Below are 57,671 nucleotides of genomic sequence, written 5' to 3'. Positions count from 1 at the left end.
ATCACGGCGAAGCTCTGAACGCGCTGCGGAGGGGAGATTGCGGCCTGATAATCGGCTACAACTCAGTTCCCGCCTGGATAAGTGAGTTCCATCCCTCCGAAAGCCACATCCAGGCAGTGATTCCCCAAGAGGGGTCTTTCCGCCACACTGAATGCGCTGCCCTCTGCGCGGGCGCCCCCAACCACACAACAGCCCTGCTTTTCCTGCGCCATCTGATTTCCGCGGAAGCCCAGCAGTTCGTGATGTTCAAGCTGGCCATGCTGCCCGTGAACGGACGCACCCCGCTGCCGAGGGGTTTTTCCCGCCTGCCCTGGAGCGTTTACAGCGTCAACAGCCGCCTGGATAGATACGAAGCAAATCAAAACCTGCCCCTTTGGCTGGAAAGCTGGAATCGCCTGATAAAAACCCTGCCCGGCCTTTGATGACGCTGCCCCTTCCTTCAGCAAACCTGCACGTGGTCCTCTATGAACCGGAGATTCCAGCCAACACAGGCAATATCGGCCGGCTTTGCGTGGGTTCGGGAGCAATTCTCCACATCATCCAGCCCTGCAGATTCCTGCTTACGGACAAAGCGCTCAAACGGGCCGGACTGGATTATTGGGAGCATCTGGACCTGAGGCTGCACAAGGATTGGGAGGAAATTCCCCGCCTCTGCCTTCCGGACCGCATCTGGCTTTGCACCACAAAATCCAGCCGCAGCTATCTGGAGCCCCGTTATCAGCCTGGCGATTTCCTCGTTTTCGGCCCCGAATCCAGAGGCCTGCCCCAAACCCTCCTTGATGCCCATCCCTCTCAGACGCTCACCATCCCCATGAGCCCCAACCTCCGTTCCCTCAACCTCTCCAATGCCGTTGCCATCGTCCTCTTCGAAGCCCTGCGCCAAACCATCGGTTCCCGTGGTTGAGTGTTTCCATCCACACCCTTAGCGGTCTTTTCCATCCCTCTCCCACGCCCCTCGCCAAATCCCCGCATCGAATGCGGGTATTGTGCGGGAGGCGATTATGGGACAGAAGAAAGGGCCTTAACGGCCAGACCACACCGCTTCAATTCTCCGAGGGAAAGCTGTCGCAGGGATGGATCAGGCGCACCCACCCTGTTGGAACATGAAGCCAAAAAAAGCCCGGGATTAGATTCCCGGGCTGTTAACCTGTCTTTTTGGGGGTTAGTTTAGAACTGAATGTCTCTCATTTCCAGCGGGGTGAGCATCAGCACTTCGCCGTCGCCGAAATCGCGCCAGAGTTCATAGACGCGCATGTAGCTTCCCAGAAACTTGTCCAGGGCGTCGTTGCGCAGCGATGCTCCGAAGGGATTGCCCCCCATCTTGATCTCCATTCCGTCATCGGAAGAGGTTGCGTCCACGAGTGTGATGTGGCCTTTGATGCCGGTTAGTTTGCGCATTTCCTCAAGGGCGGTGTCGAGTCCGCCGAGGGCGTCAACCAGTCCGTTCTTCAAAGCCTGTTCGCCTGTCCAGACGCGCCCCTGGGCGATGGCGTGCACCTGGTCGTAATCCAGGCCGTCGCGTCCCTTGTCCACTTTTCTTACAAAGTCTTCGTAATAGGCTTCAATGAAATCGCTCATCCTGCTCTTCTCTTCTTCTGTCCAGTAGCGGTGGGTGGCGCCGAAATCGGCATTGACGCCTTTTTGCACCGTTGACCAGTTCACGCCGATCTTGTCGTAGAGCCTGGGCAGGGCGAAAGTGAGCCCCATAACGCCGATGGAACCGGTGAGAGTGGAGGGTTGAGCCACGATGCGGTCGGCTCCGCAGGCGATGTAATAGCCTCCGGAACCCGCCATGCCGGACATGGATACCACTACCGGCTTCTTGTTTTCAGTTTGGGCAAGCTGGAGTTCGCGCAGGATGATGTCGGAGGCCTGGCCAGATCCGCCGCCGCTATCCACGCGCAGGATAATTCCTTTATACATGGGGTTTTTGCGCGCTTCGCGTATCAGCTTCACGGTGTTTTCGTGGGCAATCACGGAGCCGGGTTCCCCTTCGCCCATCACGATGTTGCCCTGGGCATAGATAACCGCGATGAGGCTCTCGCGGGGCTGGCTCCATTTGTAATTGATGTGTTCGGGAACGCAGCTTTGGGTGCCAGAAAAGCTGAATTCATCCTTCAGAATATCCTTTAGCTCGTCTTCATAGATAATCTTGTCCACCAGGCCCGCCGCCAGGGCGTCCGAGGCCAGAAAATAGGGGCCGGCGTCGATGGTTTCCTGAACGGAGCTTTTCAACTTGTCGCCCCGTCCGGCGTCCATGGCGGCCACTATCTGGTCGTAGATGCTCTGGAGAAGGGAATCGTAAACCTCGCGCTCGGCCTCGGTCATTTCGGTTTCGGAAAACACGTTTCCGGCGTTTTTGTATTTGTGGCTGCGAAAGTTCATCACCTCCACCCCCAGAGTGTCCAGCAACTCCTTGAAATAGGGGCTGGAGGCGGAAAGGCCACGCAAATCCACCACTCCCTGTGGATTAAGATAGATGGCGTCAGCTATGGAGGAGGCGAACATGTAGCCTGAATTGCCGATATTGTCATAGTAGAAGGTGATTTTTTTGCCTCCGGACTTGAAATCCCGGAAAGCGTCCGTGAGTTCCTGCAAAAGGGCGAAGGAAGTGGAGAAGGAGGGGTTTTTCAGCAGGATGCCGTGCACGGAGGGGTCTTCCTTGGCCCGGTTGATGTCGGCTATCAGGCTTTCGATGCCCTTGTTCTGGTTATCCATTATCCTTATCTTGCCGATTTTAAATTTCGGCTCGGTGTAGGTCTTGATTTTCCCTTCCAACTTCATTTCGTACCAGTTTTTCCCGCGCAGGCCCAGGAAGGGGCGGAAGAGGTTGTCCGAGAAATGGATGTAAGGTACTCTATTTTTGCTGGTGGCGACAGCGCCAACATCAACCTTGCCGAAGCTGAGGCTGAAGTTCATCCAGGCAGTTTTCTTGTCCAGATTGTAGGAAGCTCCGATGTTCAAGCCATCCAAAAGTCTGGTGTGGGCGCCGATAACGAAGTCGTTGAATCCGTAGCCGCCGTCGTCTTTGTCATAGTCGATGTCCGCGCTCAGTTCCAGCCTTTCTTCCCTGATCCCATTCACAAAAGCCAGGGGCCGCAAAGCCGCGCCGGCGTGATAGGCAGGGGATTCCTTGTAGGGGTTGTCCAGCCTGAAAGCCAGCGAGGTGGAGCCGTGGGGCCTGTAGGTTAGGGCGCTGCGCCAGTCGCCCCGGCCGATGTTTCCGTTTTTCCAACGGTAATGAGTTCCTATGTAGAGGTTGGGCAGAATACTGTTTGGCAGCACTTTGCTACCCAGGGCCAGGGTGTGGTAATTCATCGGGCTGTCTGCCGCATCCCTGGTGTATTCAAGGGTGTAGCTAAGGTTGTCCATATTGGCGAAAAGCCAGTAGTGGCGGCGTAATTTCCAGTCGTCGAGAGTTTGTGCCCAGCCAAGTCCGCTGGCGTGGCCTGTGCACAGCAGGGAGGGGTTGGCCAGCGGGACGAAGAGGTTGTCGATGCTGGCGCTGGGATAATCCATCCCGGTGAGGTCGAGCTCGTTCCAGGCAGGGGTTTGGGCGTTGATCAACGCCGGTAGTGAGATAAGGAGCAAAAGGCTCCACAGAATATGCTTCATTCTTCCTCCTAGGTGAACAGAATGATTTGAGTGTTTCCGGCCGCTTCCAGATTGTCTTCCCCGCTTTGGGCGGGTCTGTCCGGAATCCGGTTTTACAACCTGGGTTCCATCCCCAAGCCATATCCTTTCATTTTCAATCGTGGTAATTTTGTCAATGCAAAACATCTTAACTTAACTCCCTGGATTTGTAAAACCAGGCCCCTGCCACCACGAAAACCGCGCTGAGGGCCAGCTTAAGGACGGAATTCCAGGAAAGAAGCGAGTTCCAGACCTTGTTAATCGCAGCTTGCATATCCAGTGCCTGCAACTCGTTCATGGGAGGACAGCTAGGATAGCTCTTCACTTCCAGCGCGATCATCCTGCCCAGAAACTCAAACAGCGAGGGGATATGCCAGCCCGTGGTGTAGTTCAGAACGCCGATCACCACTTCGATGGCCAGCAGCGTCAGAAAGCCCAGCGGGAGGGATTTTCGCTTGTACACTCCAGCGAACAGCCAGGCTAGAGAACCCAGGAACAGGATGCTGAGGCTGGTGCCAAGAAATGTCTGCAGCCAGCCTGTCAGGCCATACCGAAAGCCCGCCGAAACGGAATTGCTGTAAATCAGGGTGAACACCACGGCGTTAAGCAGCGATAGCAGTCCATACAGCAGTATCGTCACCAGGCTCACCAGCAGGAATTTGCTGCCGGCTATCTTCAGGAAAGACACCGGCTGGGAAAAATTGAAAATCTCACAGCGGTTTTTATAGCCGCCGTTGATCACGTTGTACGCCAAAACAACAGCGCTGATCGCGGAAACAAAGCCCAGCATGATCGTTATAGCCGAAGTCAAACCATAAAGAACTAAGTCGCTATATCCGGTGAGTATTTCTCCCGAGTTCACCATGGCACCCAGGCTGTATCCCCGGATCAGACTGATTATCCAGCCGATCAGGGCGGTGATATACACGATGCAGGTTGCCCACAGCGGAATCAGTGTCATGAACCAGTTCGTGTCCCATTCTTTTTTGAGCAGCGCTTTACACTGTTTCATCTGTACCTCCCACAATTGAAAGGAAAAGGTCCGTGAGATTGGCCCGGCCGTAACTGGCTCCGGAAATCTCCACTTCCGCGTCTAGAACGGCGCTCACAGTGCCCAGGGTGCGTGCGATGAGGCGGGGCTTGTGTGCCATGATTTCAGCTTCCCGGTCACTAGGCAGGGTAACCACCCGCAGCCGGCTTTTCAGGCTTTCCATCTCTTCGTGAAGCAGGATTTGCCCGTGGTCGATGAAGATTACTTCCTGCAGCAAATGCTCCACCTCCTCCGCCTGATGAGTAGAGATGAGGATGGTCTTGCTCTCGTCGAAGAACTCGCCCAGGATGGTGTCGAAAAATTCCTTGCGAAAGGCAATGTCCAGTCCCAGCGTAGGTTCGTCGAGCATCAGAAAGCTCACGTCCAGCGAGAGGGTGATAAGCAGGTAGAGTTTGGTCTTCATGCCTTTGGAGAGTTTGCCCACCTTGAATTTCGGGGGCAGATTGCTGACTGACAGAAGCTTTTGGGCGCGGCTGTCGTTCCAGCGGGGATTCACGCCCCGAACGTATTCGACGGTCTGGCGAACCGTGAGGCGGTCGTCCAATCCGCTCACATCTGGGATGAAGGCCACTTCTTCAAAAACGCGGGGGTCCCGGTGTTTGATTTCCATATCCCCCAGTTTCACGCTGCCCTTATGGTTCAGAAAACCCAAAAGGCAGCGCATCAGGGTCGATTTACCCGCTCCGTTCTTGCCCAGCAAGCCGATGATCCGGCCGCGCCCCAGGCTCAGGTTCACGTCTTTCAGAGCCTGGAATTTGCCGTAGAACTTCGTCAGGTTGCTTGTTTGGTAGATGAATTCACTCATCCTTTCCTCCATATATCTTGTTCAAGCTTTGCGTTATTAACGCTTTGGGCAGCTCCAATTGCCGGGCTTTGCGCAGAACCGGCTCCAGGCTGTCCGTGATGAAATCCTTGCTGCGGGCGTTGATGATCTTCTCCCGCGCGCCCAGGGCCACAAACATCCCCACTCCCCGCTTCTTTTCCAGCACGCCTTCGTCCACCAGAAGGCTGAGGGCGTTGCCCACCGTGATGGGATTCAGCCCATACTCGCTAGCCATCACCCTTTGGGAGTGGATCTGTGCCTCTTCGGCCAGAGTCCCCTCCAGGATCAGCTCCTCGATGTGGGCTCGAAGTTGCAGGTAGATTGGCGTGTCGCCGTTGAATATCTTCATAACCACCTCTTTAACCTTATGTACTGCAGTATCACCATAGTGATGTAGCCAACCATAACACTACTACATTCTTGTCAAGAACTTTTTCTGGCATTGTTATAAGACGTTCTGAAGCAGGTAGTTATAAAATACGATATCTTCGGAATTAGGTAGGTGCGCAACGCCACTCTTTCACTTTATCCCATTTTTCCGATGGGATAAGCTGATATGCTATGGAGAAGTAAGATACCTCAAAAAGGAAGGCTCAAATACACTCTTAACCCTGTCCTGATAGATGTTGACATAAGCTGATGTCGGGACCGGGATGACCACCCTGTACCCCGGGTGGCCTTTTTTAATGATTCTCTAAATTCACCGATTCACCCTTCTTGCCCCCGGGATTTCTCCACTTTCGCCATCGCGGACTTGTTCCGGGAAGCAGTAAAAGAACCGGATGCCGTCTGTGCTGGCAGAGCGGAAACCTGCGTTGGGGCGAGGCCATACAATCTAAAAAATAGACCTCTTGGAGCGGCGCAACTTTTTCTTGACAAGGCGGCCAAGGCGTGGCTTTTGGCAAAGATAACCTATTTTCATAAACGATCTGGAGGAATATTGACGCTGCTCAAACGAATACTGACAGCCAGCCTGCTCGCGCTAATGCTGCTTACCCTGGCCTGCAGTAAGAACAGGAGCCTTTACAGAAAGGCCGCCCGGGAATACCGGCACGGCGAGCTGGAAGCCTCCCTGAACAGCAGCGTTGAGCTTTTGCGGCAAAAACCGGACTATTACAAAGCCCAAAAGCTGATCAAAAAGACCTATCCCCGCTTGGTGAAAGAAGTCGAACAGCGGCTGCTGGAACTGGGCGAAGCTCCTCCTGAGGTAAAATGGGACAGCAACGTGGAGGAATACACGCGGCTGGCCGAATATGAAAATATGGTAAACAGCCTTAATCCGTTGGTGAACCCCAAAACAGGCGAGAAATACAATTTTGAGAACCGCGGTTACCAGGAAAAGCTCGACCAATGCAAGTTCACCGCAGCGGAATTCCACTATCAAAAAGCCCTGGATTTTCTTGAGCAAGGCGACAACCCCGACATTCACAGAAATGCTGTTAAAGAGCTTCAGGCCACGTTGAACTACGTTCCCGATTACCGCGACGCGCCCCAGCTTTACACACACTCCCGGCAGTTTTCCACCAAACGGGTGGCCATCTCCCCTTTTGAAGACAAATCAGGCACCCGGGATAAATACGGCGGTCTGATCGACCTGCTCACCGACACCCTGATTTCCAAGCTGGTGCAGGACAAGACAGTGAGCGAATACTGGGACATCGTGAGCCGCGACCAGATAAATATCGTACTCACCGAACAGCAGTACGGCAACAGCCAAATCCCGAATTCCGGAAACGATTTTAGCCGGTTGCAGGGCGCGCATGAAATCATGATAGGCAAAATCATCCAAGTTAATTACGTGCCCGAAAGAACCAGCGAACTGGAGCTGAGGGAAACCAAGAACATTGTAACCGGAAAGGAAACATACATCACGGACAAAGGCAAGAAGCGCCAGCGAAAGGTGAAAGAAGATGTGACCTGCGTTTACAGGAGATATACCAAGACCGCCTCCGTGCGCATTACTGCCTCTTTCACCCTGGTTGACGTGAAAACCGGTGTGGCCAAAACCGGCGACACTGTGACCGCTGAATATCCCTGGACGGACGTTTGGGGCAGGGTTGTGAATGGTGGCGACGAGCGGGTGCTTTCAGCCGAAGCGCTGGCCCTCATCCGCAGGGAAGAGCCTTTTCCCCCCGCAGAAATGGACATGGTCAATGTCGCCCTGAACAAGCTCAGCGACGAAATCGTGGCCAGGGTGCGAACTTACGTGGGCCGACAGGGCATTCAGAATGCCAGGCGTTCAAGCGGACCCTTCGAGCCGGCGGCAAGCCCGAAAAGCATTGACAAATCCGGCCGGAACAAAAAAGAGAGTTTCAAATAGAATAAAACTGATGGAGACGTAAATGAAAAACATCCTTGTCCTCGGAGCAGCCGGTCAGATAGGATCGGAACTGGTTCCCTACCTGAGAAAGATCTACGGAGGCCCGAACGTCGTGGCCACCTACCGCAGAACCCCCCTCATCCCTGAAATCATGGAAGGCGGCCCATGCGAAAACATGGACGCCCTGGAAGCGGAAAAGATGTTCGAAGTGGTGAAAAGATACAACATCGACACCATCATCAACCTGGTGGCAGTACTGTCCGCCGTGGGTGAAAACAAACCGACCCTTGCCTGGAAAATAAACATGGATAGCATGATAAACTCGCTGGAAGTTGCCAAGGAAATGGGCGCTGCAGTGTTTTTACCCTCCTCGATAGGCGCTTTCGGGCTCAGCACCCCGATGGACAACACGCCCCAGGACACGCTGATGCGTCCCACCACCATTTACGGTATCTCCAAGGTGGCAGCAGAGCTTCTGGGCGACTATTACCATGTTAAATACGGTGTGGATACCCGCGGCCTGCGCTACCCGGGCATAATCTCGAACGTGACTCTGCCCGGCGGCGGAACCACCGACTACGCCGTGGAAATCTATTACGAAGCGATCAAAAACAAAAGCTACAAGTGCAATCTGAGCGCCGGGACTTTTTTGGACATGATGTACATGCCGGACGCCCTGCGCGCCCTGGTGGAGCTGATGGAAGCCGATCCCGCCAAACTGAAGCACCGCAACTGCTTCAACGTCTCCGCCATGAGCTTCGATCCAGAAATGATTGCCGCCGAAATCAAGAAACACATTCCCGAATTCCACATGGAATATGAAGTCGACCCCGTGAAACAAGCCATCGCCAATAGCTGGCCGAACTCCATGGATCACAGCGCCGCGCAGGAGGAATGGGGCTGGAAACCTGAATACGACTTGCCCAAAATGACCAAGGACATGCTGGAAATCCTGTCCAAACGACTCGGATAAACATGCTTCAAATAGGTATTGCCGGCGTTGGCCGTCTGGGACGTTTCCACGCCGGCAAGATCCTCTCTGATCCACGCTGCGCGCTGGCCGGGGTTTATGACATCGATCCCGTACGCAACCAGGAAGCCGCCAGGGATTTCGGCGTAAAAGCCTTTGGCAGTTACGCAGAGCTTCTGGCTGCCTGTGACGCCGTGGATATCGTCGCCACCACCAGCGCACACTATGAACTGGCCAAAACCGCGTTGCATACGGGAAAGCCTGTGTTCGTGGAAAAACCGCTCTGCGCCGAACTGAAGCAGGCAGAGGAAGTGGCGGAACTGGCGGATAAGCTGGGCCTGAGCATCCAGGTGGGCCACATCGAACGCTTCAACCCTATTATCCTTGCCGCCGAACGGCACATCAGCTCGCCGCTCTTCATAGAATCCACGCGGATATCAAGTTTCCGGCCCCGCGGCACCGACGTTTCGGTGGTACTGGACCTGATGATCCACGATATAGACCTCATCCTGGATTTCGTAAACAGCCCGCTCTCAGCGGTTCGAGCCAACGGGGCCGGCATCCTCACCCCCACCCTGGACATCGCCAACGCCAGACTGGAATTCGCCTGCGGCACTGTTGCCAACGTCACCTCGTCCCGCGTATCGCTCAAACAGGAACGCCGGTTGCGCTTCTTCCAGAAAGACGCCTATATCTCGCTGGACCTCATCGCAAAACGGGGCGGCGTGGTGCGGCGCAGCGAAGCAGCCGAAAACCTTTTGCGGCAAATGCTGCGTAGCGATGAAGCGGTGAAGCCTGAAGAACTGGTGGAAACCCAAAGCCTCGAGCCGGCTCCGGAGGACAAAGACGCTTTGGCTTTGGAGCTGGAAGCTTGGGTGGATGCCGTTTTGTCAAACACAAAACCAGTGGTTGACGGCCAGGCCGGCTTGCGTGCCATGCGCGCTGCAGCGCTGATAACCAACGTTATCAACCAACAACCAAACATCAAATACGGATGACCATGAAAAACATTTTGATAGCCAACATCGCCGCCCATTTGGGCGAAGAAATCACCCTCCGGGGCTGGGTGCGCACCATCCGCCACAGCGGCAAGCTGCTCTTCATCGTGCTGCGCGACGGCACCGGCGAAGTGCAGTGCGTGGCCTTCCAGCCAGAGCTAGGAGAGGAAATGTTCGAAACCGCCAAACGCCTCACCCTGGAATCCTCCGTGATCATCAGCGGAACCGCCAAGCCGCATCAGAAAAAGGAAGGGCAGTTCGAGCTGGCGATCAGTTCCGTCACCCCCATCCAGGTGGCGGAGGATTATCCCATCGGCAAAAAAGAGCACGGACCCGATTTTCTGCTTTCGAACCGCCATCTTTGGATCCGTTCTTCTAAACAGTGGGCCGTGCTGCGCATCCGCCACGCGGTATATTACGCCATCTGCGACTGGCTGAACCGGAACTATTTTGTACGCTTCGATTCGCCCATCCTCACCCCCAACGCCTGCGAAGGCACCACCACCCTCTTTGAGCTGGATTATTTCGACGAGGGCAAGGCCTATCTTTCCCAATCCGGACAGCTTTACCTGGAAACGGGAATCATGAGCCTGGGCCGGGTTTACGATTTCGGCCCGGTCTTCCGCGCCGAACGCTCCAAAACCCGCAAACACCTCACGGAATTCTGGATGATGGATGCCGAGGCCGCCTTTGTGGAACACGAAGAAAGCATGCAAATCCAGGAAGACCTGATCCGCCACGTGATCCGCACCATCCTGAAGGACTGCGACACGGAACTCACCATCCTGGAGCGGGATAAGGAAGGGCTGAAGGCCGCGGACGCCCCCTTCAAAATAATGACCTACACCGAGGCCGTCGATTATCTGCGCTCCCAAGGCAGCGAGATAGAACACGGCAGCGATTTGGGCGCCGCGGACGAAGTTTTGCTAACCGCCGGTTCGCCTGTGCCTGTCTTCATAGAGAAATGGCCCAGGCAAATCAAAGCTTTTTACATGAAACGCGATCCCCATAACCCCGATCTGGTGCTGGGCAGCGACCTCATCGCCCCCGAAGGTTTCGGAGAAATCATCGGCGGCTCGCAGCGCGAGGACGACCACAACCTCCTGCTCTGGAGGATGCAGGCCGAAAACATGCCCATTGAAGACTATCAGTGGTTTCTGGACCTGCGTAAATACGGCAGCGTGCCCCACAGCGGTTTTGGAGTGGGTTTAGAACGCGTGGTCGCCTGGATGAGCGGCGTTCACCACATCCGCGAGACAATACCTTTCCCCAGGATGATATACCGGATATATCCCTGATTTATAACGTTTTGGAGTGGCCGGCCCCGCCGCTGGCCAAAGCCCGTGGTTTTTTTGCTGAAGCAAAACTCCTGCGTGGCTCCCATCCCGAAAGCTGGTGCGACGGATATTCTCCAGCCTGATGAATGATATTAAATAAACAGATAAATGGAGTAATTAGGATGAACTACACCAATACCTTCTCCAAGGTGACAAAAGCGATGAAATCCTCGCTCATCCGTGAACTGGTGGCCTCCACCAAGAACATTCCCAACCTGATCTCTTTCGCCGGAGGCTTTCCCTCCCCCAAAACCTTTCCCTACGCCCAACTGTCGGAAATATTCAGCGATGTGGTCCAAAATGAAGGCCGCGACGTGCTGCAATACGGCGCTAGCGAAGGCGACACCCTGCTCAAGCAGCAGCTCATGAAATGGGAGGGCTATGACCTCAGCCCGGACGAGATGATCATCACCGTGGGCGCCACCAACGCCCTTTACTATTACGGCAAAACCCTGGTCGATCCCGGCGATGTGGTCCTCTGCGAAGCCCCCACCTTTTTGGGCTCGCTGGTGGCCTTTGACGCCCTGGGAGCAGATTGCCAGACCGTCCCCTTTGACAATGACGGCATCATCATGAAACAGATGGACGCAAAGGTCCGCGCCCTTCGCCAGCAAGGCAAAAAAATCAAGTTCCTCTACATCATCCCGGATTTCCACAATCCCGGCGGCATCAGCTACAGCATCGAGCGGCGGCGGGAACTCATCCGTTTCTGCCTGGCCAACGAAATCCCCATCGTTGAAGACAACCCCTATTCCCGCCTCAGATACAGCGGTGAGCCTCTGCCCACCTTTTACCGCCTGGCCCATGAGGAATTCAGCGGAACTTCCATCGTTACGGAAATTGTGTCTTTCTCGAAGATTCTCGGCCCAGGAATGCGCATCGCCTTTGCCAAAGGAGACAAAGACCTGATCACGAAAATGGTATCCTGGCAGCAAAAGGTGAACATCACCCCGGATTGCGTTGCCCAGAGGGTTGTCGCCCGCTTTTTGGAGCAGGGCCTGATGGACCCCCACATCGAAAGCATCCGCGCTTTCTATGCGCCCTATCTGGCTAAAATGCTTTCCGACCTCGAAGCCTTCATGCCTCCCAGCGTGAGCTGGACCAAGCCCAAGGGCGGCATTTTCCTCTGGATGACCCTCCCCGAACAAGTCAACGCCGATGAGCTGTTCGTCAAGGCCGCCCAGAACAAGGTTTCCTTCATCCCCGGCTCCAAGTTCTATCCCGAGGGGCAGGAACGCTTCAACACCCTGCGGCTTAATTACAGCTTCGCCACTCCGGAGCAGATAGAAACAGGCATCCGGCGCCTGGCTGAACTGCTGGCTTAATATATCTATGTTTGTCCATGAGAATGGATAAGTTCCCGGCCACGCGGCGGATGCTCATCAACCTACTGGCGCTGCTTGCCTTGCTGCCTGCGTCATTGGTTGCGGAGATGCTCACCCACCGCGTGGTTTCCGGCGACACCCTTTACAACATTAGCAAGCGCTACGGCGTTAGCATAGAGGACATCAAGGCCCTGAACAACCTGCGCGATAACACCATCAGCCTCAACCAGGTGCTCAAGATCAAGGAAGTGGACCGCTACGCGGCGATAGTGGCCCAGCCGGAACCCCAAAGCGGATTTGCCGCCGGGGCAAAGCTTGAAGCCGACGCGAACATTCCCATGTTCACCGCCAGCATAGATGCCGAGGGCAACTGGCTGAACATCCGCCGGCTACCGGCCAACGCCCTGCACGCTGAAGACGCGGCCGGAAACCGTTACTACGCCGGGGTTTTCTCCCAAAAGACGGAATTCGGGCAAATCACCCTGCAGGCACGAACCGCCCCCAGCGGCCTTACGGATACCTGGCTGGCCTGCCAGGACAGCGCCGGAAAATGGCTCTGGGCCAAGAACCTGGCCTTTGTGAAGGATGAAGGCGAACCGCAGCTTGCTTTGGCTGTGGGGTCTTCAGGCTCTGTTTGTGTAGCGGGTGCCTTCAGCGGCAAAACCGAGCTCAATAGACAGGAATACCTTGCTTCGGGTGGCGGCGATATCTGGCTAGCCGGATTCGACAAAGGTGGAGAACCGCTCTGGCAGAAGCGGGCAAGCTGTTCCGGAACCGCTTCCCGGCCCGCCCTGGCCCTGGGCTCTGACGGCCTCCTCTGCCTGGCAGGGGATTTCAGTGGCAGCCTAACCCTGGGTTCCCTGGGCATTGCCTCCGGCGGCGAAACCGACATTTTCGCTGCCGGCCTCGATTCCGCTGGCAACTGGCTTTGGGCGGAAAAGACCAACGGGGCTAAATCCGAAAACCTGCTTAAACTGAGCTTAGCCAAGGATGGCGCTTTCATCATCGCCGGCTCCAGCACCGGCAACCTTGTGCTGGGTGGCGCTAACATCGGCTCCAAGCCCGATGGCTCCGGCAACGTCATTTTCATCTCCCGTCTCAGCGCCGACGCAACTTGGAACTGGGGCAGCCGCCTGCAGCAGCTTTCCACCGATTGCTTCAGAAAGTGTTTCGATACCGATGCCGCTGGCAATACCTGGTTCGCGGACAATTATTACGGAAACCCCATCCCCAACCCCATCTACGATGGCGCTTTGAGTGTGAATTCAAGCCTTTCTTTGGTGGACAGCCAGGGTAGAAAGCTCTGGACCCGTTCTCTGGAGGGAACGGACGTTTCCATCGATTGGATAAGCTCAGGCCGCCAGAAGGACCTGTTTGTGGCGGGCACTTTTTCCGGCAGCCTCAGCCTGGACAGCCAGAAGTTAAGCGCCGGAGGGCATAAAGCCCAGTTTTACGCGCGTTTCGACGCCGACGGCAAATGCCTCTGGGCCCGCAAATGGCTGGGAACGGACCTCCTCTTTCTGGATAACGACCTGGCCGGGAATCTCTATCTGGTGGCCAAATACAGGCCTTACATCGATTCCGGTGGCGAACCTTTCTTCCTTGACCGGTATGAAGGGAAGCTTTTCGTAGCCCGCCTGGATGAAGCCGGAAACTGGTGTTGGGCGGCCCGGACGGAAGCCAGCCAGCCCCAGCACCTGATTGGCGCGGACATCGATTTCAAAGGAAACCTGCGGGTTACGGGTTCCTGCCCTGGAGAAATGAGCTTCGGCGCCCAACAGCCCTGATACCGCAACTCCTTATAGCTCCTTTCCTGAATAGACGAGCAGCTCTTTACTCTCATTTGCCCAGCATTGGCGCACTTCACCCACAAAGATGGTGTGGTCACCGCTTCTCACCTGGGATGTGACCTCACATTCAAACACCGCCACCGCCTCTCTGGGGACAGGCAGCCTGCGGTATTTTCCGGGGATGGATTCCACCCCGCCCTTCTTGAACTTGTCGGTGTCCCGGCCCGAAGTGGAGCCGGCCAGGGCGCATAGCGGCTTCATCTCCGCCGAGGGGAAGACCAGGTTGAAAAACCTGTTTTCCTGCAGACATTCATACGAAAACCGGGTGTGACCAACCGAAATGGCGAACATCGGAGGTTGGATGGAGGTGCGCATGAACCACTCCAGCGTGATCAGGTTGTAGCCTCCGCCGGGGTTTTCGGTGACCGCGAGGGCCACCTTGGCGGGAAGGTGGACCAGGCCATAGGCCTGGGTCAGGTCGGTCTGTTTCATTCTTGTCGGTCCTCTCTATTTATTATAAAGATATAATAGGCGGTTTTCCCCCAAGGAAAAACCCAATGCGCCGCGGAAAGTTTCCACAACCCCAATCTCCGCTCCAAATCTGCCGTTGCCGCCTTCCATCTCTCCCAATTCAGCATATCTTACCGACGCGATGTTGGCTGGTCCTTAAGGCCTTTTGCCGTTCCCCATTCTCGCCTCCCGCATAATGGCCGCATTTGATACGGGAATCTTACGAGAGGAGTGAGAGGGGAAATGACGCGAGCGCTCAGGGCCTGGCTGGCAGGGCTATATGATGATTACAAGCCCGGTGAGTAATTGAACAATAGTGATAATTCCACCTTGTCATTTTTATCTCGGGGATTCAGCCAGTGATGCCTCGCAGAGGCGACAGAACGATAGCGAGGGTGCGTAAGCCCGTCGGGATCGGAGCCCGAAAAAACAAAAGCCCCTTGCGGGCGACAGAATATGAGGGTGTTCTGTCGCCCTCCGGGCTAATAACCGCTTGAAAGAAAACCGCTCTTCAAGAAACTTGACAGATATTGGGGTGTGAGTTATTTTGTTGCGAAGAAGAATAAACAAGGAGTATCCGAATGAAAAAGACCCTGATCGGAATCCTGATCCTGCTGCTCAGTTTGCCCTTGCTGGCACAGATAGATATACCCAAACCGAACCTTAATCCCTACAAGGGAAGCGGCACCCCGCTCTTTGGGCTGAACAAACTTTCCATGAGCCATTCCCTGGGCTTTGAAGCCGGCACCAGCAGCAGCGGGCGCGGATATTACCTCTCCCGCTACACCAACCACATCAACTACGCCTTCAATCCCAAACTGGACCTGGAGCTTGACCTCAGCCTGGTGAACTACGGTTCCGCCTCCAAACTGCAATTCAATTCCGACAACAACACCAAGGTTATCCCCGAGTTCCGCCTCAACTACCGCCCCTCGGACAGCGTGAACCTCTCCGTGGAATTCAGGCAGGGAACACCCTGGTACACGGGACCGTCAAACTGGTACAGTGACCAGCGGCCCTGGTATGAAAGGTGGTAAGGCCTTTTGACGCTGATTGTCTCAATCATCATAGCTGTCCTGGGCGCTGTCCTGGGCAGCTTTTTTAACGTCCTCATCGACCGCATCCCCCGCGGGGAATCGGTTGTGAATCCCCCCTCGCACTGCACATCCTGCGGCAAACAGCTTCCCGCCCGGCAAAACATCCCCATCTACACCTATCTGGCCCAGAAAGGCAAATGCAAGTTCTGCGGCGCGAGAATCCCCTGGCACCACCTTGCTGTGGAAATCGCCACACCGCTGCTTTTTTTGGCGCTGTCCTTCGTTTACGGGATAGAAAGCTTCAGTTTTTGGAAATTCGCCGTGATGTTCGGATTCCTGATCCCCATCTTTTTCATCGACGCCATGCACAAGATCATACCGCTGGTGCTGTCGTTGCCAATGGTGGCTGTGGGAATGCTGCTGAGTTTCATCCAGAGCGGGTTTAACTTCGTGGACTTCTTTTGGGTTTACCTGCTGCCAGCCTTGGGGCTGTTCGCGCTACTCTATCTGCTGGCGCTGGGCTGGGAGAAGTTGTTCCACAAAGAGGGACTGGGTGGCGGCGATGTGATCCTGATTCCGGCAGTGGCGGCCTTTTTCGGCGTAATTCACATCCCCTTTGTGATCCTGCTCGCCTGCCTGATGGGGATTCTTTATTTCCTGCTCTTCATCCGCAAGCCGGAACAAGCTTTCGCTTTCGGCAACTTCATCGCCCTGGCGGCTGTGATCTGGGCCCTGGCGGGCGAAACCCTGATGCGTTCAACGGGGCTGATCTGACCGCTATTCCAGCCTGATCAAAGAGGTGCTTGCTCGCGGCTTCGTGACTGAAATGACTCCCAAGCCCTCATGAAATCCTGAAAAGCCTGCTCCTGCCCCGCGGTTATCCAGACTTCAAGCTGTTCAGAATCCTGCGCCCGGCTGTGTGTGGCCAGGCCTTCCACTGAATCCAACAGAAACCCGAACAATCGCTGCTTATCCAGGGGAATATCCAGCCGCAGGGTCCCCGGAGCGTTCAAATCAGCGGTCACGGGCGTTACCAGTTTTCGAAAGGAGTTTCATATTGCAGCGTGGTGTCGGCAAATGCTCCTCCCTGGATAACGGGTTCCGGACCCCGGCTCATGTACATTCGGACCACCGCGCCCAGCTCGATTTTTGATCCCACCCCCGGAATGCAGCGGATAACCGTGTTTGGCGCGTAGCTGTCTGAATAGAGGGAATCCGCCACAACGCCCTTCAGGCCTGCGTTAACGAGGGTGTAGTAAGCTTCCTGGTAGCTGAGGCCAACCACCGACGGCACCCCGACCTTTCGGGTTCCCCGGCTCACGCGCAGGTAAACTGTGCCTTCCGGTTTTATCAGCGCTCCGCCCGCGGGGTTCTGTTCCAAAACGGTGTCGATGCGCTCTGTTTCAGACCAGATGGAGTCCTTCACAACGGCATGCAGCCCAAGCGCACTCAGTGTCTGCCTGGCAGCCGCGGAACTTATGCCCACGAGATCCGGCACCTCGATCTGCTTGGGCTCGCGGAAGATGATGGGGAAAATGATCTGGCTGGTGATGAAGGCGGAGAGAAAGATTATCCCGGCGCCGATCCCAACCGTGAGCCAAAACTTTTTGCTTTTTTCGCTGGCCACTTGGCATTACCTCGTTTTGATCATTTTGGCGGCAAAAGCCCCGTCCATGTTGTGGCGGAAAGGCAGGCTGCGGAACATCCCGCCCTGGCAAAAATCCCCGGGAAGCTTTTCACTGGCGTCAATCAATGTGAAACGCGGGTTCCGGGCAAGGAACTTCTCTATCTGGCGTTCATTCTCTTCGGGGTTCATCGTGCAGGTGGAATAAACCATGATCCCTTCCGGGCGTACAAAATTGGCCCCGAGCGCCAAAGCCTTTTCCTGCAGCTTTACCAGTTCCTCGATGTTCTGATGCGCCTGCCAGCGGAGGTCGGCTTTGCGCCCAAAAACGCCCCATCCGGAACAGGGGGCATCCACCAGCACCCTGTCATAAGCCGGAGCTACTGGACCATATTTAAAAGCGTCTGAAACAATCGGTTTTATGTTGCTCAGTTGCAGTCTGTCGGCCGCCTGCTTGAGTAGCTTCATCTTGCTGGGAATCTTGTCCACAGCCACCACTTCGCCTGTGTTGTTCAGGATTTCAGCAATGTAGGAGCATTTTCCGCCGGGCGCCGCGAAGAGGTCCAGGATGTTTTCCTCCGGCTGGGGGTCCAGTAGTTCCACTATCAGCGAGGAGGAGGTGTCCTGGATGGAAAAATAGCCTTCCGAAAAAGCCACATCGTCCAAAACGGAGTCCGCTTCCTCCGTGAGCAGGGTCATTTTCCCCACCGGGGAAGGCGTCACCTTGATGTCGCGCTTGGCAAAGTACTGGATGAGTTTCTCCGGGGTGGTGGCCGTTCCGTTGACCCGCATGTGCAGTTTGGGATTCTCGTTGAACCAGATGGCCAGATATTCGGCATCTTCCTCGCCCCAGAGGTCTATCCACTGTTCGATAAGTTCTGGTGGATAGGAGTGTTCGCAGGCGATTCGTTGGACGGGGTCAGTCGGGTAAACCACTTCCGGCTCGCGCTGCCAGGAACGCAGCATGGCGTTCACGAAATCGCCCACTTTGTCGCCCAGGTTTTCCTTGGCCAGTTTTACCGTTTCGTTGATAGCCGCGTGGGCGGGAATGGAATCCAGATATATAAGTTGGTATAGGCCCAGGTAGAGCCAGATCTTGATCTTGATGTCGGTGGCGGCGAATCTGGCCTCGTCGGTATGTTGGGACAGGATATAGTCAAGTTTGCCCCTAAGCTTGACCACGCCTTTCACCATGTTGTAAAAGAGGGCTACGTTAGCTCGGTCGCTCTTCAGCCGTTTTGCCCGCTGATGCAACAGGGTGTCTGAAAACTCCTTGTCCTTGAAAATTCTCAGGATGGTCTGATAGGCTTCTTTACGTACCATTTAACGGCTTCTCTGGTAAAGGCGGCGGATCACTTCCTTGATCAGCTGCTCGGTGGCTTGAGCCTGGGCTTCCTCGCCCATCAGACTCAGTTCGCGGCGAACGTCCTTGGGGCTGAAGCCCAGGGTCTGCAGGGCATTTTCCACCTCAGTGACCTTGTCTTCCTCCACTCCCAACTGGCCGGGTTCAGCGTAATCCATCAGATGGCGAAGTTTGCCCTTGAGCTCGACGATCAGACGCTGGGCGCTTTTCATGCCGATGCCGGGCACCTTTGTGAGCAGGGCGCTTTCCTCGCGCTCGATGGCTTTCACGAATGTGGGTATGGGTAGGGTGGAGATGATTGACAAAGCGCTTTTGGGCCCCACCCCGGAAATGCGGTTCAGTTGCTGGTAAAGCTCGCGTTCCGCAGGAGAGGCGAAACCGAAGAGGCGCAGGTCATCTTGCGCCAGGTGCACGTGGGTGTAGATCTTACAGCCCTGCCCTTCAGCCGGCAGGGCTTCAAAGGTGCTGATGGGGATCTGAAGTTCGAATGCCAGGCCCATGGCGGTTTCTACCACCGCGTTAACCGGGCTCTTGTGCACCAGGATGCCAATGATGTGATCTATCATGCCAGATGCTTTATCCTGTGATGGTGGCACAGCGCCAGCCCCAGAGCGTCGTAGGCATCGTCCTGAGCCGGGGGCGCTTTCAGTTTGAGCAGTTGGCTCACCATGAAGCGCACCTGCTGCTTGGAGGCATTGCCGTTTCCCACCACCGCTTTTTTCACCTCGCGGGGTGTGTATTCAAAGATTTGCACTCCGTGCCGGGCCAGGGTGAGCAGGATCACTCCCCGGGCGTGGCCAAGAGTGAAGACGCTGCGGATATGCCTGTGGAAAAACATGCTTTCCACCGCCGCCATATCCGGCTTATACTCGTCCAAAACCTTGTCCAAGAAGGTGTAGAGCATATCAAGCCGGGTGGGCAGCTCCTTCTCTTTGACCATATTCACAACGTCGCAACCCGCCCCGATTATCCGCCGGCCTTCAATCTCCAGCAGACCATAGCCGCAAAAGCGGCTGCCAGGGTCGATCCCGAGTATGATCACTATTCCTGGCTGAGGGCTTCCATTACTTCGTCGGAAACCTCAAAATTGGCATAGACCTTCTGAACGTCGTCCAAATCTTCCAGCATTTCGATCAGCTTGAAGAGTTTGGGCGCTACATCATCCGCGTTGATGGTGTTTTTGGGAACCCGGGTCAATTCGGCGTTTTCCACCGGCAGACCCATTTTCTCAAATTCCGCCAACACGGTATGAAAATCTTCCACGGCGGTGTAAATGTCGAAATACTCGTCGCTGAGCTCGATGTCCTCTGCACCGGCTTCCAGGGCATGCATCATGAATTCGTCTTCATCCAGGCCGGCGGAAGGAACATTGAAAAACCCTTTTTGCTCGAAGTTCCAGGCCACGGAACCGCTTTCTGCCAGGTTGCCCCCGTATTTGGAAAAGATGTGGCGCACATCAGCCACAGTGCGGTTCTTGTTGTCTGTCATCACCTCCACCACGATGCCCACGCCGTTGTGGCCGTAGCCTTCATAGACGATCTCTTCGTAGGCAGCGCCCTCGATTTCGCCGGTGCCGCGCTTGATGGCACGCTCAATGTTTTCCCGGGGCATGTTGGCCGCTTTGGCGGTGAGGACGGCTGTGCGCAGGCGGGGATTCATTTCGGCATCGCCGCCGCCGTTTTTGGCGGCCAGGATGATCTCTTTAACGATGCGGGTGAACAGTTGGCCGCGCTTGGCGTCGGCCGCGCCTTTTTTGTGTTTGATCGAACTCCATTTATTGTGTCCGGACATACAAACCTCTTTGTGTCTTATTGAATTACGTTATTTATTCAATCCAAACCAGTCTCTGGCCGGGGCGAAAAAATGTCAAGCGTAAAAAGGGGAAGGCTGTGTGACCAACCTTCCCCGGAATCTGAAACTGCTTGGAAAAGCAGTAAGTTTATGCTTCGGAATCCTGCCAGGCGGCGATCACTTTGGCCGCAATCTCGTCAGGAACCTTCTCGTAGTGGGAGAATTTCTGCGTGAAGCGTCCGCGGCCCTGGGTGAAGGACTTGAGGGCGGGGTAATAGAAATACATCTCGGCAACGGGCATCTGGGCGTTCAGATACTGCTTCTTGCCGCGCTGCTCCATTCCCATGATGCGTCCACGCCGGGTGCTGATATCGCCCATCACGTCACCCATGTATTCGCTGGGAACGATGACGGTTAGGTCATGTATGGGTTCCAGCAGGATGGGGCGGCATTTTTTGAAGCCTTCCTTCAGCGCCATGGACGAGGCGATCTTGAAAGCCATTTCAGAGCTGTCCACATCGTGATAGCTACCATAATAGACCTCCACACTCAAATCAACGACCTGATAGCCGGCCACGATGCCCTTCTCCATTGTTTCAACCAAGCCTTTTTCGATGGCGGGGATGAAGTTGGAGGGGATCACGCCGCCCACGATGGCGTTGATGAACTCGAAGCCCTCGCCGCGCTCTGTGGGTTTGATGCGAAAATAGACTTCGCCATACTGCCCGCGGCCACCGGACTGCTTTTTGTGGCGGTATTGCGATTCCGCGCTGGCGGTAATGGTCTCTTTATACGGAATGCGGGGTTCCTTCATTATAGCTTCGACTTTGTAGCGGTTTTTCAGTTTCTTGAGAACCAACTGGAGTTGTTGCTCACCCATGCCGGAAATCACGTTCTCATGGGTTTCCGGATTCAGTTCGTAACCGATTGTCGGATCTTCCGCAATAACGCGCTGCAGGCTGGTGCTGATCTTGTCTTCGTCGCTCTGGTTGGCGGCGCGGATCATCTGCCAGTAGGTTGGGGTGGGAAGTTCCGGAACGGGCAGGCTCAGGTCGCTGCCCACGGCCACGATGCTGTTCAGCGCCTTGGCGTTTTTCAGCTTCACCAGCGCGCCGATCTCACCGGCTCGGATTTCCTGGGTGTCGCTGCGGTTTTTGCCCAGCATGTAATACATGTTTCCGGCTTTGTCCTTGGCATCTTTTTCGGGGATGTAAAACTCCATGCCGGACTTCAAACTGCCTGAAAACATACGCACATAGGCATAGTCACCCATGTTCGGGTCGGCGTAAAGCTTGAACACATAACCCAAAAGCTCGCCGTCGGCTTTGGCGATGAATTCAGCCGGTTCGCCTTTCTTCAGCACCTGCATGGGATTGGCTTCCTCCGGTGAGGGCAGGTAGCTGCAAACCGCGTCCAGCAAAGCAAGAACGCCCACTCCGGTATTCGCGGAACAGGCAAATGCCGGGCAGACCTCGCCTCTAGCCACGGCGTTTTTGAGGCCTTTCAGCAGCTGCTCTTCGCTGAGTTCCATGTTTTCCAGAAAAGCGTTGAGCAGTTCTTCGTCGGTTTCCGCCACCGCTTCCATCAGATGCAGGCGGGCATCTTCAACCGCGCTTTGCATGTCGGCGGGAACTTCACCCTCTCCGGAAGGGCGGATGGCTTTCTGGCGGATGATGTCCACCACGCCTTCAAAGGTGTTTTCCCTGCCGATGGGGAGATGCACCGGAATCGGGTTGAATCCGGCGTTTTCGTGGATGGATTCCAGGGTCTTGTGGAAATCGGCATGCTCGTTGTCCATGCGGTTCACCACCACGACCTTGCCGACCTTGCGGTTCTCCAGATGCTCGATGGCAAGTTCCAGGCCAACTTCAAAACCGCTGGCCGCGTTTGCCACCAGCACAGCGTTCTCAACGGCCGGGATGGCCACGATCGCGTCCCCTATGAAATCCGGGGTGCCTGGAGTGTCCAGAATGTTGATCTTGTGGTCTTTGTAGTTCAACCAGCCCAGGCTCAGGCTCAGGGATGTCTTTTTCGCGATCTCTTCCGCGTCAAAATCCATCACAGTGTTGCCTTCGTCGATTTTGCCGAGGCGGTTGGTGGTGTGGGTCAAATGGAAAATCTGCTCCGCGAGAGTGGTCTTGCCCGCGCCGCTCGCCCCCATCAAAAGAAGGTTGCGCAGTTTGGAAAGTTTGTATTCTTTCATTTGGTCCTCATTTCTCTATCTTTTTATATAAAAGCGTATTAGCTATTCTTGGGACTAATTCCCGCCATGAATAAGTCAGTATTTTCCGGTGCCCATAGTTGTCAAACGCTTTTTTCCCCAATAGGTTTTCACCTGTCACAGCCGTGATTCCTCCTTTGCCCTATCCCTTCCGCATCACATTCACTTCCCGTAGAGTTCCCGCCTTCCAAACGGGAAGTCAGCGGGAGGCGAAAAGGAGGCGAATGGGAAGGGGCAAAGGGCCAAACAGACTGAAAAGCTTCCTCAAATTGTCAGGGCTAACGTTTATAATTGTTTAACCCGCTCAATTTGAACATGAGCTAACCATATAGTAATATTGATGATTAACAGCCGATACATTACTCAGTAAAAGCATAGGATAAGCGGCTTTCACCAGTGCCCCGTCCCGATCCTGAACAGGCTGGAGAGACTTTTAGCTTGACAAAAACAAGCTTATGGACATTATTAGCTAACATAAAAAAAGCGCTTCAATTTGAGCAGGTATCGCCTGCAGTCAGGTGATGGCCAGAAATCCCAATCCGGGCGCTTACCATATTATAATGATGAGGTTTACGATGCCAAAAGGCAGTGTTTTTCACGTGAATCTGGGCGAGGATTTGCCTCCGGACCCCATTTTTGAACCCCAATACCGACGCGCGCCGCATCGCGGCATGCCTCTGAGCGCGAATGAGACAAAACTGGCGCTGATGAACGCGCTGCGCTACATTCCAACGCATCTGCATTCCCGGCTGGCCCCGGAGTTTTTGCAGGAATTGAAGGACCACGGCAGGATTTACGGCTACCGCTACCGTCCTGCCGGCAAGATTTGGGGCCGCCCCATAGATGAATACAAAGGCACCGTGGCAGGCCGCGCCATGCAGGTGATGATCGACAACAACCTGGATTTTGATGTTGCCCTCTATCCCTATGAACTGGTTACTTACGGCGAGACTGGCCAAGTTTGCCAGAACTGGATGCAGTATAGACTGATCAAGAAATATCTGGAAGTTATCACCGACGAACAGACGCTGGTGGTGCAGTCCGGCCATCCCCTGGGGCTCTTTCCCTCGCGCAAGGAGGCTCCGCGGGTGATTTCCACCAATGGCCTGGTGATCGGCAAATGGGACAATCCGGAGGAATTCCAGCGTCTAACCGCTTTGGGCGTTGCCAATTACGGGCAGATGACGGCCGGAGGATGGATGTACATCGGGCCGCAGGGAATCGTGCACGGGACCTTCATCACGCTTTTAAACGCCGGCCGCAAATATCTGGGCATCCCCGCCGACCGTGACCTGGCCGGGGTTCTTTACATCTCCTCCGGTTTGGGCGGCATGAGCGGCGCGCAATCCAAAGCGGTGGAAATCGCCGGCGGCATCGGCATCATCGCCGAAGTTGACCCCAGCCGCATTGAAACCCGGCACCAACAGGGCTGGGTGAGCCGCGTGTCCAAATCTCCCGAGGAAATCTTCCGCTGGGTGGAGGAGTTCCGTGCCAGCCGCAAACCCCTTTCCATTGCCTATCACGGCAACATCGTGGACCTTTTGGAATACGTGGACAAGCATGAGATCAAGGCTGAACTGCTCTCCGACCAAACCTCCTGCCACGCCGTGTATGAAGGTGGCTACACCCCGGTTGGATACAGCTTTGAAGAAGGCCGGCAACTGCTGGCAAATGACCCCATGAGGTTCCGCGCGGCGGTTGACGAATCGCTGATCCGTCATTTTCACGTTATCCAGCGGCTCTGCGCCAAAGGGGCCAGATTCTGGGATTACGGCAACAGCTTCCTGGCCTCGGTTTTCGATGCCGGGGCGAAAGAAATCGCCCGCAACGGCATCAACACAAGTGAAGGCTTCATCTTCCCCTCCTACGTGGAAGACATCATGGGGCCGCTTTGCTTCGATTATGGCTACGGGCCTTTCCGCTGGGTCTGCCTCAGCGGCAGGGACGGCGATCTGGAACTCACAGACCAAGCCGCGAAAGAACTTATCGATCCCAACCGCAACGCCATGGACCGCGACAACCACCACTGGATCGCCGAAGCCGGGGCAAACAAACTGGTTGTGGGCACCAAAGCCCGCATCCTCTATGCCGATGAGGAAGGTCGGGTGAGGATCGCGCTGAAATTCAACCAGATGGTGCGCGAAGGCAAGATCGGCCCGGTGATGCTGGGACGCGATCATCACGACGTTTCCGGCACGGACTCTCCTTTCCGGGAAACAGCCAATATCCGCGACGGCAGCAACGTTATGGCGGACATGGCCACCCATTGCTTCGCAGGAAACATCGCCCGTGGCATGAGCCTGGTAGTGCTTTCTAACGGTGGTGGAGTTGGAATTGGCCGCGCCATCAACGGAGGAAACGGCATCGTTTTGGACGGCAGCGCCTACATGGACCAGGTTGTGCGCTCCGGCCTTTCCTGGGATGTGATGGGCGGTGTCGGAAGGCGCGGCTGGGCCCGCAACCCCAATGCCATAGAGACCGTTCAGGCCTGGAACGAAAAACACGGTAGCGAAGGACATATAACCGTTCCCACGCCGGTGGATGATGCGATGCTCGATGCTTTGCTGGAACAGAGTCCGGGCCAGTGAACCGTAAAAGGACCAAAGGATGTTGAATCTATTTGTAAAGCAGATGAAAGCGGCGGGTTTGGCCGATGACGTGATCCGCACCTTCAGCGCCTATTATGATCAATTGCAGTCAGGCAAACAGGGCATGATCTCCCGCGGCATGATAGATCCCCCCTCCCCGGACAACGTTATAGACCTCTCAGCCATGACCCAATACCGGAAACAGAATATCCTGAAAAGCATCGCCGTGATCAAGCTGAACGGCGGCCTGGGCACCAGCATGGGCCTCAGCGCGGCGAAGAGCCTGCTGCCAGTGAAAGGGAACATGAACTTTCTGGACATAATCACCCGCCAGGTGCTGGCTCTGCGTTCCGGGACCGGCTATGAAGTGCTGCTGATGTTTATGAACAGCTATAACACCGAAGCCGACACGCTGAATTATCTGGAAAAATACCCCGACCTCAGTCGGCAGAAGCTGCCGATATCCTTTCTGCAAAACAAATTCCCCAGAATTCGCCAGGACAACCTGAAACCCTATGAGAACGAAGACCCGGACAAGATGTGGAACCCGCCCGGGCACGGAGACATCTTTGCCGCATTGAGTTCCTCGGAATTGCTGGACAAAATGATCGACGCCGGCTACCGCTATGCCTTTGTATCAAATTCTGACAACCTTGGCGCCACCGTGGACACCTGCATCCCTGCCTACATGGAGGCCAACGACATCCATTTCCTGATGGAGGTTTGCGCCCGCACGGAAGCGGACAGGAAAGGCGGTCACCTCTGCCAGGACAAACACGGCCAACTGATGCTGCGGGAGGTGGCGCAATGCCCTCCGGAAGAGCTGGACGAATTCCAGAACGTGGAGCTTTACTCCTATTTTAACACCAACAACCTCTGGATAGACCTCAAAGCGCTGCAGTGGAACCTGATCGCCGGAGAGGGGATCATCTTGCTGCCGCTGATAGTGAATCCCAAAACCGTTGACGGCACGCCTGTCTATCAGTTGGAAACCGCCATGGGGGCCGCGATCAGCGTGTTCAACGGCGCCCGGGCTGTTTTAGTGCCAAGGTCCAGATTCTCCCCGGTGAAAAAAAACAACGACCTGCTAGCTATCTGGAGCGACCTCTACGAACTTAACGACCAATATCAGGTGGTGATGAGGCGTGGGGTGGAATCCATTCCGCCGATCGAACTGGATGAACGCTACTACGGCAGGATAGACCAATTGCTGGAACGCTTTCGCGATGGCGTCCCCTCGCTTCTGAACTGCTCCAGCCTGAAGATCAGCGGCGACATCAGTTTCGGCGAGGATGTTATCTGCGAAGGCAAGGTGAATCTGACCGCGGAAAACCCTGTGCACGTTAAAAGCAAACTGCTGTCTGGAGACATCACCTTCAATCCCTGACGGGAGGTATCATGGCTGCCAAATCAGCCCGGATCAGACTGGGCATCTTTGTGCTGACCGGCATCGCCCTGATCGGCCTGTTTTTCGCGCTGGTGATCGGCAAACAGCTCACACTCAAGCGTGAAACCTACTTTCTGCGCTTCACCAACCATTCGGTATTCGGCCTCCAGGCCGGTGCCTCAGTCTATTACAGAGGCATACCCATCGGCACCGTGGACAAGGTGGCGATCGATCCCAAGGATGTTCAGAGCGTGATCCTAACACTGAGCATCGACCCCGGAACCCCGCTGAAAGAGGATAGCGAGGCGGTTCTGGTGTATGTGGGCATCACCGGCACCAAAGCGGTGGAGGTTCGCGGCGGAACCAATCGGGCGAAAAACCTGAAACCCGGCAGCTTCATCAAAACCGGCGCCACTGAGCTTGACGAGATTTCCGGCAAGGCTGTTTCCGTCGTGGACAAAGTGGACCGCATCGCCTCTAACCTGGACCAGCTGACAGCGGAGGAAAACCAGGCCAACCTCTCTTCCATCCTTGCTGAAACCAACAGCCTGATCATCGAAACCCGCACCAAACTTTCCTCAACCCTGAACAGCCTGGGCCGGATCGTCCAATCCGCCCAGGGTTTCACGGAGGGCGCGGGAGGAAGTTTTGACCGCATAGCGGACAACCTGACCGCGAACCTGGACAGCATATCCACCGTGGCTTCCCAAAACATCCAAAGGATCGGCGACCGCAGCTCCTCCAGCCTGGAAGCCCTTACCGACGATCTGAGCAAACAACTGGCTTCCATCAGCGCCAGCCTCGATAAAAGCATCGCTGAGATCAATCACTCAACCAATCTGCTGCTCAACGATACCAGGCTGCAACTGGGAAAGATCGGCGCCAGTTCCGATTCCCTCATCCTGATGACCACCAGGGACATCGCCAAGGTTAGCCTGAAGATCAACACAGCCATGGACCGCGTGAACCAAATCCTCTCTTCGGCTGAAATGGACGCTCTGGTAGCCAATATAAACACCCTCACAGCCAAACTCAATGAGGCCAATATCTCCGGCCTGGCCGAGGAACTGACAGTAACAGTGCACAAAGCCGGAAACCTGATAACCAATATCGACCGGACCCTCATCCGCAACCGGGTAAATCTGAATGAAACCCTGGAAAACCTGCGCGAAGCCAGCGAAAACCTCAATGATTTCGCCCGGCAAATATCTGACCAACCCGCCCTGATCCTGCGGGGAAATTAAAGGGAGACGCTTGTGAACAAGAAACGTTTGTGGCTGGGCATCCTTGCCGTCGCGATGGTCGTGACTGGCTGCGCCTGGAATCCTGAGCGGCTGCGTCCAAACTACTATGTGCTGGAATACAGGGAGGGAACCGAAAACCCCGCTCTGCGCATGTCCCGACCCTTCCCCAAATCCCTGGAGGTGCTGGATGCGGAAGTGAGCCGGGCTTACAGCAAAAGCCAGCTGGTGGTTAAAGAAAACTTCTCCCGGGTGCGCTATCTGCCCGATCATCTTTGGGCCAGCCGGCTCAACGACGCCATTCCAGACATGATCGTGCAAAGGCTACGCGCCTACCGCATCTTCAGCCAGGTTGACCGCACCACAGGAGAATTCGATCCCGACTACTTTTTAGAGACTAAGATTCTGAGCCTGGAAAAGATCGAGGCAGAGGATGCCCGCGCCTATTTACGGATGGAGTTCTTCCTACGGGATTCCGACTCTCAGAAGATCCTGCTCAGCTATAAGGCGGAGCGCTACAAACCCCTGCCCGACCCCAGCATGGTCTATCTGATCCAAAGCTACAACGAACTGCTTATGAATGAAACTGACGTATTCGCGACCAAATGCAGGTCTTTCCTGAGCGGTGGACAGGACCAGGTGACCCTGGAAACCGTCGAAACAGCAGGCCAAGACCTCTACACGCTGGATGATATTCCCCCGGAAAACATGGCCGGTTCTGACGGTGAACTGCTGCTCATTCTCGGCACTGACACCGACGACCTAATCCGCTACAACATCCTTGGCCTGGACAACGATGTTTTCCGCAATGACGGAGAATTCAACAAGGAGCTTACCCTCCCCCCGGGCAGATACAGCGTCACCATCGGCGAAAGCCAGAACATATCGCTGGAAGTGGAGGTTCTGCCCAAGATGCGCACCGTGGTGAGCGGGCAATGGGCAGAACTGAGCGTCAAAATCATCGACGGAAAAAACAACCGGGTGCGCCTTTCCTATGACATCTGGGTAAAGGAAACCGGCAAATTCGAATACTATCTCCTTGGCCCCGGAACCAGTATCGGCGATGACGACCTGGGCCAGCCAAACAAGGTTTGGATCCTTCCCCCCGGCACCTACATGGTCAAACTGGGCGGCGGCTCCTGGACCCAACTGGAGGACTTCACCACTATCGATCTGGCCAAAGGCGACAGCCGGGTCCTGACCCTGGTGGTTGACCCTTCCGGAGAAGGTAACATGCTGTTGGGGGCAGGAGTTTTGGGTGAGGAACCTGTTGTCCTGGACCGGCCTGTGGTTCATAAAGGCGCCATGCACGGAAATCTGAGCCTGGCCGGGAACAACGAAGCGGACCCCGCCCATCCCCTGGTAGGCATCACCGTAACCGGGCAACTGGAAAACTCGGTGGACGCAACCTTCCCTTTAACCCTCTACACCCTGCGCAGCATCTATGATTTGGGCCTTAGCAGTTCCAATGTTTCCGATCTGCGCATCAGTGCCGACGCCTATTCCCTGAAAAACGTCCTGCTGCTGACGCCTTGGGAAAGCAGCCGCTCTCTGCGCAATTTTTCCTTCTACGCCCGTGGCGACGTGCAGACCCGTTTCTTTAGGGAATACGCTTATTTCTCCAAGTTGAAGGACCTTATCCTCATCTCCGCGGAGAACGACACCGTGGCGGTGCTGACCAGCCAGAACCGGCTGAAGTCCAAAAACCCCTTCTTCCCCATGCGCCTGAAGGAGGGAACGGGAATCACATACCGCCTCGTTTTTGGCCCTCAAGCTTCTCTCAGCCTGCGCTTCGGTTATGGCTGGCAGCAGGAGGTAAACGATGGTTTTTACAAATACAGTGAAAGCAAACCCGGCCATAACATCGATTACGCCAAGACTTATGACATCTACAGGGAACAACCGAACCAGACCTTTCACGGTCTCGAAAGCACTCTGGTGCTTTCAGCGGTCAACATCTTTAACTTCATCAGGGTCAATTCCTCCCTCGACCTGCTCTTTCCCCTCAGCTTGGAAGACCGCAGCGTCCGCCTGGAGAACGAAAACCGCATCAATTTCCGGATTTACCGCAACATTTCGCTGGACCTGAGGCTGAACATACAGTACGATAGGTCTCAAAAAGATTGGGTGGTTTACAATTATGGCAGCTACCTGAGGCTATCGCTGTTCTACTGACCCATGGCCGGATTTCGTTTTGACGCTGGCACCCTTTATCTGGAGGGAGATTTCACCCTGAAGGGGCTGGACGACCTCCGCTCTGGGCTTACCAACGTTATCAAGCATGAAAAGGTGGAGAGGATTGACCTTTCCGGCATCGAACAAATCGACAGTGCCGGAACAGCCGCGTGGGATGAAATCCTGTTGCTGGTTTTACGGGAGGGCGAGGTCGCATTGATACCGGCTCGTCCGGAAGTGCAGGTTGTAATCAACAGATTCAGCAACCCGAACAGAATTCCGCTGGAAAAACCCCGCGAACCAAGCTGGCTGGAGCAAATCGGAGCCTCGGTGCAAACAGTCTGGCAAAGCTCGAAAGAAGCTATCCAACTGGCGGCGGATATTTTCTTTTGGGCAGAGGTGAGCATCTTCCGCCGCGGTGAACAGCGCAAAGGTTCCTTGGGCCAGCAGTGCGTTTTTTTGGGCATGGACGCCCTGCCGATCGTGGCGCTGCTTTCCTTTGTGATCGGTTTCATCATCGCCCTGCAGGTCGGGGTGCAGATGAAGAATTTCAGCGCCGCCATCTTTGTGCCCGATGTGATGTCTTTCGCTTTGGTGAGGGAATTGTCACCCCTCTTCACCGCCATCATCCTGGCTGGCAGAAGCGGCTCCGCCATCACGGCAGAAATCGCCACCATGAAGGTTATGGAAGAGATAGATGCGCTGCGCATGATGGCTCTGGACCCTGTGCGTTACGTGGTGGTGCCCAAATTTCATGCCCTTTCCCTGATGATGCCCATCCTGGTCACTTTTTCCATTCTGGCCGCGCATTTAGGCGCGATCCTCATCTCCGTTTCCCATCTGGATGTCAGCCTGCAGGTTTATCTGCAGCGTTCCCTGATGGTGCTGGGACCGGGCGAACTACTGATCACCTATGTTAAAAGCGTGGTTTTTGCCTGGCTAATAGTCATCATCGCCGCCCATCAGGGATTTCGGGTGCGGGGCGGCGCCGAAGGGGTTGGCAATTCCACCACGCGTTCCGTCGTGGCCTCCATCCTAGCTATCATATTTGCCGACGCGGTCTTCAGCGTGGTCTATCTATGAACGCACCCCTGCTCAGCGTCCGCGGGCTGCAGGCACGCTACGGCGAAAGCCTGATCCTGAAAGACATTGACCTGGACATCATGCCAAACGAGGTGGCTGTCATCCTCGGCAGCAGCGGCAGCGGCAAGACAACCCTGTTGAAAAACATCCTGGGCTTGGAACGGCCCGCCTCAGGCAGTGTGAAATACCGCGGCGAAAACATCATGGAAATGGACGAGGCGCGTTACCGCGAAGTCTTGATACGCTTCGGCGTGCTCTTCCAGAGCGGAGCGCTGCTCAATTCAATATCGGTGTTCGACAACATCGCCATTCCCTTGGAACAGCACAGCCGCCTCTGCCCCAAAGTTATAGAACGCATCATACAGGCGAAGCTGAGCCTTGTGCGTCTGGATGGGGCAATGTATCAGCTTCCCTCCGAACTTTCAGGCGGAATGAGGAAACGGGCGGCCCTGGCCAGGGCGATTGCCCTTGATCCCGAAATCCTTTTCTGCGACGAACCCACCTCCGGCCTCGACCCGCTGACGGCCAGGGCTTTGGACGAACTGTTGCTCGACCTGAAACACAAACTCAACATGACCATCGTGATCGTTACCCACGAAATCGCTTCCATCAAGCGTTTGGCCGACCGCATCTTCTTTATAGACAAGGGTTCTCTCATCTTCAGCGGCACCCTCAAGGAGGCTCTCAGCGCCGGCATCGGCCCCATCGACAGGTTCTTCGAAGCAGGGCGTTTTGACTGAGCCACGCGTCTATCTGATCGCTGCGATTGACCGCAACAACCTGATCGGAAGGGAAAACCGCATGCCCTGGAACATTCGTGAGGACCTGCGCCGCTTTCGCGCCATAACCCTCGGCCACACCATTGTGATGGGCAAAAACACCTGGCTGTCGCTGGGACGCACCCTCGACGGGCGGGTGAACGTCATCCTGAGCCGCGACAGGGAACTGGCGGTGCCAGGAGCCATAGTCTGCCACAGCGTTTCGGAATGTCTGCAGCACTGCGTTGGGGATGAATGTTTCGTTATTGGCGGCGCTCAAATCTTCAAGCTGTTCCTGCCCCTGGCCTCCAAACTTTTCCTCACCCGCATCGACGCGGAATTCGAGGGCGACACCTATTTCCCGGAAATCAATCCCGACGACTGGGAACTAACATCTTTCGAGGCAATCACTTCCGAAACCGGATTCAACCTGACCTTCACGGAATACCGCCGTTGCCGGAAACCTTGAGGGTTCCGGTTTTTTAGGCTCTCTTTCAATCCGGTGGCAAACCTGGCATACAGCGAACATAGTGAGCATGGACGACAGGATATTTTGGTGAATTTATTCATTGCTGGCGTCGATGTTGACTGGCCGTTAAGGCCTTGTCCATTATCCCAAAAGCGCCTCCCGCATAATACCCGCATTTGATACGGGGATTTGGCGAGGGGCATGAGAGGGGGATGGTCGCAGGCGTTAACGGCCTGGCTGGCAGGACACTTCAGGGCGCAAACTTTTCTGCCATCTTCCAGGCTGACTTTCACTATTAAAAAGGGTTCTCTTTCAATCTGAGTGGAAAAACCGGTTGTTTGAGCCCGTAGGGCTAACCACTCGATTTGAAAAAGAGCCTTAAAAAGTGAGCTTTTTTGAGCATAACCATCTCGGTTCAGATGCTTTTCCTAAACTAATTGCAAAGGAGGCTATGTTCCAGCCGTGGAGAAAAAGATTGACTGCAAAGCGAGGGTGAATTATTCTGTAATCCATGATGCTCTGGTGTCATCAATACCGAAAAAGGACAAGAAAATGCGGCGTTTATCAAGCCTGATCCTGATTCTGGCCTTGCTTGTGGCCGGATGTGGCAAGGCGGCTAAATCAGACAAGGTCCATATCCGCTTCTGGCATGGTTTGAGCGGCCCCCTGGGGGACGTTCTAAACGAAATGATAGTGGAATTCAACAAGACCCACCCGGATATCGAGGTTATCGCCAACCCCATCAGCAGCTACAATGCCCTGCAGCAGAAGCTTTCCGCTTCCCTGCAGGTGGGCAAGCAACCCGATCTGGCCCAGGTTTTCGAATCCTGGGCGGCCAAATACCAGCAGGATGAAGTGTTAGTGAGCATCGACAGCCTTCTGGCCAACGATCCAGACTTCACCGAAGAAGAGCTGGCGGATTTCTATCCCGTTTTCTTGCAGTCCATCACCTATCAGGGCAAAAAATGGTCCTTCCCCTTCAATAAAAGCGTGCGGGCTTATTTCTACAACAAAGACGCCTTTTACCGCGCCGGGCTGGACCCCAACCGCTTCCCCGCCACCTGGGCTGAATTTGAGGATTATTGCCGCAAACTGACCTCGCCCAAAACCAAAGACCGCGGCGAAACCTACGGCGCGAATTTCACCGTGAACGAATGGCAGTTCGTAAACCTCATCCATCAGGCCGGCGGCACCATCATGGACGAAAACGACAAACCGGTCCTGAACAGCCCTGCAGGGTTGGAAGCGCTGAACTATACTCTGAACCTGGTAAACAAGGAAAAGACCGCCAAGGCTTCCAAGGAAATGGACGGCCAGAACGCCTTTCTGGCAGGCACGGTGGCCATGTTTGAAGGTTCCAGCGTATCCATTACCTGGATGCGCCAGCAGCCCATCAATTTCAATATCGGCTACGCCCCGCTACCCACCTATAAAACCAATAAAAGCGCCATCAGCGGCGCCAATATCGTGATCTTCAAAAGCGGCGACCCCAAAAAGGAAAAGGCCGCTTGGGAATTCATCAAGTGGTTCACCGATACTGAACAAACCGCCAAGTGGAGCGCCCGAACCTGCTATATGCCTCTGCGCAAGAGTGCCATGAAATCCAAAACCATCGTGGATTTCCTGAACACCTATCCCCAGTTCCGGGGCATTTATGCCCAGCTGGACAATGCGGTTTTCGAGCCCCAGCATCCGGCTTGGTTCGTGGGCAGGGACGAACTGAAGAAAGCGCTGGAGAAAGCCAAGGAAGGCATGCTTTCTCCTCAAGCCGCCCTGGATGAGGCAGCCGCCAAGCTACAGGAAGCCATTGACCGCGAGGCGGGATTCTGATGAATCATCCTTCATCCCCGCAATTGTTGATAATTTGCTACAATCGTCAAGCCTATCCAAGATATTCTGCTTGACAAGCCTTAGGACTTTGGGAAAAAGGTTCGAATCGTGCCGAAGTGGTGAAACAGGTAGACGCAGTGGACTCAAAATCCACCGGACTTTTAGTCCGTGCCGGTTCGATTCCGGCCTTCGGCACCACAAAAATATGGGAGAAAAACGCTCATTTAGATTTGCTAAAAGGCTGCATTTTTGTAGAACAGCTGCGAAATGACTTTTTATTGGGGTATTTTCTTTCCCTGAAACCGATAAATCAATATCAACCGCGACGGGTTATTTCACGCCCGCGCCATTTACAGTATCTCAATGGAGGTATAATGTCCAAGTATAATATGCTGATCCTGGCAGTGCTGATAACCATTTTGAGCCTGCCCTTGTCCCTGGGTGCGATTTCCCAGGCTTCGATGCTCTCACTCACTTTTGAGCCGGGCGGGCGGGCCAACGGCATGGGCCGGGCCTATTCCGCCGTTGCTGACGACGCTTACGCCCCCTGGTGGAACCCAGGCGCCACAGCGTTCAACCGCAAAACCCAGCTTGCCGGTTCACACATTCCCTGGCTGGCAGGTTCCGGCTTCGACGATATGTATTATGAATACCTGGGCTACAACCAGTATTTCGAGGGCATTGGAAACATCAACGCCCATCTGACGCTGCTAGACATGGGCACGCAGACCCAAACCGACGAAAACAACAACGTTATCGGCGAGTTCCATAGCTTTGAAGCTGCCGGAAACGTTGGCTACAGCTACGATGTGATCCCGCAGCAGTTAGGCATCGGCACGAACTTCAAGTTCGTTTACAGCTATCTGGGGCCCGGCCAGCCCACCGAGCCGGACGGCAAAGCTTTTGGCTTCGCTTTCGACCTCGGTGCAAAATATCAGGATTTCCTGACCAGAGGAACCAACCTCTCGCTCGTGATCCAAAACATCGGGCCGAACGTGACCTACATCGACCAGGAGCAATCCGATCCCCTGCCCATGACCGTCAGGCTGGGCGCCGCTTACGAGATCCTCAACGCCCCCATGAACAAACTGCTGGTCTCAGCGGAAGCCAGCAAAGTCCAGGCCAACGAGGACCCTCTGCTCACCAGGTTGTTTAATACTGGCTGGCAGCACATGGATGAAACCATCTACGGCGTCGGCGCTGAGTACACATATCTCGACCTGATCTCCCTGCGCGGCGGCTATTTCCTGGATACGGCCGGAAGCGTGGTGGGACCCAGCTTTGGCGCCGGCATCCAATACACTTTCAGCAAAAAATACAAGCTGACCGCGGATTTCAGCATGGTCCCCGGCGGCGAGCTTGTGGATTTCAACAAAGTCTTTTCCCTCGGCTTCGAGTTTTAGGGATAAAGTGATTCAAGCCTGTCTCCCCGCGTCTTCCGACGTGGGGAGCTGTGGCTTTGGCTACGGATGAGAATCAGGTTTCTCCTTCTCCTGCTGGCGATTACCAGCCTGCTCGGTGCTGAAAAGCTCACTCTCCAAAAACACTTTTCAAACCGTCCTCCGCGCCGGCATCCCCACACCCAGCTGCTGAACAAGCAGCCCGCCTCTGCGCCGAAATCCCGGGACGCAAACTTTGAAAGGTTGCTGGTGATCCTGGTGGATTTCCAGGCTGAAACCACCGACGACCCCAATACCACCGGTAACGGCAAATTCCTGCTGGAACCTGATCCCAACTACCTTTACAGCGTCGGCAGCCCCCCACACGACCGGGCCTATTTCCAGCAGAATCTGGAAGCTTTACGCTATTACTACCTGGCCGCCTCAGCCGGTTCCTACAACCTCCAATATGAGGTCTGGCCACAAACTGGGGCTTACACCCTGCCTAAAAACATGGGCTATTACAACCCTCCCGGCGCGGATAACGAACTTTTCGTTTCCCGGATGGAAGAGTATTTCAAAACCGCTTTCGAACTGGCGGACAGCCTTTCGCCGGAACTGGATTTCTCTGCTTTCGGACATTACATGATCATCCACGCCGGTTCCGATTGGCAGCATGACGTGTATGGCGACACTCCTTCCGACATCCCCTCCTTTTTCATCAGGGTGGGCGAAGGCAAGGAAGCCGTGGTGGATGGCGGCTCTGTGCTCATCAGCCATGCCTGTAACGTTCCTTCAACCATCTCGCAGGATTTTTCCAGCCAAACCTCAGGCGAGGATACCATCCACAGCGGCTACGGTGCCCTAAACGCCGTGCTCTGCCACGAATTTGGACATTCCCTCGGCTTTGTGGACCTCTACAACGTCCATACCTGGCAGCCGATGGTTGGGGTTTTCGACATCATGGACAGCGGCGGTTCTGGCATCCTGATGGATATTTTGGACGACGGCTCTTATGTGCTTCTGGAAGGCGCTTTGCCGGGATTGCCCGGCGCTTGGTCCCGCGAACTGGTTTTCGGAGACGACCTCCGCTCCCGGGGCCTGTTGAGAGACGTGGAATATGTTAACCTGTTCAGAGAAATGCCCCTCGCCGCCAGCAGCCACCGGCAACCGGGAGACAAACTCATTCCTCAGATCCTGCGCATTCCCCTATCCCCCACAGAATACATATTGGTCGAAAACCGCAGCGTTGATCCAGACGGCGATGGAGCCACCGCGCTCAAGGCTAGTGACGACGGCCGGGTTATCCTCTACCCCACCCCGATCGACGATCCCGAAAACATACCCAGTTATGAATACGACTATCTGCTGCCCTCTTTCCTGAAGGAAGACGGCTCCTCCGTGGGTGGCGGTCTCTTGGTCTGGCGTGTGAATGAAGATGTTATCTACACTCAGGGCGTAACCGGCAATGACGGGGAGTTCCTCTCCAATTATGCCAACAACACCATAAACACACTCTACACCAAGCGTGGCGTGGAGATCATCGAAGCGGACAACCTGCCCGACATCGGCAACCAATGGTCATGGTTCTGGACTGGCACCCAGTATGAGTATTATCACGCGAAAAAGCCCTTGCAGGATGGATCCGGTCACTTCGTGTCATGGAGTCTGGAGCCCTGGAAGCCTGTTCTGAACGGCACCACAGAACCACCCCTCAAAGACAGCTGGGGAATGGGTTCGCAGTATTGGCTCAGCGGAATTGGCAACCCCGCCGCTATTATGAATCTCACCGTTAACAGCGGTTGGTTCGATGAAACCTCAGTCACTGCCTACGGTATTCCAGAACTCCTGCCCGGGCCCTTCATCAATTCCAGCTACAGCAACCTCGATCTACCTCTGATCGGGCCCCAATCCATCACTCTGCTAAGCCACTATGATGGCCGGTGGACCGACCTGATGGGGCCATTCGCCTGGGACGGTGAAACGCTTGACCAGCCTGTGATAAGCGCGGACCAGGATGGCGACGGCTACAAGGAACTCATTCTCAGCCACGCCAATACTCTGGAAATCGTGGATTTCTCACAGGACACCCTGCAAAGCAAAACCATCAACTTTCCCGATCCCATCAGCACCGCGCCCATCGCAATCAGGGACACGGTGTTCGTGAGCACCGCCACCTGCCTGAGTTCCGTGGTGGACAACATGGTGAAGGACATGGTCCAGCTTCCCCAAATCCTGCGCCTGGGAAGCTACGGAACAGACCTGGTGACACTCAGCCAGGACCTTCTGCACATTATCGACACCCGAGACCTTTACATCAAGTGCGAGGTGGAACTGCCGGAACCCTTTGGCGATTATGAACCTGTGACTTTCACCGGAGCGGCGAGCGGGCTCAGAATGCTCTTCCTGACAGCCAACAGCGGCAATACCTACAAGTTTCAGGATAACCGCCTCCAAATGATTTTCCAAAACACGCAGGCGGAAAAACCCACTCAATTGGGAATAGCCTGGTATATGGACAGCTCAATGCAGGGAGCGGTCAACCCCACTATCTTTTGGGGTTGCGGCAACCGTATCTTCGCCATCAAACATGACGGCACCCTGCTCGGCGGCTATCCCCACAATGCTTTCCCGCTCACTTTTTCTGCCCGGGAACATGTTTACGCGCTAATATCCTATCCACAAGTGCTGCTCTATCTGCCTGTGCCTCAAAGAGGCCATGTGGCCTGGCTTGCAGATGAAGGCATCCTCTGGCAGAGATCCCTGTTGACGGACGATACGGTTTTCGGCTCACAGCTCGCGTTTGGGCCCATTAACTTGGAATCCCACAATCTCTTTTGGTATTATACTGACGCCGATGGCAGGCTGTTCATCCACCGAAAAGCTTTGGGAATGCTGAACAACGGAATATACTGGAATGGGTTCCGCAATGGCTGCGATGGCAGCTTTGAAGGCCACGGCCTGTATGACGACATCCCGCCAGTTCAGGATTTCACAGCCTTTGTTTTTCCCAACCCCGTGCGCGATTCCCAATTCAGGGTCCGCATCGAGAATTTTGACACTACTGTGGAACTGCGTCTTTATGACATCAACGGCTCGCTGCTGCAAAGCCACTCTCTGCCCGCCAACGGCATCCTGCGCCGGGATGTGGCCCTGGACAGCGGCAAACTTGCATCTGGCGTTTACATTCTCTTGGTGCGTAAAGGCACTGAGAACAAGAGGATAAAATTCGCTGTGGAGAAATGACCCTGGAGGCCAATGTATGAAAAAAACCATCTTGCTCATATTGGGCCTGGCGCTGCTAACCGGCGCCTTTGCCCAGAACATAGACGACCTGATCTGGCAGGAACCCCAGGGTGACGTCAGCGACATCATCAAGGTGAATTTCGAACCCAAAGATGCCCGCCGCGCCATGCTCTTTTCCGCGCTGCTGCCCGGAGCGGGTCAGTTTTACGCGAAGCCCTCGTCGTTCACTGCCTATCTCTTTCCAGTACTGGAACTGGCTACCATCGGCGGCATAGTCTGGTTCAACAAACAGGGCAAGGACCAGACCGAAGCCTTTCAGACCTTCGCCAATGGCGAGACTGTCACCCAGGTTTTCAATTACACCGTGAACGGCGAGCAGTATTCCTACACCTATACCGGCACCCGCTACCGCAGGGATTACCAGAAGAATGTGCAAACGGTGATGATGAACATCAATCCGGGCGCGCTGGATATCTACGACGGCACTTTTTTCCGCCTGGACGACACCGACACCCAGCATTTCTATGAAGATATCGGTAAATACGACAAATACGTGTTCGGCTGGGCTGACTGGTATCACAATTTCGCCACCGATCCCACTTCCGGAAATGGTTCTTTCTATCTGAGCCAAGTGCCCAACAACGCGACCTGGGTCTTCAACCCGAACAACACCGATCCCCAACTGATAATCAACAACCGCTGGATAAAGAACTACAGGATTGAATATTACATGAACAATCCCGGTAACCTCGATCCCGCGAACGCGGTTGCGCCCGGAACCAACGCCGCCTCGCCCTGGCGTCAGGAATATCTGGATATGCGCCGCTCCGCCAACCAGCAGTTCTACTATGCCAATTATTGCACCATCGGCCTTGCCCTAAACCACATCGCCGCAGCCATCGACGCCTTCGCCCTTACCAACCGCGTCAACAGAACTGCCATCACCCAGAAACCCTTTGAGTTCCAATATTACACCAGCCTTAGCAGCAACAACAACATCACCCCCTCTTTGGGCTTTACCTACAGGTTCTGAGATGCGCACATCCTCCAAACTGCTGTTCCTGACCCTGGCTTTGTTGCTGGCTTTGCCGCTGGCTGCGCTGCCCAAAGTGGCGTATCTGGGAATGTCCGCGGCGCTGCCCGGAAGCGGTGAGATCGCCCTGGGCAAAAACACCCGTGGAGGGATCATGCTGACAGCTGACCTCGTGGCCCTCACAGCCTGGCTTGCCACCGGACGTGAAATAGAAAACCTCACAAGTTCATACAAAAGCTATGCTGATGTCTATGCCGGCATTCCCGAAGGCATGCCGGACAGCTACTATCAGGATATCCAGCAGTATATTAGCAGCGACTCCTTCAATCAGGTCAGGATACTCGAAGCACGAAACTTTTATTTGATATACAATTACGATCCTGCCGGCTATGCCGCGTATCTGGCGGAGAACACCTATCCCGAAGAGGAAGCCTGGTCCTGGCAAAGTTCCTATCATCAGGACCAATACCGTTCCCTGCGGTTCAGGACCCAAACCGCCAAAATGTACCGGAGCCTAAGCCTGGGCGTGATGCTGCTGAACCGCGTTATCAGCCTCATTGACGTTGCCCTGATTTCCAGAAAACCGGGCCAACCCACAGCCCTCTATTTTACGCCGCTTGAGTCTGGCGGCCTGATGTTGAATTACCGTATGGAGTTTTGATGCCTGCCAAGATCAAATATCTGGTAACCCTCCTGCTGCTTTTGGCCTTCGGGACCACCCTGGCCGCTGAAAGCACGGGATTGCAGCTCGTGCAGTCACTCGTTTTGCCCGGCCTCAGCCAGATTCGCCACGGCCGGAATTACGGCTACGGCATGCTAACTGCTGAAGCCGCCCTCATTTCCAGCATGCTCTATCTGAACCAGGAGGCGCAGCTGAAAACCCGCGAGTATTACGAATACGCGCTAAAGTATGCCCACATCGAGCCTGGAGACTACCCTGAGAGCTATCTCCGCGACATCAGCAAATACAACAGCAGCGGCTACGAGGCTGGCGGCTACAACGCCTGGGTGTATCAGGAAGCGCTGCGGCTGTTTCCCCACGACCCGGACCAGCGACAGATCTACATCGACGAGAACATCTACCCGGACAATCTTGCCTGGAACTGGGACAGCGTCGAAAACCGGGGCCAATATGTGCAGATTCGCACCGAAGCCCAAAATATGCGCGACTACAGGATGATGGCGGTGGGCGTGATGATCGTGAACCACCTCATCAGCGGCATAGACATTCTGCGCTACAACGCCAAAAACAAACAAGCCCATGTCTGGCTGGACATCAAGGACCGCAGTCCCGTCCTGATGTTAGGCTTGGACTTCTAAGACCGTTAAGGCCCTATACCTGGTCCCTGAAGCGCCTCCCGCCTGATGCCCGCATTGGATGCGAGTATTTTGCGTGGGGCGTGGGAGATGGATAAACGTGAGCGCTAAGGGTGTGACTGGCAGGGCATCGTGGTGGGTAAACAGTTTGTGGCGCTCTTTCAATCAAATGGGTAATCTGGTTGTTCCAGCCCGTTAGAGTTTGTCCATCCGGTTTGCCCCTATCCTCACCATCCGGATTGAATTCTGCGGGTCCTGACGCAAAAAATCCACAAAAAAGTCTGATGTTGGTCCACTTTATCCTTGACATTAAATATGCTGCACAAAAATTACATTACTTCATAAGCGTACGATGTAGCATATCAGGCCGCGGGCCTGCTTGATTACTGGCATACAAACTCCGTAGAACGGCTTCGGAACCTTGAGGACCGGTCTCCTATCCGCACCCCTGTCCGCACTCCCCGGAAGGCCCGCACAGCCCGGAATGCCTGTTCAAACCTTAAACAAAGGAGTTCATGTATGAAAACGATCTTGCTAGTAATGGCAGCGACGCTGCTCGCCGCGTTCCTCACCGCCATGGCCAGTGATCCTGATGCCTTTGTGACCGCCCTTGAGGTGAACAGTAGAATGGGGATCACCGTTTTTCCCGCCACCTGGGATTTCGAGCATCCCACCTTCCCGCCGCAAGGATTCACCTGCGTTGATGTTGACGGAGCCGGAACCATCTGGGAGGTCGATACAAACCACAACACCACCCCGGATGGAAGCAAATCCGCCCTCCACTACGCCAGCGACGCCGGAAACCAGGACGGCTGGCTGATCCTTCCGGCGGTGCTGATGCCTGAAGACAGCTTCATGACCCTCAGCTTCCAGCATCGTAGCGATTGGTCGGAAAACTACCAATATTGCAGCCTGCAGGCAAACTCCTCCCCTGATCCCCAGGATCCCGGCTGGACGGAAATCTGGGCTGCCAACAGCGTAAACACCGACTGGAACCGCGTCTTTGTGGATGTCACCGACTATATCGGCGAGGACACCTATTTTGCCTTCCGCCATCAGGGCAATGACGCCAACTACTGGTATCTGGACGACATCACCATCTACGAGGTGGAGCCTGTCACCTCCCTGCCCGTTTACTGGGATTTTGAAGGGACTGAGTTTCCCCCCGCCGGCTGGTCCATCCAGGATAATGACGGCCAGCCCTGGTACTGGCTACTGGATACTGAAATCAACCACACCCTTGGCGGCTCGAATTGCGCCGCCCATTGGTACAGCTCCTCCTGGGAAGGTGGATACGGCCAGGACGGCTGGCTGATCACCCCGTCCATCCTGCTTCCCCAGCTCCGCGATCAACTGGTGCTCGATTTCTGGCACAACAATTTCTATATGGACTGCTACGCCTACAGCGGGGTGATGATCCGCCCCGTAAACCTCGCCCAGCTTGGCTGGCATGAGCTTTGGAACCCTGACAGCGTAACCGAGGAATGGCAGAATGTGAGGCTCAATATCAGCCCCTTCGCGGGCATGATGGTGCATTTCGCCTTCGTTTACCGGGGCTATGACGCCCACAGTTGGTTTGTGGACGACGTCACCATCCGTGAACTGACCAACGACGACCAGCCTCCCATCATCACCTTCCTCCCCCCGCTCAGCACCCCCAGTCCTGATGTCAGTTTCACCCTCACGGCGGAAGTGGTTGATGACCCCATCTGGCAGAGCGGAATCGACGAAGTGATCCTGCACTACCAGGCGACAGGCACGCAGATAGAACTGCCCATGGAAAACATCAGCGGAAACACCTGGTCTGCAACCATACCGCCCCAAGACACGGGCACCAGGGTGGAATATTTCATCACTGCCACAGACGGGAACTTGAACACCGCCAGCACCGGAGATTGGGACAACTTCCACTGGTTTGTGGTGGACAACTACTTCTGGCTCTTCTACAATTGGAGCAATTCGGTGGGCTTGGGCCGCCCGGATACATTCGGAGCCGCCAACCGCTTCGCCAATCCCTTTTACGAGCTGGGTTCGGGTATGCTTCTTTCAGAAGTGACTGTCGACACCCCCCAGCCAGTGCAGGCGGATCTGCACATCTACTCTGATGACGGGTTCACCCTCACCGACCTCACCGGGCCAATCACCTATAACTTCAATGGCTTAAACTACTACGACCTGCCGGACAACCTGGTGATCAACACTCCCTATTTCTACGTTTCAGTCGAAAACGTCCCCGGCGGGAACGGCGTCTGGTTCACTAACGATCATGACTACGGAATGTCATACTGGAGGGAAGCCGGATACTTCTCCCAAGTGGAGGAACAGGGCTCCTGGATCATCCAGGCCCATGTCGCCGCCGGCCTCGCCGCTCCGGAGATCAGCTTCAGCCTGTGGGAAGGGGTTCCCAAACTAAGCTGGGATCCCGTGCCGTTTGCTAACGACTATCTAATCTACGCCAGTTCGGATCCTTACGCGGATGATGGGTATTGGACCTTGATCAACACTACCACGGACACCTACTATTGCCCAGATCATGTTGAAGCCCAAAAGTTCTTCCGGATAAAGGCCAACAACACCCCATTCGAAAAACTGCCTGGTATCCGGAACACATTCTGCACGCTAAGAAGGCCATCAAACCCAAAAGGGAAAGAGCGGATAAAGCATCACCGGCGATAGATTAAACCAAATTGAGGACATGGAGTTCAAGCCGTCAAAGCTAACCATATCTAATTGAACAGATTATGGACGGCTTGGACTTCATGTGCAATGACAGTATTCAACCTGCCCTTGAAGTCAATAAGGCCATATAAGCAGATTTGTTCCAGGCTTCCGTTAATCGGCCAGCAGTTCCTGAACGGCCAGCAGAACAGGCAGGGAACCGTCCTGCACAGCCGCGCGGAGGCGGGGCAGTTGCTTTGTTATCTTGGGATCGGAGTAGAAGCGGTTTAGAACTGCCTCGGCAAGCAAGGATTCGAACCACTGGAGCACCTGGCTCTGCCGTCGTTCCTCAAACACGCCACTGGTTTTGCCCTGGTCCACAAAACGTTCGATTTCGTGCCAGATTTCAGGCAGGCCGGTTTTCTGGACAGCGGAGCAGGTGAGGGCCTTGGTGGTCCAGCCTGGGGTCGCCTGCCGCAGGTAATGGAGGGCGTTGTTTAGTTCACGTCCAGCCAGTTCGGCTGCCTGGATATTGTTTCCGTCAGCTTTGTTCACCACAACGAGGTCGGCCAGTTCCATGATGCCCTTTTTGATGCCCTGGAGTTCGTCTCCGGCTCCGGCGATCTGCATCAGCAGAAAGAAATCGACCATGGAGCGCACGGTTACCTCAGACTGTCCAACTCCCACGGTTTCGATGAGGATGATGTCATAGCCGGCAGCTTCGCAGGCGATGATGGTTTCGCGGGTTTTGCGGGTCACGCCCCCCAATGCTCCGCCGCTGGGTGAGGGACGGATGAAGCTGCTTGGGTGCCGTGCCAGTTCCTCCATGCGGGTTTTGTCGCCCAGAATGCTGCCCCGGGAAAGCGAACTGCTTGGGTCAACGGCCAGCACGGCGACTTTGTGGCCCCGCTCTATTAGCCAGAGGCCGAAGCTTTCGATGAAGGTGCTCTTCCCCGCTCCGGGAACACCTGTAACGCCCACGCGGATGGAGTTTCCCGAGGCGGGCAGAAGCCGGCGGACCAGTTCCTGTCCCGCCTCGAAATGACGGGGAGAATTGCTTTCGATGAGGGTGATCGCCTTGGCCAGCAGGGTGCGGTCGCCGCTGAGAACCCCGGCGGCGATGGAATCAACTGGCGGCAGGCCGCGGGACGGCTTTTTGGCCTCGGCATCCGAAACCTTGCTGCCAGCGCTTTTGGCTTCCATCACCCGGGAGGCGAATTCCTTTCCGCCCTCAGCGGGTGCCCATTCCGGCTTGCGATGCCTGGTCACGCTCAATCCTGCAACAGTTTTTCCAGCAACAGGGTGGCGCATTCAGGCAGTTTGGTGCCGGGCCCGAAAATGGCCGTGGCGCCTTTGTCCAGCAGGAAATCGTAGTCCTGGGGCGGAATCACGCCCCCAACCACGATTAGGATATCCTCGCGGCCAAGCTTTGCCAGTTCCTCCACCAGTTGCGGCAGCAGGGTCTTGTGGCCGGCGGCCAGTGAACTCATGCCGACGATGTGGACGTCGTTTTCCACTGCCTGGCGGGCTGTTTCGTCCGGGGTCTGGAACAGGGGTCCCATGTCCACGTCGAAACCCATGTCGGCAAAAGCGGTGGCAACCACCTTTGCGCCGCGGTCGTGGCCGTCCTGGCCCATTTTGGCAACCAGGATGCGGGGGCGGCGTCCCTCGCGGTCGGCAAACCTGTCTGTGAGGGCGCGAACTTGTTCTATTTCATCCATTTTGGCATACTCGCTGCTGTAAACGTTGTTGATGAGTTTGATGGAAGCCTGGTGGCGTCCGAAGACGGATTCCATGGCGCTGGAAATCTCGCCCAGGGAAGCTCTGGCCCGGGCAGCGTCCACCGCCAGCTCGAGCAGGTTTCCGGTTTTGTCTTTAGCTGCCTGGGTGATGGCGCCGAGGCAGGCTTTCACCCTGGCTTCGTCGCGTTCGGCGCGGAGTTTGGCCAAGCGGGCGATCTGGGATTCGCGCACAGCGGAGTTGTCCACTTCCAGGATTTCCATCGGGTCTTCCTTCTCCAGACGGTATTTATTCACGCCCACGATGGTGTCTTCTCCGGAATCGATGTGCGCCTGCCTTCTGGCGGCTGCTTCCTCGATGCGCAGTTTGGGCAGGCCTGTTTCGATGGCCTTGGCCATGCCGCCCAGTTTCTCCACTTCCATGATGTGGCCCCAGGAGCGCTTCATCAGGGCGTCCGTAAGGCTTTCCAGATAGTAGGAGCCGGCCCAGGGGTCGATAACCTTGGTGATGCCGGTCTCGTGCTGCAGGAAGAGCTGGGTGTTGCGGGCGATGCGGGCGCTGAAATCGGTGGGCAGGGCAATGGCTTCGTCCAGGGAATTGGTGTGCAGGGATTGCGTGTGTCCCAGCGTGGCGGCCAGGGCTTCCACACAGGTGCGGATCACGTTGTTGTAGGGATCCTGCTCGGTGAGGCTCCAGCCGGAGGTTTGGGAATGGGTGCGCAGCGCCATGCTCTTCGGGTTTTTGGCCCCAAAACCTTTGATGATCTTGGCCCAGAGCACTCTTGCGGCGCGGAGCTTGGCCACTTCCATGAAGTAGTTCATGCCCTCGGCCCAGAAGAATGACAGCCGGGGCGCGATCAAATCGATGTCCAGGCCAGCGTTCACGGCCGTGCGCACGTATTCCAGGCCATCGGCCAAAGTATATGCCATCTCCAGGTCGGCGGTGGCTCCTGCTTCATGCATGTGATAGCCGGAAATGCTGATGCTGTTGAACTTAGGCATGTTCCGCGACGTGTATTTGAAGATGTCAGCGATGATGCGCATGGAGGCTTCCGGTGGATAGATGTAGGTGTTGCGCACCATGTATTCCTTCAGGATGTCGTTCTGGATGGTGCCGTTAAGCTGTTCCGGCTTCACACCCTGTTCCTCAGCGGCCACGATGTAGAAGGCCATGATGGGAATCACGGCACCGTTCATCGTCATGGAAACACTCATCCTGTCCAGCGGTATCCTGTCGAAGAGGATTTTCATGTCCAGAATGCTGTCCACAGCCACCCCAGCTTTGCCCACGTCACCGATCACCCGGGGATGATCGGAATCGTATCCGCGGTGGGTGGCGAGGTCAAAAGCGATGGAGAGGCCTTTCTGGCCCATGGCCAAATTGCGGCGGTAAAAGGCGTTGGATTCCTCGGCGGTGGAAAAACCCGCGTATTGACGGATGGTCCAGGGCCGCTGGACGAACATGGAAGGATAAGGCCCCCGCAGGAAAGGCGGCAGGCCGGAAAGATAATCTAAATGCTGCAGGTTGTCCAGGTCAGCCTTGGTGTAAAGCGGCTTCACGTCCAACTGTTCGTTGGTGCGCCAGGCTTTGGATGCGACTGCTTCCCGCGCTTTGGGTTCCGCGGCGAAGCTGGGATTCAGAGTGGTGAAATCAGGTTTCATTTTTGCACCCCCATGCGGGCGGCCAGGTATTGCAGGGTGTCCAGCAGGTTTGCCCGCAGATGGATGAAGACATCAATGCCGCTTTGTTTGTGAGCTTCCACCTGGTCGGCCGGATAGCCTGCCAGGATTTTTATCTTGTCTTTCAGTTGAGCGCAGAGCGCGGGCACCAGTTCGGGATACTTGTCGTCCGTACTGCAGATGCAGACAGCTTCGTAGTCCCCGGCGGCCTCCACGGCGGACTGAACATCGGTGTAGCCAGTTCCTTCCACCACGATAAATCCGCCCACCTGCAGGAAGCCTGTGGCGAAGTCGGCGCGGACCTTGTATTCTGCCAGGCTGCCCATGGTGATCAGGAACACCTTTTTGCCATAAGCCGCCATCCGGGAGCGGAATTGTTCCAGAGCTTCCACCGCTCGGCGTTTCGGCAGGGCGCCCCACTCGAGGCGCACGGCGGCTTTGCTGTCATCAACAGAGGCTTCCGCCAAGGCCGGCAGAGCGTCATCCGGATTGGCATACATGTTCACGCCCACGAAAACATCTCTCCTTTTGTGCACGGCGTCGATCCTTGCCTGGGCCACAGCGTCGATCATGGTGTGGATGGTCCCGGCTTTGAGGCCGCGGATCATTCCGCCCCCGGCTTCCAGCTCCTGCATCATTTTCCAGGCCTGGCTTGCCAGATCCGCGGTGAGGCTTTCGATATAATAGCATCCGCCTGCGGGGTCGGCAACCCTGCTCAGATGGGCTTCCTCGGCCAGGATAAGCTGCTGGTTGCGGGCAAGCCGTTTGGAAAACTTGGTGGCCTCGACGTCCAGCGTTGCGTCGAAACGGTCTATCTCAAGGCTGTCCACCCCTGCAACGACCCCGGCAAACCCTTCCGTGCTGGTGCGCAGCATGTTCACATAGAGGTCATAGCCGCTTTTGTTGAAGGTGGAGGTTTTTCCGTGGATCCAGATGCGGCGGGACTCGTCATTGCCGCCGAAAGCTTTTACCATCTCGCTCCACAGCATCCGGAAAGCCCTGATCTTGGCTATTTCCATGAACAAATTGGAACCGAGGGAAAACTTCACCTGAAACAGCGGGGCGATCTTGTCGATTTCCAAGCCGCTGACCTGCAAGCCCTGGATATAACCGATGGCGGTGGACAGGGCGAAAGCGAGTTCCTGCACGGCTGAGGCTCCGCTGGAGGCATAGACCGTGGCGTCGATGGAAAGGCAGCGCAGCCTGGGAGCTTTTTCCACCCTGCGCGCAACTTCAGCGCCCACCCGGCTCCAAACATCTTCCAGAGGCAGGTTCAGAAATCCCTTGCGGGCAAACTCGCCAGTGGGATCGAAGCCGAGGCAGCCGTCAAGCTGGCTCAGGTCCTGTTTGGTTTGGGCGCAAAACTCCTCCAGCCAGGAGAAGAGGTCGGGATCGCCCATATCCATTTGAGCCATGAGCGGTGCAGCTTTCAGGTCCACCCCTTTCAGGGCAGTGGCCAGGTCTTCCGCGGAGCGGAGCTCGATTCCAGCGGGAAAATCGTCGTGTTTCAGAACGAGGTTAACAGCAGAAAGTCCCCGGGAAAGCTCATCCAGAATTTCCCGGTTCAGGGCCGCCAGGTCTTGGGTGGTCTGTGCCTGGGCCACTTTCCAGCCTTGGCTGGCAAAGCCCTGAGGCGCGTTTCCCCGCTGGTGGGGAGCTTCGCCCGGCAGGGCGTCCGTGAAGCCCAGTCCGGCCACGTCTTCCTTTGTGTATATGGGTTTCAGGGTGATGCCTTCGTAAGTTTTGGTGCGCATCACCTTGTCGAAATCAGCGCCTTTAAGGCTGGCCACCACGGCCTGTTTCCATTCTTCCAGGCTGGGCGGCGGAAACTCCTTGCGGAGGTCCAGTTCTTGAAGTTCCATTTTCACTCTCCCTTCAGGACTCTTTGATGAGGGCCTGGACAGGCTTCATGCCGTAGGGCGAGCCGTTCACGATGGAGTCGAGGACAGCCCCGCCGCCGGTGAAAAAGTAGTATTGAGGATCATTCACCGCTTTTGCGAAAATGCCGGGCAGCAGACCTCGGAAATCCTGGATGGTGTCGCCGCCACCGAAGAGTTTCTGCGCACCGGTGTTCTTGTCGATCAGGCTGTACATAGCTTTGGTGCCCTCGGTGAAGAGGGCGGTGTAGCCCATCACGGCATTCACGAAAACGGTGGCGGCCCCGGCAAAGACTTCCTGCACTGCGGGTTCTGAAAAGGATTCCGGGGCAACGTCCAGCACATAGTTTAGCTGGGTGCCGGGCTTCAGGTCGGAGATTTTGTGGACTCTCCAGCTTTCAGCGTTTTCAAAGCTGTCCGATTCTATTATATAAGGAGGTTCAACGATGCGGTCTTTCAGGGGTCCGGCTTCCTGCAGGAATTTTTCCGCCATTTCCAGGTCGGAGGGTTCCAGGCCCTTGATTCCGATTTGGTATTTCACAGCCAGGTAGGCGTTGTAGAGAACCCCGCCCAGCACGAGTTTGTCGCTGATTTTGATGAGGGAGGAAAGGGGTCCTATCTTAGTGTCGAATTTCGAGCCAGCCACCACGGAAACCAGGGGTTTGCGGGGCTCGAAGACCTTCTGCAGGTTGGCGATCTCTTTCAGCATCAGCAGTCCGGCATAGGAAGGCAGATACTTGGTGATGTTGAAGGTGGAGGCATGCGGCTGCCAGGAACCAAAAGCATCATTGATGAAGAGGTCCGCAAAAGAGGCCAGTTTGGCGGCCAGGGCGTCAGAATCCTCGTTTTTGCTCTCTTCGCCTTTGAACCAGCGGGTGTTGGGCAGATACACGAAATCCGCCTTGCCCTCTTTCATGGCGGAAACCGCTGCGCCGATGGGGCTAAGGTCAGTTATCCCCTTTTCGCCTTCAGCCGGACAGTCAGGAATCAGTCCGCGCAACTGGAGTTTATCCTCCAGATACTTAACGATGGGGCCAACCGCCTCGCCTTCGGAAATGGTGATGGCTCCGGTGGCTTTGTTGTAAGGCCTGCCCACGTGGCTCATCAAAATGGGGCGGCCACCCTTCTTGAAAATATGCAGCAGGGTGGGGATCGTGGCTTCGATCCTCATCGGGTCTTTGATCTTGCCTTTTTTCACAACATTGTGGTCCATGCGCACCAGCACGGTTTTTCCGTGGAGGTCCGCTTCCAGGAAACAGGGAATGCTTGTCATGGCTCGGTTCTCCTTGTATGTCTTACATATCAAATACTTAACGGATATCAGAAAACGGCGGCAGAGAAAATGCCGTTTGGAAGCAGTTTGCCAAAAGGGGCGGCAGCGTCAAGCTTTTTCTCTTTTCAGGCGGCGGAACTCCCAGGGCGGGATGGCTTTGGGGTCAGACCAGAGGCCTTTCCTGTCCTGCCTGGCCTTCACTTCCAGGGCAGCCAAAACCGGGTCTTTGCTGTATTGCTTGTAATGCCAGGCCAAGCCGGCTTTCAGCAGTTCCTTGTTCAGGTTCTTCCCGCCGATGTAAACGGTGCCCAGATATCTATTGTAGCGGTCGAGTTCCTCATATTTCACTTTCACGGCCTTGCCAAAAACGAGGTCGGATGTGAATTGTTTGGCAACATTGCCGAAAGCCTGCCCCTTTTCCGGGCAATCCACCGCTGCCAGGCGCACTTTACAGGTGGTTCTGCCCTGCAAAACCGTGATGGTGTCGCCATCCTGGATGGAGACCACCTGGCCCCGGATTTCTTTCGCGGAAAGGAAACGAACGGCCAGTAGGACGATCAGCCCCAGCGCCAGGCTCAGCAGGGATTTTTTGGTGATCCTGTATCTCATGGAGCCTTTGTCGCTTTGGCAGCGCTTCTGTCAATGGAAATTCCGCCAACGGCGTTCTCAAATAACCGAATCTACCCGCTTTTCATTTGCCTCGTTTCGCCCTAATCTGCTCTGTATGGTGTCTTTTCAGGTTCCACCTCATTGCCTCCGCGTGATGTTTCTCGTTCATCCCCGGCGAATGCCTGATCTGTCGTCGGTGCTTTCCCCATTTACCCCATCCCACTCACTTCCCACTCACTTCCCGCTTAGTTCCCGCCTGTCAAACGGGAACTAAGCGGGAGGCGAAAAAGAGGCGGATGGGAAAGGGCAAAGGAAGCGGGCACAGGAAACCAAGTTACGCCCCTTTCAGCCTAAAGGCTATTTGAACAGCCAGTCATAGCGCGTGACCGAAAGCGCGTAAAGCTCTGTTTTATCCAGCGCCAGCAGTTCCGCCAGCACATCGAACAAGGAAGGGCTGGCAAGGCTTTTGCCGATCAGCAGGCGCGAGCCGTTCCACTCGCTGGAGGTGACGATGCGCCTGAGGTCATATTCCTTGCTGCGGGTGGGGGTGCTTTTGGTGAAGATATGCCGTTCGGCCTGGAAGAATTCCGCAATGCGGCTTTCCACGCCCGTCCGCAGGTTATCGGGAATGGCGATGCCGATGATTTCGCCAGTGGGCTGCCTGCCCTTGCCTTGGAGGGTTTCGCTGCGCAGGAAGCGGAATTGGGGGATGCGGGGCTGGGTGAAGGCCGCGGCTATTTCTTCGGGGCTGTAAGGTTTATGGAAAGAGACGTCGCAGAATTCGCACACGCTGGCGACGCCCAAAGGCAGGGGCGGACAGAGGCTCACCCGGGGATGGGGCGAAAAGCCTTGCGTGAAAACGGTTTCGAGCGGCATCTGCCCGATGAGGCGGAAAAGCATGCGCATCCAGTCCAGATGCGAAATGAAGCGCAGAATGCCATCCTTGGCATACCAGAGGCGGTAGCGGTGGCGGATTTGGCTCTGCTGAGGCCTGAAAGTCTTTCCGCGGCTGCCTTTCGGCGTGGGCAAAGCGATGTAGGCGGGGGCGGTAACGGTCTTCACGGAAGGGCCGCAAACTCCGCATCGCGAGCAGGCTTCACGGCAGTCGGGAGTTGTTTCCCCAGCCAGAGCGCGAGCCCATTCGCGCTCAAGGAGGCCCTTGTCGATGCCGATATCCACAAAATCCCAGGGCAGCGGCGCCATCAGGTCCCTGGCGCGCAGATACTCCTCCAGGTCGATGCCGCTTTCCTCGGCGGCGCGTTCCCACAGGGAATAGTCGAAACACTCGTTCCAGCCGTCGAAGCGGGCACCGAGGAGCCAGGCGCTGTGGATTAGTTCGCCCACCTTTTCGTCCCCGCGGGAAAAAACTGCTTCCAGCAGGGAATTCTCTATGGTGTGGTATTTCACGCGGACGGAGCGTTGGCGGGAAAAGGCCTGCTTCACTTTCAGGCAGCGGCGCAGAATCTCCTCCCGGGGAAGCACCCCGGCCCACTGGAAAGGCGTAAAAGGCTTTGGCACAAAGGGAGAGAGGGTGACGTTTATCTGCAGGCTGCGGCTCAGGGAGGCGATTTTTTGGATGAGGCTGACGATGCCCTCGATGTCCTCTTCGGTCTCCAGCGGCAGGCCCACCATGAAGTAGAGTTTAACCTTCTGCCAGCCGAGGTCGAGGGCTGTTTGCACGCCGCGGAGTATCTCTTCTTCGCTGAGGTTTTTGTTGATAATGTCGCGCAGGCGCTGCGAACCCGCTTCGGGAGCGATGGTGAGGCCTTCCCGGCCAAGTTCGCGCATCAGTTCCACCGTTTCCGGATCGAGGGCGTCCACCCTCAGCGAGGGCAGCGAAATGTGGGTGCGGTCGGTATCCACGGCCTCAAGCAGGCCCGCCAGCAGTTCCTTCACGCGGCTGTAATCGCTGCTGGAAAGGGAGAGCAGGCCGGCTTCGTCCCAGCCCGTGAGCGCCACCTCTTGCAGGATTTCGTCGCGCACTTCGGCAGCGTCGCGTTCCCGCACAGGGCGGTAGAAATAGCCGGCATGGCAAAAACGGCAGCCGCGGGAGCAGCCGCGCATGATTTCGGCCACGCAGCGGTTGTGGGTGGCAAGCTGCCAGGAAAGGATCTGCGGGCTGTGCAGGGTGCCGCCGGCGCCAAAGCCGGTGAATTTGCGCGAACTTACCCTTTGCCCCGTGTGCAGGGCCGGAACGTAACAGCTTTCGAGCTTTGCCAGTTCCTGCAGCCGCCCCTCCCTATCGCGCACGCGGCTGAAGATTTGGGCGATCTCAACGATGCCGGCCTCCGCCTCGCCGAGAAAAAAGACGTCGATGAAGCGGGAAAGCGGCAGAGGATTGGTGGCGCAGGGGCCGCCTGCCATCACGATGGGGTCGCTTTCCGCGCGGTCCTTCGCCAGCACGGGAATATCTGAAAGGGACAGCGTTTCGGGGATGTTTGAATAGGTGAGTTCGGTTTGCAGGGTGATGCCCACGAGGTCGAAATCCCGCAGCGGACGGCGGCTTTCGAGGCCGAAGAGGGGCAGCCGCTCACGGCGCATGATGTCTATCATGTCCAGCCAGGGCAGGTAGGCGCGGTCTGCCATAACACCGTCGAGGCGGTTGACGATGGAATAGAGGATCTTCAGCCCCAGATGCGAGACGCCCACCTCGTAAACGTCGGGATAGACGAAGCAGAAATTCACATCCTGCCAGGCTTTGCGCACCGCGTTGAGTTCGTGGTCGATGTAGCGCGAGGGCTTTTCCACAAGGGGCAGCCAGGGCTCGATGAGGACCTCTTGCATAGCTTACAGGGAACGGATGCGGATGTTTACCTGGTGTTTGTCACCCCGGCGGATGAGGGTTTTGCAGGCGGGATTGTCCTGCAGGTGTTTCCTGACGTCGGCGGCGCTGCTGCTGAGGTCTTCAAGGGTGCCTTCGTAGCGGCATTCCTGCAAGTAGAAACGGTCGCCGGGCCTGAGCAGTTCCTGAACGCGGGCGATGTCTTTCCAGTCGAAGAGGCGCTCGAAAAAGGTGGTGCGGAATTCGTATTCCATCCCGCTGCCGCGGAGGATGTCCATGCTGCGGAGGATGTCTTCAACAGGCACTTCGGAGCGCGAAACGAGGCGATAGAGGTCAGCCGGGGCCTTGATGTCCATCGCCCAGTAATCAACGAGCTTCTGTTCCACAAGGCTTTGCAGCACATCTGGATGGGAGCCGTTGGTGTCCATCTTCACGAGGAAGCCCATAAACTTCAGTTTCTTCACAAATCCGGTCAAATCGGGCTGCACCGTGGGTTCGCCGCCGGTGATGACGACAGCGCCGAGCTTGCCCCTCCTTCTGCGCAGGAAATCCAGCACCCGTCCCGTCGCCAGGGGCTTTTCAAAGCGCTCGGGATCGACCAGTTCAGGGTTGTGGCAATAGGGACAGCGGAAATTGCAGCCCTGCGTGAAGATGATGGCGGCCAACTGCCCGGGATAGTCGAGCAGCGAGAACTTTTGAAAACCGCCAATCCTCATCAGAGCGCGTGATGCTTCGCGGGGTCTTTCGCGCGGCTGTTCTTGATGGTGTCGAAAGTGGTGCGCAGCTTGAATTCCGCCTTTTTGCCCTCGTTCCATTGCGAGACGGGGCGCAGGTAGCCAACGATGCGCGAGAAAACCTCCGTATTCCTCTGGCATTGCGGGCAGTTGGCCTGTTCGCCGTTGAGGTAGCCGTGCTGGGGGCAGATGCTGAAGGTGGGCGAAAAAGTGAAGTAGGGCAAGCGGTAGCTGGAACAGATGGTGCGCACAAGCTTGCGGATGCTTTCGCCGTGTTCGACCCTCTCCCCGCCAAAGATATGCAGCACGGTGCCGCCGGTGTATTTGGTCTGCAGCTCGTCCTGGAGGTCAAGCACCTCGAAGATGTCGTCGGAAAAGTTCACCGGCAGTTGGGAACTGTTGGTATAGAAAGGCGTTTCGCCGCCGCAGTTGGCGCTGATGATATCCGGATAGAACTTTTTGTCGAGGATGGCGAGGCGGCAGCTGGTGCCTTCGGCCGGCGTTGCCTCAAGGTTGTAGTTGCATTCCGTCTCTTCCTGGAAATCCACCAGACGCTCGCGCAGGTAGTCCATCACTTTCAGCGCGAAGGCGCGCCCTTCCGAGGTTCCGAGGTTTTTGCCCAGGTAGTTCACGCAGGCTTCGTTCATGCCGATGATGCCGATGGTGGAAAAGTGGTTTTTCCAATACTGCATGAAGCGTTCGTAGATGTTCTTCAGGTAGAAGCGCGTATAGGGGTAAAGTCCGTTCAGGGTATAGCGTTCAAGGATTTTGCGCTTGATCTCGAGGCTGTTTTTGGCGATTTGCAGGTTCTCTTCCAGCAGAGTGAAGAATTCTTCCTCGCTGTGGGCGCGGTAGCCGATGCGGGGCAGGTTGAGCGTCACCACGCCGATGGAGCCTGTGAGCGGATTGGCGCCGAACAGGCCTCCGCCGCGGGCTTCCAGCTTGCGCGTGTCCAGGCGCAGGCGGCAGCACATCGAACGCGCGTCGTTGGGGTCCATGTCGGAATTCACGAAGTTTGAGAAATAGGGGATGCCGTATTTGGCCGTCGCTTCCCAGAGATAGCTGAGCTTGGGGTCATCCCAGTCGAAGTCTTTGGTGATGTTGTAGGCGGGAATGGGCAAGGTGAAAACGCGTCCCTTGGCGTCGCCTTCGATCATCACTTCGAGGAAGGCCTTGTTCAGCATGTCCATTTCGGGCTGAAAGTCGCTGTAAGTAAGGGTTTGCGGCTCTCCGCCGATGATCACGGGCGTATCCTTGTAGATGTCGGGAGTCTGCAGGTCCAGCGTGATGTTCGTAAAGGGCGTCTGGAAACCGACGCGGGTGGGCACGTTGATGTTGAAGATGAATTCCTGCAGCGCCTGCTTCACGTCTTCGTAAGAGAGCTTGTCATAGCGGATAAAGGGCGCCAGCAACGTGTCGAAATTGGAAAAGGCCTGCGCTCCGGCCGCCTCTCCCTGCAGCGTGTAAAAGAAGTTCACGATCTGCCCCAGGGCGCTGCGGAAATGCCTCGCGGGCGAACTTTCCACCTTGCCCTCGGCGCCGCAGAAGCCTGTCACGAGCAGGTCCATCAGGTCCCAGCCCACGCAATAGACGGAAAGCTGGCCAAGGTCGTGGATATGGATGTCGCCCTCGATATGCGCCCGGCGGATTTCCGGCGGGTATATCTTGTTCAGCCAGTAGGTCTTGCTAATCTCGCTGGCGATGTAATTGTTCAATCCCTGCAGGGAATAGGCCATGTTAGAATTCTCGTTCACCTGCCAGTCGAGTTTTTCCAGATACTTGTCGATGAGCTGCACGCCGCCGGTGGAAAACATTTCGCGGATGCGCGCGTGCTGGTCGCGGTAGATGATGTAGGCCTTCGCCGCCTTTTTGTAGGGGGATGCCAGCAGAACCTCTTCCACGATGTCCTGGATCCGCTCCACTTCAGGGATGTCGGAATCTATGATCTGCGCCAGGAGGTTCACCACCCGCGCCGTTAAAACTTCAGCAGCTTCGCCTTCAAACTCTCCAGTGGCCTCGCCTGCCTTGCGTATGGCCTGCACTATTTTTTGCTTATCAAAACTGACTATGTTGCCGTTGCGTTTCCGAATCTTCGAAAACATCACAATCCTCCCTTGCGATACGTATCGATAATCTGCTCGCGCGCATCAGGTTATAAGTTTTGATCTCACTTTAACCATAGCCGCGCCAATGCTGCGAGTTGTATAATAATAGGAACTTAGCATTTCTGTCAAGCGAAACTTGAGCGTTTTTGGATTTATTTTTCCCAAAGCAGTCCAAAGCCCGCAGATAAAAGATTTGGCGGCCCTGATCAGGCGGTCGCCGCACCGCCTTTTTCCCTGGAGCCTGGCGTCCAGCGAACACAGTGAGCATGGACGACAGGATGTGTTGCTGCGTCGATGCCTGTTCCCCGCTCGACGGCAGCCTTCCGCCAGCCTTTTCTCCCTTTCTCTTTGTCGGCGCTTCAGCGAGCGCCGCCACTTTTTCATCTGTGAAATCTGCGTGTGCCTCTTTTCCTCTTCGTTAACACACTCTATTTTCATTATGATGCGCCTCCCGAAAACCTCCCGCAGCCGGCGCGGGGATTGTTTGGGTGCGGATCAGGGGGCGTTTTTGCGCGCGTTAACATGCCCCTCTATAAACGTGCGTATGAGAAAAATGGGGTTGGGCGAAAGAATTATTTTTAAAACCACTCCGGGACTTCCTCGAGTGCGTGAAAGCCTGATGGGAAGGGTGAGGCATCAGCCGCGGGGATGATATTAACCAACGAAATCCGCCTGGTCCGGGATTTCAACAAGAGATTCTTTGGTTTTGCATAGTGGGTGTCAAATTCGCAATTTCGCAAGTTCCCTTTCTCCGGACCTTTTTCCCCCGGTCCGGGAAGAGAATATCCAAGATACTGATATATATACTATATAACATAATATATACTAAATTAGTAGGAATTAGTAGTTAGATAGGTATATATATGTTATATATGGATATATGTTAGTCTATTGTCCCGGATGCTGCACCTGCCC

42 protein-coding genes, 1 tRNA gene and 1 pseudogene (1 of these 44 running past the window's edge) are annotated in these 57,671 nt (G+C 55.7%); 25 read left to right on the top strand and 19 right to left on the bottom strand.

The window, feature by feature from the left end; translation table 11 throughout:
* Both GX466_07590 and GX466_07585 read left to right on the top strand, forming a co-directional pair.
* Positions 1 to 422, top strand: partial view of a thiamine ABC transporter substrate-binding protein gene (locus tag GX466_07590; protein NLH94062.1) — the final stretch only. 652 nt of this gene lie to the left of the window's left edge; the window shows 422 of its 1,074 coding nt (coding positions 653–1,074); the start codon falls outside the window, past its left edge; its stop codon occupies positions 420 to 422.
* Complete coding sequence (locus tag GX466_07585; GenBank protein NLH94061.1) at positions 422 to 904, top strand: tRNA (cytidine(34)-2'-O)-methyltransferase; 483 nt, start codon at positions 422 to 424, stop codon at positions 902 to 904. The genes GX466_07590 and GX466_07585 overlap by 1 nt, the downstream gene beginning before the upstream one ends.
* A gap of 263 nt (positions 905 to 1,167) precedes the next feature.
* Here GX466_07585 and sppA read toward each other — a convergent pair whose 3' ends face one another.
* From sppA to GX466_07565, 4 genes are all read right to left on the bottom strand, one after another.
* Positions 1,168 to 3,615 (bottom strand): signal peptide peptidase SppA, encoded by a 2,448-nt coding sequence (gene sppA, locus GX466_07580; GenBank protein ID NLH94060.1) that lies wholly within the window; start codon positions 3,613 to 3,615, stop codon positions 1,168 to 1,170.
* Positions 3,616 to 3,781: 166 nt separating this feature from the next.
* Entirely contained in the window at positions 3,782 to 4,645 is an 864-nt protein-coding gene (locus tag GX466_07575; GenBank protein ID NLH94059.1) for a hypothetical protein, read from the bottom strand.
* On the bottom strand, positions 4,632 to 5,489 hold the full coding sequence (locus tag GX466_07570) for an ABC transporter ATP-binding protein (protein NLH94058.1): 858 nt from the start codon (positions 5,487 to 5,489) through the stop codon (positions 4,632 to 4,634). Before GX466_07570 ends, GX466_07575 begins: the two co-directional genes overlap by 14 nt.
* Positions 5,482 to 5,856: a GntR family transcriptional regulator gene (locus GX466_07565; GenBank protein NLH94057.1), complete on the bottom strand. Its 375-nt coding sequence runs from the start codon at positions 5,854 to 5,856 to the stop codon at positions 5,482 to 5,484. The genes GX466_07570 and GX466_07565 overlap by 8 nt, the downstream gene beginning before the upstream one ends.
* Positions 5,857 to 6,447: 591 nt before the next feature.
* On the opposite strand from GX466_07565, the gene GX466_07560 reads away from it, so the two are divergent.
* The 6 genes from GX466_07560 (at position 6,448) to GX466_07535 (ending at position 14,244) form a co-directional block, all read left to right on the top strand.
* A complete protein-coding gene (locus GX466_07560) occupies positions 6,448 to 7,827 on the top strand; it encodes a hypothetical protein (protein ID NLH94056.1) in 1,380 nt (459 codons plus the stop codon).
* A gap of 22 nt (positions 7,828 to 7,849) precedes the next feature.
* Positions 7,850 to 8,800 (top strand): NAD-dependent epimerase/dehydratase family protein, encoded by a 951-nt coding sequence (locus tag GX466_07555; GenBank protein ID NLH94055.1) that lies wholly within the window; start codon positions 7,850 to 7,852, stop codon positions 8,798 to 8,800.
* 2 nt (positions 8,801 to 8,802) lie between these two features.
* Entirely contained in the window at positions 8,803 to 9,795 is a 993-nt protein-coding gene (locus tag GX466_07550; protein NLH94054.1) for a Gfo/Idh/MocA family oxidoreductase, read from the top strand.
* Complete coding sequence (gene asnS / locus GX466_07545; GenBank protein NLH94053.1) at positions 9,792 to 11,093, top strand: asparagine--tRNA ligase; 1,302 nt, start codon at positions 9,792 to 9,794, stop codon at positions 11,091 to 11,093. The genes GX466_07550 and asnS overlap by 4 nt, the downstream gene beginning before the upstream one ends.
* A 161-nt stretch (positions 11,094 to 11,254) precedes the next feature.
* A complete protein-coding gene (locus tag GX466_07540) occupies positions 11,255 to 12,457 on the top strand; it encodes a PLP-dependent aminotransferase family protein (GenBank protein ID NLH94052.1) in 1,203 nt (400 codons plus the stop codon).
* 17 nt (positions 12,458 to 12,474) lie between these two features.
* The gene (locus GX466_07535) at positions 12,475 to 14,244 is read left to right on the top strand and encodes a LysM peptidoglycan-binding domain-containing protein (GenBank protein NLH94051.1); all 1,770 of its coding nucleotides are present in this window, start codon (positions 12,475 to 12,477) and stop codon (positions 14,242 to 14,244) included.
* 12 nt (positions 14,245 to 14,256) lie between these two features.
* On the opposite strand, the gene GX466_07530 is transcribed toward GX466_07535, so the two are convergent.
* On the bottom strand, positions 14,257 to 14,739 hold the full coding sequence (locus tag GX466_07530; GenBank protein NLH94050.1) for a flavin reductase family protein: 483 nt from the start codon (positions 14,737 to 14,739) through the stop codon (positions 14,257 to 14,259).
* A 599-nt stretch (positions 14,740 to 15,338) separates the two neighbouring features.
* Here GX466_07530 and GX466_07525 point away from each other — a divergent pair.
* Positions 15,339 to 15,716 (top strand): annotated as a pseudogene (locus tag GX466_07525) (hypothetical protein).
* A 117-nt stretch (positions 15,717 to 15,833) separates the two neighbouring features.
* Positions 15,834 to 16,568 carry a prepilin peptidase gene (locus tag GX466_07520; protein NLH94049.1) on the top strand — a complete coding sequence of 245 codons (735 nt, stop codon included), beginning with the start codon at positions 15,834 to 15,836 and terminating at the stop codon, positions 16,566 to 16,568.
* Positions 16,569 to 16,824: 256 nt separating this feature from the next.
* On the opposite strand, the gene GX466_07515 is transcribed toward GX466_07520, so the two are convergent.
* The 6 genes from GX466_07515 to GX466_07490 form a co-directional block, all read right to left on the bottom strand.
* Positions 16,825 to 17,421, bottom strand: coding sequence for a PASTA domain-containing protein (locus GX466_07515; GenBank protein NLH94048.1), 597 nt, complete (start codon positions 17,419 to 17,421; stop codon positions 16,825 to 16,827).
* Positions 17,422 to 17,427: 6 nt separating this feature from the next.
* The gene (gene rsmB / locus GX466_07510; GenBank protein NLH94047.1) at positions 17,428 to 18,741 is read right to left on the bottom strand and encodes a 16S rRNA (cytosine(967)-C(5))-methyltransferase RsmB; all 1,314 of its coding nucleotides are present in this window, start codon (positions 18,739 to 18,741) and stop codon (positions 17,428 to 17,430) included.
* Complete coding sequence (ruvA, locus tag GX466_07505; protein ID NLH94046.1) at positions 18,742 to 19,347, bottom strand: Holliday junction branch migration protein RuvA; 606 nt, start codon at positions 19,345 to 19,347, stop codon at positions 18,742 to 18,744.
* On the bottom strand, positions 19,344 to 19,823 hold the full coding sequence (gene ruvC, locus GX466_07500) for a crossover junction endodeoxyribonuclease RuvC (protein NLH94045.1): 480 nt from the start codon (positions 19,821 to 19,823) through the stop codon (positions 19,344 to 19,346). Before ruvC ends, ruvA begins: the two co-directional genes overlap by 4 nt.
* Positions 19,823 to 20,572, bottom strand: a complete 750-nt coding sequence (locus tag GX466_07495; protein ID NLH94044.1) for a YebC/PmpR family DNA-binding transcriptional regulator — start codon at positions 20,570 to 20,572, stop codon at positions 19,823 to 19,825. The genes ruvC and GX466_07495 overlap by 1 nt, the downstream gene beginning before the upstream one ends.
* 148 nt (positions 20,573 to 20,720) lie before the next feature.
* Entirely contained in the window at positions 20,721 to 22,775 is a 2,055-nt protein-coding gene (locus tag GX466_07490; GenBank protein ID NLH94043.1) for an elongation factor G, read from the bottom strand.
* A gap of 593 nt (positions 22,776 to 23,368) precedes the next feature.
* Here GX466_07490 and GX466_07485 point away from each other — a divergent pair.
* The 15 genes from GX466_07485 (at position 23,369) to GX466_07415 (ending at position 43,975) form a co-directional block, all read left to right on the top strand.
* Positions 23,369 to 25,381 (top strand): urocanate hydratase, encoded by a 2,013-nt coding sequence (locus GX466_07485; protein ID NLH94042.1) that lies wholly within the window; start codon positions 23,369 to 23,371, stop codon positions 25,379 to 25,381.
* Positions 25,382 to 25,400: 19 nt separating this feature from the next.
* Positions 25,401 to 26,768, top strand: a complete 1,368-nt coding sequence (locus GX466_07480) for a UTP--glucose-1-phosphate uridylyltransferase (protein NLH94041.1) — start codon at positions 25,401 to 25,403, stop codon at positions 26,766 to 26,768.
* 11 nt (positions 26,769 to 26,779) lie between these two features.
* Positions 26,780 to 28,012 (top strand): MCE family protein, encoded by a 1,233-nt coding sequence (locus tag GX466_07475; protein ID NLH94040.1) that lies wholly within the window; start codon positions 26,780 to 26,782, stop codon positions 28,010 to 28,012.
* A gap of 12 nt (positions 28,013 to 28,024) precedes the next feature.
* Positions 28,025 to 30,184: a hypothetical protein gene (locus tag GX466_07470; GenBank protein NLH94039.1), complete on the top strand. Its 2,160-nt coding sequence runs from the start codon at positions 28,025 to 28,027 to the stop codon at positions 30,182 to 30,184.
* A 3-nt stretch (positions 30,185 to 30,187) separates the two neighbouring features.
* Complete coding sequence (locus tag GX466_07465; protein ID NLH94038.1) at positions 30,188 to 31,267, top strand: MlaE family lipid ABC transporter permease subunit; 1,080 nt, start codon at positions 30,188 to 30,190, stop codon at positions 31,265 to 31,267.
* Complete coding sequence (locus GX466_07460; GenBank protein NLH94037.1) at positions 31,264 to 32,007, top strand: ATP-binding cassette domain-containing protein; 744 nt, start codon at positions 31,264 to 31,266, stop codon at positions 32,005 to 32,007. Before GX466_07465 ends, GX466_07460 begins: the two co-directional genes overlap by 4 nt.
* Positions 32,008 to 32,023: 16 nt before the next feature.
* Positions 32,024 to 32,494 carry a dihydrofolate reductase gene (locus tag GX466_07455; GenBank protein NLH94036.1) on the top strand — a complete coding sequence of 157 codons (471 nt, stop codon included), beginning with the start codon at positions 32,024 to 32,026 and terminating at the stop codon, positions 32,492 to 32,494.
* A 552-nt stretch (positions 32,495 to 33,046) separates the two neighbouring features.
* A complete protein-coding gene (locus GX466_07450; protein ID NLH94035.1) occupies positions 33,047 to 34,324 on the top strand; it encodes an ABC transporter substrate-binding protein in 1,278 nt (425 codons plus the stop codon).
* A 110-nt stretch (positions 34,325 to 34,434) separates the two neighbouring features.
* Positions 34,435 to 34,522 (top strand) — tRNA-Leu (locus GX466_07445).
* Between the two features lie 176 nt (positions 34,523 to 34,698).
* Positions 34,699 to 35,727 carry a PorV/PorQ family protein gene (locus GX466_07440; GenBank protein NLH94034.1) on the top strand — a complete coding sequence of 343 codons (1,029 nt, stop codon included), beginning with the start codon at positions 34,699 to 34,701 and terminating at the stop codon, positions 35,725 to 35,727.
* A 66-nt stretch (positions 35,728 to 35,793) separates the two neighbouring features.
* Positions 35,794 to 38,949, top strand: coding sequence for a T9SS type A sorting domain-containing protein (locus GX466_07435; protein ID NLH94033.1), 3,156 nt, complete (start codon positions 35,794 to 35,796; stop codon positions 38,947 to 38,949).
* A gap of 16 nt (positions 38,950 to 38,965) precedes the next feature.
* Positions 38,966 to 39,982: a hypothetical protein gene (locus tag GX466_07430; protein NLH94032.1), complete on the top strand. Its 1,017-nt coding sequence runs from the start codon at positions 38,966 to 38,968 to the stop codon at positions 39,980 to 39,982.
* Between the two features lies 1 nt (position 39,983).
* Positions 39,984 to 40,643, top strand: coding sequence for a hypothetical protein (locus tag GX466_07425; protein ID NLH94031.1), 660 nt, complete (start codon positions 39,984 to 39,986; stop codon positions 40,641 to 40,643).
* Entirely contained in the window at positions 40,643 to 41,302 is a 660-nt protein-coding gene (locus GX466_07420; protein ID NLH94030.1) for a hypothetical protein, read from the top strand. The genes GX466_07425 and GX466_07420 overlap by 1 nt, the downstream gene beginning before the upstream one ends.
* A gap of 516 nt (positions 41,303 to 41,818) precedes the next feature.
* The gene (locus GX466_07415) at positions 41,819 to 43,975 is read left to right on the top strand and encodes a hypothetical protein (protein ID NLH94029.1); all 2,157 of its coding nucleotides are present in this window, start codon (positions 41,819 to 41,821) and stop codon (positions 43,973 to 43,975) included.
* 156 nt (positions 43,976 to 44,131) lie between these two features.
* On the opposite strand, the gene meaB is transcribed toward GX466_07415, so the two are convergent.
* From meaB to GX466_07375, 8 genes are all read right to left on the bottom strand, one after another.
* Positions 44,132 to 45,160: a methylmalonyl Co-A mutase-associated GTPase MeaB gene (gene meaB / locus GX466_07410; protein ID NLH94028.1), complete on the bottom strand. Its 1,029-nt coding sequence runs from the start codon at positions 45,158 to 45,160 to the stop codon at positions 44,132 to 44,134.
* A 68-nt stretch (positions 45,161 to 45,228) separates the two neighbouring features.
* Complete coding sequence (gene scpA, locus GX466_07405; protein ID NLH94027.1) at positions 45,229 to 47,358, bottom strand: methylmalonyl-CoA mutase; 2,130 nt, start codon at positions 47,356 to 47,358, stop codon at positions 45,229 to 45,231.
* Complete coding sequence (locus GX466_07400) at positions 47,355 to 49,238, bottom strand: methylmalonyl-CoA mutase (GenBank protein ID NLH94026.1); 1,884 nt, start codon at positions 49,236 to 49,238, stop codon at positions 47,355 to 47,357. The genes scpA and GX466_07400 overlap by 4 nt, the downstream gene beginning before the upstream one ends.
* 13 nt (positions 49,239 to 49,251) lie before the next feature.
* Positions 49,252 to 50,526 (bottom strand): phosphoglycerate kinase, encoded by a 1,275-nt coding sequence (locus tag GX466_07395; protein ID NLH94025.1) that lies wholly within the window; start codon positions 50,524 to 50,526, stop codon positions 49,252 to 49,254.
* Between the two features lie 108 nt (positions 50,527 to 50,634).
* Positions 50,635 to 51,135, bottom strand: coding sequence for a thermonuclease family protein (locus GX466_07390; protein ID NLH94024.1), 501 nt, complete (start codon positions 51,133 to 51,135; stop codon positions 50,635 to 50,637).
* Between the two features lie 357 nt (positions 51,136 to 51,492).
* Positions 51,493 to 53,919, bottom strand: a complete 2,427-nt coding sequence (locus GX466_07385; GenBank protein ID NLH94023.1) for a DUF2344 domain-containing protein — start codon at positions 53,917 to 53,919, stop codon at positions 51,493 to 51,495.
* Positions 53,920 to 53,922: 3 nt separating this feature from the next.
* Positions 53,923 to 54,633: an anaerobic ribonucleoside-triphosphate reductase activating protein gene (locus GX466_07380; GenBank protein ID NLH94022.1), complete on the bottom strand. Its 711-nt coding sequence runs from the start codon at positions 54,631 to 54,633 to the stop codon at positions 53,923 to 53,925.
* On the bottom strand, positions 54,633 to 56,753 hold the full coding sequence (locus tag GX466_07375) for a ribonucleoside triphosphate reductase (protein ID NLH94021.1): 2,121 nt from the start codon (positions 56,751 to 56,753) through the stop codon (positions 54,633 to 54,635). Before GX466_07375 ends, GX466_07380 begins: the two co-directional genes overlap by 1 nt.
* Positions 56,754 to 57,671: the final 918 nt, after the last annotated feature.

Source organism: Candidatus Cloacimonadota bacterium (genome assembly GCA_012516855.1).
Taxonomy (GTDB): domain Bacteria; phylum Cloacimonadota; class Cloacimonadia; order Cloacimonadales; family Cloacimonadaceae; genus Syntrophosphaera.
Note: the sequence above shows the minus strand (reverse complement) of the source record. Positions and strands in the feature narration are given on the sequence as shown.

Excerpts from the sequence above, each read along its gene's own strand:
- GX466_07585 (NLH94061.1), top strand. The coding sequence starts at position 422 with ATGACGCTGCCCCTTCCTTCAGCAAACCTGCACGTGGTCCTCTATGAA.
- sppA (NLH94060.1), bottom strand. The coding sequence starts at position 3,615 with ATGAAGCATATTCTGTGGAGCCTTTTGCTCCTTATCTCACTACCGGCG.
- GX466_07575 (NLH94059.1), bottom strand. The coding sequence starts at position 4,645 with ATGAAACAGTGTAAAGCGCTGCTCAAAAAAGAATGGGACACGAACTGG.
- GX466_07570 (NLH94058.1), bottom strand. The coding sequence starts at position 5,489 with ATGAGTGAATTCATCTACCAAACAAGCAACCTGACGAAGTTCTACGGC.
- GX466_07565 (NLH94057.1), bottom strand. The coding sequence starts at position 5,856 with ATGAAGATATTCAACGGCGACACGCCAATCTACCTGCAACTTCGAGCC.
- GX466_07555 (NLH94055.1), top strand. The coding sequence starts at position 7,850 with ATGAAAAACATCCTTGTCCTCGGAGCAGCCGGTCAGATAGGATCGGAA.
- GX466_07550 (NLH94054.1), top strand. The coding sequence starts at position 8,803 with ATGCTTCAAATAGGTATTGCCGGCGTTGGCCGTCTGGGACGTTTCCAC.
- asnS (NLH94053.1), top strand. The coding sequence starts at position 9,792 with ATGACCATGAAAAACATTTTGATAGCCAACATCGCCGCCCATTTGGGC.
- GX466_07540 (NLH94052.1), top strand. The coding sequence starts at position 11,255 with ATGAACTACACCAATACCTTCTCCAAGGTGACAAAAGCGATGAAATCC.
- GX466_07535 (NLH94051.1), top strand. The coding sequence starts at position 12,475 with ATGAGAATGGATAAGTTCCCGGCCACGCGGCGGATGCTCATCAACCTA.
- GX466_07530 (NLH94050.1), bottom strand. The coding sequence starts at position 14,739 with ATGAAACAGACCGACCTGACCCAGGCCTATGGCCTGGTCCACCTTCCC.
- rsmB (NLH94047.1), bottom strand. The coding sequence starts at position 18,741 with ATGGTACGTAAAGAAGCCTATCAGACCATCCTGAGAATTTTCAAGGAC.
- ruvA (NLH94046.1), bottom strand. The coding sequence starts at position 19,347 with ATGATAGATCACATCATTGGCATCCTGGTGCACAAGAGCCCGGTTAAC.
- GX466_07495 (NLH94044.1), bottom strand. The coding sequence starts at position 20,572 with ATGTCCGGACACAATAAATGGAGTTCGATCAAACACAAAAAAGGCGCG.
- GX466_07490 (NLH94043.1), bottom strand. The coding sequence starts at position 22,775 with ATGAAAGAATACAAACTTTCCAAACTGCGCAACCTTCTTTTGATGGGG.
- GX466_07485 (NLH94042.1), top strand. The coding sequence starts at position 23,369 with ATGCCAAAAGGCAGTGTTTTTCACGTGAATCTGGGCGAGGATTTGCCT.
- GX466_07480 (NLH94041.1), top strand. The coding sequence starts at position 25,401 with ATGTTGAATCTATTTGTAAAGCAGATGAAAGCGGCGGGTTTGGCCGAT.
- GX466_07475 (NLH94040.1), top strand. The coding sequence starts at position 26,780 with ATGGCTGCCAAATCAGCCCGGATCAGACTGGGCATCTTTGTGCTGACC.
- GX466_07465 (NLH94038.1), top strand. The coding sequence starts at position 30,188 with ATGGCCGGATTTCGTTTTGACGCTGGCACCCTTTATCTGGAGGGAGAT.
- GX466_07460 (NLH94037.1), top strand. The coding sequence starts at position 31,264 with ATGAACGCACCCCTGCTCAGCGTCCGCGGGCTGCAGGCACGCTACGGC.
- GX466_07450 (NLH94035.1), top strand. The coding sequence starts at position 33,047 with ATGCGGCGTTTATCAAGCCTGATCCTGATTCTGGCCTTGCTTGTGGCC.
- GX466_07440 (NLH94034.1), top strand. The coding sequence starts at position 34,699 with ATGTCCAAGTATAATATGCTGATCCTGGCAGTGCTGATAACCATTTTG.
- GX466_07435 (NLH94033.1), top strand. The coding sequence starts at position 35,794 with ATGAGAATCAGGTTTCTCCTTCTCCTGCTGGCGATTACCAGCCTGCTC.
- GX466_07430 (NLH94032.1), top strand. The coding sequence starts at position 38,966 with ATGAAAAAAACCATCTTGCTCATATTGGGCCTGGCGCTGCTAACCGGC.
- GX466_07425 (NLH94031.1), top strand. The coding sequence starts at position 39,984 with ATGCGCACATCCTCCAAACTGCTGTTCCTGACCCTGGCTTTGTTGCTG.
- GX466_07420 (NLH94030.1), top strand. The coding sequence starts at position 40,643 with ATGCCTGCCAAGATCAAATATCTGGTAACCCTCCTGCTGCTTTTGGCC.
- GX466_07415 (NLH94029.1), top strand. The coding sequence starts at position 41,819 with ATGAAAACGATCTTGCTAGTAATGGCAGCGACGCTGCTCGCCGCGTTC.
- meaB (NLH94028.1), bottom strand. The coding sequence starts at position 45,160 with ATGGAAGCCAAAAGCGCTGGCAGCAAGGTTTCGGATGCCGAGGCCAAA.
- scpA (NLH94027.1), bottom strand. The coding sequence starts at position 47,358 with ATGAAACCTGATTTCACCACTCTGAATCCCAGCTTCGCCGCGGAACCC.
- GX466_07400 (NLH94026.1), bottom strand. The coding sequence starts at position 49,238 with ATGGAACTTCAAGAACTGGACCTCCGCAAGGAGTTTCCGCCGCCCAGC.
- GX466_07395 (NLH94025.1), bottom strand. The coding sequence starts at position 50,526 with ATGACAAGCATTCCCTGTTTCCTGGAAGCGGACCTCCACGGAAAAACC.
- GX466_07390 (NLH94024.1), bottom strand. The coding sequence starts at position 51,135 with ATGAGATACAGGATCACCAAAAAATCCCTGCTGAGCCTGGCGCTGGGG.
- GX466_07385 (NLH94023.1), bottom strand. The coding sequence starts at position 53,919 with ATGCAAGAGGTCCTCATCGAGCCCTGGCTGCCCCTTGTGGAAAAGCCC.
- GX466_07380 (NLH94022.1), bottom strand. The coding sequence starts at position 54,633 with ATGAGGATTGGCGGTTTTCAAAAGTTCTCGCTGCTCGACTATCCCGGG.
- GX466_07375 (NLH94021.1), bottom strand. The coding sequence starts at position 56,753 with ATGTTTTCGAAGATTCGGAAACGCAACGGCAACATAGTCAGTTTTGAT.